Source organism: Pseudomonas sp. WS 5503, assembly GCF_012985385.1.
Taxonomy (GTDB): Bacteria; Pseudomonadota; Gammaproteobacteria; order Pseudomonadales; family Pseudomonadaceae; genus Aquipseudomonas; species Aquipseudomonas paracarnis.
On sequence record NZ_JAAQWI010000017.1, the window covers coordinates 1 to 57,671 of the forward strand.

45 protein-coding genes and 2 pseudogenes are annotated in these 57,671 nt (G+C 59.9%); 16 read left to right on the forward strand and 31 right to left on the reverse strand.

What is annotated here, in order from left to right:
- A pseudogene (locus HBO10_RS30075) lies at positions 1–177 on the reverse strand (ribonucleotide-diphosphate reductase subunit beta); the annotation flags it as partial.
- A gap of 377 nt (positions 178–554) precedes the next feature.
- Here HBO10_RS30075 and HBO10_RS30080 point away from each other — a divergent pair.
- Complete coding sequence (locus tag HBO10_RS30080) at positions 555–770, forward strand: TOBE domain-containing protein (RefSeq protein WP_003173733.1); 216 nt, start codon at positions 555–557, stop codon at positions 768–770.
- A gap of 54 nt (positions 771–824) precedes the next feature.
- Here the strand turns inward: HBO10_RS30080 and HBO10_RS30085 are convergent, their stop codons facing one another.
- Positions 825–1,970, reverse strand: coding sequence for a PatB family C-S lyase (locus tag HBO10_RS30085; RefSeq protein ID WP_034127336.1), 1,146 nt, complete (start codon positions 1,968–1,970; stop codon positions 825–827).
- 201 nt (positions 1,971–2,171) lie between these two features.
- Here HBO10_RS30085 and ggt point away from each other — a divergent pair, with 201 nt between their 5' ends.
- The gene (gene ggt, locus HBO10_RS30090) at positions 2,172–3,896 is read left to right on the forward strand and encodes a gamma-glutamyltransferase (RefSeq protein ID WP_034127337.1); all 1,725 of its coding nucleotides are present in this window, start codon (positions 2,172–2,174) and stop codon (positions 3,894–3,896) included.
- Between the two features lie 111 nt (positions 3,897–4,007).
- On the opposite strand, the gene HBO10_RS30095 is transcribed toward ggt, so the two are convergent.
- From HBO10_RS30095 to HBO10_RS30105, 3 genes are all read right to left on the reverse strand, one after another.
- Positions 4,008–4,538 (reverse strand): AAA family ATPase, encoded by a 531-nt coding sequence (locus tag HBO10_RS30095; RefSeq protein WP_034127338.1) that lies wholly within the window; start codon positions 4,536–4,538, stop codon positions 4,008–4,010.
- Positions 4,535–5,098: a nicotinamide riboside transporter PnuC gene (gene pnuC / locus HBO10_RS30100; RefSeq protein WP_034127339.1), complete on the reverse strand. Its 564-nt coding sequence runs from the start codon at positions 5,096–5,098 to the stop codon at positions 4,535–4,537. Before pnuC ends, HBO10_RS30095 begins: the two co-directional genes overlap by 4 nt.
- Positions 5,099–5,298: 200 nt before the next feature.
- Positions 5,299–6,933: a methyl-accepting chemotaxis protein gene (locus HBO10_RS30105; RefSeq protein WP_034127340.1), complete on the reverse strand. Its 1,635-nt coding sequence runs from the start codon at positions 6,931–6,933 to the stop codon at positions 5,299–5,301.
- A gap of 226 nt (positions 6,934–7,159) precedes the next feature.
- Here HBO10_RS30105 and HBO10_RS30110 point away from each other — a divergent pair, with 226 nt between their 5' ends.
- Entirely contained in the window at positions 7,160–7,990 is an 831-nt protein-coding gene (locus HBO10_RS30110; protein WP_034127341.1) for an undecaprenyl-diphosphate phosphatase, read from the forward strand.
- Positions 7,987–8,370 (forward strand): DUF1294 domain-containing protein, encoded by a 384-nt coding sequence (locus HBO10_RS30115; RefSeq protein ID WP_034127342.1) that lies wholly within the window; start codon positions 7,987–7,989, stop codon positions 8,368–8,370. Before HBO10_RS30110 ends, HBO10_RS30115 begins: the two co-directional genes overlap by 4 nt.
- Here HBO10_RS30115 and HBO10_RS30120 read toward each other — a convergent pair.
- Positions 8,359–8,715, reverse strand: a complete 357-nt coding sequence (locus tag HBO10_RS30120) for an MmcQ/YjbR family DNA-binding protein (RefSeq protein ID WP_034127343.1) — start codon at positions 8,713–8,715, stop codon at positions 8,359–8,361. The genes HBO10_RS30115 and HBO10_RS30120 overlap by 12 nt on opposite strands.
- A complete protein-coding gene (locus tag HBO10_RS30125; RefSeq protein WP_034127344.1) occupies positions 8,712–9,620 on the reverse strand; it encodes a LysR substrate-binding domain-containing protein in 909 nt (302 codons plus the stop codon). Before HBO10_RS30125 ends, HBO10_RS30120 begins: the two co-directional genes overlap by 4 nt.
- A gap of 125 nt (positions 9,621–9,745) precedes the next feature.
- Here HBO10_RS30125 and HBO10_RS30130 point away from each other — a divergent pair, with 125 nt between their 5' ends.
- Together HBO10_RS30130 and HBO10_RS30135 are read left to right on the forward strand one after the other, a co-directional pair.
- Entirely contained in the window at positions 9,746–10,357 is a 612-nt protein-coding gene (locus HBO10_RS30130; RefSeq protein WP_034127345.1) for an FMN-dependent NADH-azoreductase, read from the forward strand.
- A gap of 191 nt (positions 10,358–10,548) precedes the next feature.
- The gene (locus HBO10_RS30135) at positions 10,549–11,586 is read left to right on the forward strand and encodes a dienelactone hydrolase (RefSeq protein WP_034127346.1); all 1,038 of its coding nucleotides are present in this window, start codon (positions 10,549–10,551) and stop codon (positions 11,584–11,586) included.
- Here the strand turns inward: HBO10_RS30135 and HBO10_RS30140 are convergent.
- The 3 genes from HBO10_RS30140 to HBO10_RS30150 all read right to left on the reverse strand — a co-directional run bounded on the left by HBO10_RS30140 (position 11,580) and on the right by HBO10_RS30150 (position 15,940).
- A complete protein-coding gene (locus HBO10_RS30140) occupies positions 11,580–12,752 on the reverse strand; it encodes an MFS transporter (RefSeq protein WP_034127347.1) in 1,173 nt (390 codons plus the stop codon). The two genes, HBO10_RS30135 and HBO10_RS30140, sit on opposite strands and share 7 nt — an antisense overlap.
- Positions 12,753–12,972: 220 nt before the next feature.
- Positions 12,973–14,559, reverse strand: coding sequence for an ABC-F family ATPase (locus HBO10_RS30145; protein ID WP_003191057.1), 1,587 nt, complete (start codon positions 14,557–14,559; stop codon positions 12,973–12,975).
- 142 nt (positions 14,560–14,701) lie between these two features.
- A complete protein-coding gene (locus tag HBO10_RS30150) occupies positions 14,702–15,940 on the reverse strand; it encodes an MFS transporter (protein WP_034127348.1) in 1,239 nt (412 codons plus the stop codon).
- Between the two features lie 154 nt (positions 15,941–16,094).
- On the opposite strand from HBO10_RS30150, the gene HBO10_RS30155 reads away from it, so the two are divergent.
- The gene (locus HBO10_RS30155; RefSeq protein WP_034127349.1) at positions 16,095–16,907 is read left to right on the forward strand and encodes a class I SAM-dependent methyltransferase; all 813 of its coding nucleotides are present in this window, start codon (positions 16,095–16,097) and stop codon (positions 16,905–16,907) included.
- 318 nt (positions 16,908–17,225) lie between these two features.
- Here HBO10_RS30155 and HBO10_RS30160 read toward each other — a convergent pair whose 3' ends face one another.
- The gene (locus HBO10_RS30160; RefSeq protein WP_034127350.1) at positions 17,226–17,612 is read right to left on the reverse strand and encodes a TIGR03067 domain-containing protein; all 387 of its coding nucleotides are present in this window, start codon (positions 17,610–17,612) and stop codon (positions 17,226–17,228) included.
- 340 nt (positions 17,613–17,952) lie between these two features.
- Here HBO10_RS30160 and HBO10_RS30165 point away from each other — a divergent pair, with 340 nt between their 5' ends.
- Both HBO10_RS30165 and lpxO read left to right on the forward strand, forming a co-directional pair.
- On the forward strand, positions 17,953–19,278 hold the full coding sequence (locus HBO10_RS30165) for a Wzz/FepE/Etk N-terminal domain-containing protein (RefSeq protein WP_003191065.1): 1,326 nt from the start codon (positions 17,953–17,955) through the stop codon (positions 19,276–19,278).
- A gap of 262 nt (positions 19,279–19,540) precedes the next feature.
- Positions 19,541–20,440 (forward strand): lipid A hydroxylase LpxO, encoded by a 900-nt coding sequence (lpxO, locus tag HBO10_RS30170; protein WP_014718362.1) that lies wholly within the window; start codon positions 19,541–19,543, stop codon positions 20,438–20,440.
- Between the two features lie 18 nt (positions 20,441–20,458).
- On the opposite strand, the gene ligD is transcribed toward lpxO, so the two are convergent.
- Complete coding sequence (gene ligD / locus HBO10_RS30175; protein WP_034127352.1) at positions 20,459–22,978, reverse strand: DNA ligase D; 2,520 nt, start codon at positions 22,976–22,978, stop codon at positions 20,459–20,461.
- A 24-nt stretch (positions 22,979–23,002) separates the two neighbouring features.
- Positions 23,003–23,842 (reverse strand): Ku protein, encoded by an 840-nt coding sequence (locus HBO10_RS30180; RefSeq protein ID WP_034127353.1) that lies wholly within the window; start codon positions 23,840–23,842, stop codon positions 23,003–23,005.
- A 185-nt stretch (positions 23,843–24,027) separates the two neighbouring features.
- Here HBO10_RS30180 and HBO10_RS30185 point away from each other — a divergent pair, with 185 nt between their 5' ends.
- A complete protein-coding gene (locus tag HBO10_RS30185) occupies positions 24,028–24,336 on the forward strand; it encodes a hypothetical protein (protein WP_034127354.1) in 309 nt (102 codons plus the stop codon).
- Positions 24,337–24,348: 12 nt separating this feature from the next.
- Positions 24,349–25,506: a PQQ-dependent sugar dehydrogenase gene (locus HBO10_RS30190; RefSeq protein WP_034127355.1), complete on the forward strand. Its 1,158-nt coding sequence runs from the start codon at positions 24,349–24,351 to the stop codon at positions 25,504–25,506.
- Between the two features lie 173 nt (positions 25,507–25,679).
- On the opposite strand, the pseudogene HBO10_RS30195 reads toward HBO10_RS30190, so the two are convergent.
- The 3 genes and pseudogenes from HBO10_RS30195 to HBO10_RS30205 form a co-directional block, all read right to left on the reverse strand.
- A pseudogene (locus HBO10_RS30195) lies at positions 25,680–25,844 on the reverse strand (DUF1348 family protein); the annotation flags it as partial.
- 192 nt (positions 25,845–26,036) lie between these two features.
- A complete protein-coding gene (locus tag HBO10_RS30200; RefSeq protein WP_034127356.1) occupies positions 26,037–26,516 on the reverse strand; it encodes a nuclear transport factor 2 family protein in 480 nt (159 codons plus the stop codon).
- A gap of 54 nt (positions 26,517–26,570) precedes the next feature.
- Entirely contained in the window at positions 26,571–27,134 is a 564-nt protein-coding gene (locus tag HBO10_RS30205) for a TetR/AcrR family transcriptional regulator (protein ID WP_034127357.1), read from the reverse strand.
- A 124-nt stretch (positions 27,135–27,258) separates the two neighbouring features.
- Here HBO10_RS30205 and pssA point away from each other — a divergent pair, with 124 nt between their 5' ends.
- Both pssA and HBO10_RS30215 read left to right on the forward strand, forming a co-directional pair.
- Positions 27,259–28,602 carry a CDP-diacylglycerol--serine O-phosphatidyltransferase gene (gene pssA / locus HBO10_RS30210; RefSeq protein WP_034127358.1) on the forward strand — a complete coding sequence of 448 codons (1,344 nt, stop codon included), beginning with the start codon at positions 27,259–27,261 and terminating at the stop codon, positions 28,600–28,602.
- A 120-nt stretch (positions 28,603–28,722) separates the two neighbouring features.
- Positions 28,723–32,154, forward strand: coding sequence for a hypothetical protein (locus tag HBO10_RS30215; protein ID WP_152612720.1), 3,432 nt, complete (start codon positions 28,723–28,725; stop codon positions 32,152–32,154).
- Between the two features lie 56 nt (positions 32,155–32,210).
- Here the strand turns inward: HBO10_RS30215 and efeO (HBO10_RS30220) are convergent, their stop codons facing one another.
- Genes efeO (HBO10_RS30220) through efeU form a run of 4 tightly spaced genes read right to left on the reverse strand, consistent with a single transcriptional unit; the run spans position 32,211 to position 36,429 of the window.
- The gene (efeO, locus tag HBO10_RS30220; protein WP_034127360.1) at positions 32,211–33,026 is read right to left on the reverse strand and encodes an iron uptake system protein EfeO; all 816 of its coding nucleotides are present in this window, start codon (positions 33,024–33,026) and stop codon (positions 32,211–32,213) included.
- 25 nt (positions 33,027–33,051) lie between these two features.
- Positions 33,052–34,356: an iron uptake transporter deferrochelatase/peroxidase subunit gene (gene efeB, locus HBO10_RS30225; protein WP_034127406.1), complete on the reverse strand. Its 1,305-nt coding sequence runs from the start codon at positions 34,354–34,356 to the stop codon at positions 33,052–33,054.
- Positions 34,357–34,370: 14 nt separating this feature from the next.
- A complete protein-coding gene (gene efeO / locus HBO10_RS30230; protein WP_034127361.1) occupies positions 34,371–35,573 on the reverse strand; it encodes an iron uptake system protein EfeO in 1,203 nt (400 codons plus the stop codon).
- 10 nt (positions 35,574–35,583) lie between these two features.
- Complete coding sequence (efeU, locus tag HBO10_RS30235) at positions 35,584–36,429, reverse strand: iron uptake transporter permease EfeU (protein ID WP_034127362.1); 846 nt, start codon at positions 36,427–36,429, stop codon at positions 35,584–35,586.
- Between the two features lie 168 nt (positions 36,430–36,597).
- Here efeU and HBO10_RS30240 point away from each other — a divergent pair, with 168 nt between their 5' ends.
- Both HBO10_RS30240 and HBO10_RS30245 read left to right on the forward strand, forming a co-directional pair.
- A complete protein-coding gene (locus HBO10_RS30240) occupies positions 36,598–37,611 on the forward strand; it encodes an AraC family transcriptional regulator (RefSeq protein WP_034127363.1) in 1,014 nt (337 codons plus the stop codon).
- A 303-nt stretch (positions 37,612–37,914) separates the two neighbouring features.
- The gene (locus HBO10_RS30245; RefSeq protein WP_152612721.1) at positions 37,915–41,316 is read left to right on the forward strand and encodes a hypothetical protein; all 3,402 of its coding nucleotides are present in this window, start codon (positions 37,915–37,917) and stop codon (positions 41,314–41,316) included.
- A gap of 770 nt (positions 41,317–42,086) precedes the next feature.
- Here HBO10_RS30245 and HBO10_RS30250 read toward each other — a convergent pair.
- The 5 genes from HBO10_RS30250 to HBO10_RS30270 form a co-directional block, all read right to left on the reverse strand.
- Positions 42,087–42,611 carry a hypothetical protein gene (locus tag HBO10_RS30250; RefSeq protein WP_034127365.1) on the reverse strand — a complete coding sequence of 175 codons (525 nt, stop codon included), beginning with the start codon at positions 42,609–42,611 and terminating at the stop codon, positions 42,087–42,089.
- A gap of 218 nt (positions 42,612–42,829) precedes the next feature.
- Complete coding sequence (locus HBO10_RS30255; RefSeq protein WP_034127366.1) at positions 42,830–44,245, reverse strand: TolC family protein; 1,416 nt, start codon at positions 44,243–44,245, stop codon at positions 42,830–42,832.
- On the reverse strand, positions 44,242–47,421 hold the full coding sequence (locus HBO10_RS30260) for an efflux RND transporter permease subunit (RefSeq protein ID WP_034127367.1): 3,180 nt from the start codon (positions 47,419–47,421) through the stop codon (positions 44,242–44,244). Before HBO10_RS30260 ends, HBO10_RS30255 begins: the two co-directional genes overlap by 4 nt.
- 15 nt (positions 47,422–47,436) lie before the next feature.
- Positions 47,437–48,678 carry a multidrug efflux RND transporter periplasmic adaptor subunit MexE gene (gene mexE, locus HBO10_RS30265; RefSeq protein ID WP_034127407.1) on the reverse strand — a complete coding sequence of 414 codons (1,242 nt, stop codon included), beginning with the start codon at positions 48,676–48,678 and terminating at the stop codon, positions 47,437–47,439.
- 217 nt (positions 48,679–48,895) lie between these two features.
- Positions 48,896–49,792 (reverse strand): LysR substrate-binding domain-containing protein, encoded by an 897-nt coding sequence (locus HBO10_RS30270; protein WP_054895919.1) that lies wholly within the window; start codon positions 49,790–49,792, stop codon positions 48,896–48,898.
- 103 nt (positions 49,793–49,895) lie between these two features.
- Between HBO10_RS30270 and HBO10_RS30275 the strand changes: the two genes are divergently transcribed.
- Complete coding sequence (locus tag HBO10_RS30275; protein WP_034127368.1) at positions 49,896–51,173, forward strand: DUF2254 domain-containing protein; 1,278 nt, start codon at positions 49,896–49,898, stop codon at positions 51,171–51,173.
- A gap of 27 nt (positions 51,174–51,200) precedes the next feature.
- Here the strand turns inward: HBO10_RS30275 and HBO10_RS30280 are convergent, their stop codons facing one another.
- The 6 genes from HBO10_RS30280 to HBO10_RS30305 all read right to left on the reverse strand — a co-directional run bounded on the left by HBO10_RS30280 (position 51,201) and on the right by HBO10_RS30305 (position 57,612).
- Positions 51,201–51,782, reverse strand: a complete 582-nt coding sequence (locus HBO10_RS30280) for a TetR/AcrR family transcriptional regulator (protein WP_034127369.1) — start codon at positions 51,780–51,782, stop codon at positions 51,201–51,203.
- Positions 51,779–53,419, reverse strand: coding sequence for an AMP-binding protein (locus HBO10_RS30285; RefSeq protein WP_169922246.1), 1,641 nt, complete (start codon positions 53,417–53,419; stop codon positions 51,779–51,781). Before HBO10_RS30285 ends, HBO10_RS30280 begins: the two co-directional genes overlap by 4 nt.
- A 70-nt stretch (positions 53,420–53,489) precedes the next feature.
- The gene (locus HBO10_RS30290) at positions 53,490–54,734 is read right to left on the reverse strand and encodes a GTP-binding protein (protein ID WP_034127371.1); all 1,245 of its coding nucleotides are present in this window, start codon (positions 54,732–54,734) and stop codon (positions 53,490–53,492) included.
- Positions 54,731–55,387 carry a nitrile hydratase subunit beta gene (gene nthB, locus HBO10_RS30295; RefSeq protein ID WP_034127372.1) on the reverse strand — a complete coding sequence of 219 codons (657 nt, stop codon included), beginning with the start codon at positions 55,385–55,387 and terminating at the stop codon, positions 54,731–54,733. The genes HBO10_RS30290 and nthB overlap by 4 nt, the downstream gene beginning before the upstream one ends.
- 41 nt (positions 55,388–55,428) lie before the next feature.
- Positions 55,429–56,022, reverse strand: a complete 594-nt coding sequence (nthA, locus tag HBO10_RS30300; protein ID WP_034127373.1) for a nitrile hydratase subunit alpha — start codon at positions 56,020–56,022, stop codon at positions 55,429–55,431.
- Positions 56,023–56,097: 75 nt separating this feature from the next.
- The gene (locus HBO10_RS30305) at positions 56,098–57,612 is read right to left on the reverse strand and encodes an amidase (protein ID WP_034127374.1); all 1,515 of its coding nucleotides are present in this window, start codon (positions 57,610–57,612) and stop codon (positions 56,098–56,100) included.
- Between the last annotated feature and the right edge of the window lie 59 nt (positions 57,613–57,671).

Here is a 57,671-nt window from a genome sequence, read left to right on the forward strand (position 1 = left end):
CTTGGCGCGCACGATGGCGGCGGAGTCGTTGGCGGTGACGGCGCGGGCTTCCACGGCGGCGGCGGCGCCGGCACCGTCGAGGCGGTCCATGTTGGCTTCGGTGGCGTGGCCGGCGTTGGCGCCTTTGATCACCGCTGCACCGGTGTCTTCGTTGTCGACTTCATCCCAACTCAGCATTGAAATACTCCCTTCTGATCCGTTCTGACGGTGTTCAACCCGTCCAAAAAATGTGCGATTTGCAGGCTACCAGGCATTGAAATACTGCGCTGAGTGTGGTCGGTAAATACCGATTCTGCACACTATGTAGTGGTCTGTTTTGTTTGTGGGCACACTATATGGTGTGTAACAAGGTTGGTCAACGCACAAGATGTGCGGTTATAAGTCGCTGCCGAACGTTGGGCGCCGGGCAGATGGGGGACGAAGAATATTTACTTCATATGTCTTTATGGAATAGATAAATAAATATTTATTCCTTTTAATCTTTTCTATCGAGGCGCAATTTGAGGGCCTGCGCATTCGTGCGGATTGACCCACCAGCCAAAAGGAAAGCCGACATGACCATCAAAGCGATCAACGTGCGCAACCAGTTCAAAGGCGTGATCAAGGAGATTCTATTGGGGGAAGTGGTGTCGGAAATCGACGTACAAACCGCGTCTGGCATTGTGACGTCGGTGATTACCACACGTTCGGTGCGTGATCTGGAATTGAAGGTGGGCAGTGAAGTGATTGCCTTCGTGAAATCGACTGAAGTGTCTATCGCCAAGTTGTGAATGAATAATGTGGGAGGGGATTGCCTGCCCTCCCACGAATGCTCCACCGGGAGGTTAGCGCTGGCGCAAGGCTCGTTCCATGCGCTGTATACCTTCCTCCAGCATCGCCCGTGGGCAACCGAAATTCAGGCGCACGAACTGTTGGCTGTCATCACCGAATTCGATCCCCGCGCTCAGGCCGACCTTGGCCTGCTCAAGGAAAAACTGCTGCGGGTCATCCAGGCCAAGAGCGCTGCAATCGAGCCACGCCAGGAAGGTGCCCTGTGGTGCATGCATCACCACACCAGGCAAGCGGGTCTTTACTGCATCGAGCAGGTAGTCACGGTTGGCCTGCAGGTACTGCAACAGCGCAGCGAGCCAGTCGCCGCATTGGCTGTAGGCGGCTCGGGTGGCTTCCAGGCCCAGGGGGCTGACGCTGTCGACCATGCCGCAGCGCGCGTTATTGAAACGCTCGCGCACTGCCGCGTTCTGGACCACCGCAAAGCAGGTCTTCAAGCCGGCCACGTTATAAGCCTTGCTCGCCGACATCAGGGTGATGGTGCGCTGGGCAATCTCGGGGCTGAGGCTGGCGGTGGGGATGTGGCGACGGCCGTCGAAGCACAGCTCGGCGTGGATCTCGTCGCTGATGATCAGCGCGCCAGCTTCCACGCAGGCATTGGCTACCGCCGTCAGTTCCTCCCGGGGAAATACCTTGCCGATGGGGTTGTGCGGATTACTCAGCAGCAACGCACCGGCACCGCTCAATGCCTGGCGCATCGCAGGCATAGGCGTGACGTATTCGCCGTTGATCAACTCGAACGGCATTTCGATGCGTGGCAGATTCCAGTTGCCCGGCGCCAGGCGAATCGGCCGATAGTTGGGGGTTTGCAGCACCACCGCCTGGCCGGGCTGGACGAATGCGTGCAGGGCCATATTGAAGCCAGGCTCGACGCCAGGCAGGAATAGCAGTTCTTCGGGCTGCACGCGCCAGGCGTACTTGGCCCACAGGTCAGCGACGATGGCGTCGCGCACGTCCGGGCCGGCCACGCTGTAGCCGAGAATCTGCTGGTCCAGGCGCGCGTGCAGGGCGCGCAAAATGGCGGGCGGCGCGGCGATGTCCATGTCGGCGATCCACATCGGCAGAACATCTTGCGGGTAACGGCTCCACTTGGTACTGCCGGTATCGAAGCGTGGGTGGATCGTGTCGAAATCAAAGCTCATGGACAGGCTCGTATCAGGGCGGCTGCGAAAGAATGGCGCCGATTCTAGCGCCATTAATTTTATAGGCCAGAGCTGATTGCCGCCTTGCACAGCGGTGTGCGTTCCATGACCGACAAGTTCTGTAATAAAAACGCCATTGCGCTGGGGATTGAATCAGCGAGGGGCTATTTTGGTGCATCTCAATAATCAGAGTAGCCATGGATGAAATACCAACCCTTGAGTCACACCTTGATTGCTACCGCGCTGGTATTAACGATCAACGGGGTGCATGCAGCTTCCCAAGCCCCGGTTGCGGGTGAAAATGGCATGGTGGTCACGGCCCAGCACCTGGCAACCCATGTGGGGGTCGATGTGCTCAAGGCCGGCGGCAACGCGGTCGATGCGGCGGTGGCAGTGGGTTACGCACTGGCGGTGGTGTACCCGGCGGCGGGCAACCTGGGCGGTGGCGGTTTCATGACGGTGCAACTGGCGGACGGGCGCAAGACCTTCCTCGACTTCCGCGAAAAAGCCCCGTTGGCGGCGACGGCCGATATGTACCTCGACAAGGCCGGCAATGTGGTCGAGGGCCTCAGCGCCAAAGGCCATTTGGCGGTCGGCGTACCGGGCACGGTGTCCGGCATGGAGCTGGCCCTGAGCAAATACGGCACCCTCAAGCGCGCCCAAGTGATTGCCCCGGCGATCAAGCTGGCGGAAAACGGCTTTGCGCTGGAGCAGGGCGATATCGACCTGTTGCACACCGCCACCGGTGAGTTCGAAAAAGACCAGGATATGCGTGGCATCTTCCTGCATAACGGCGAGCCGATGCAGGTAGGCCAGAAGCTGGTGCAGAAGGACCTGGCCAAGACCCTCAAGGAAATCTCGGCCAAGGGCACCGACGGTTTCTATAAAGGCTGGGTCGCCAAGGCGGTAGTGGATTCCAGCCAGGCCGGCAAAGGCATCATCACCCAGGCCGACCTCGACGCCTACAAAACCCGCGAACTGGCCCCCATCGAGTGCGACTACCGTGGCTACCATGTGGTCTCGGCGCCGCCACCCAGCTCCGGCGGTGTGGTGATCTGCCAGATCATGAACATCCTCGAAGGCTACCCAATGGCCGACCTGGGCTATCACTCGGCACAGGGCCTGCACTACCAGATCGAAGCGATGCGCCACGCCTACGTGGACCGCAACAGCTATCTCGGTGACCCGGACTTCGTGAAGAACCCCATCGAGCATCTGCTGGACAAGAACTACGCGGCCAAGCTACGTGCGGCGATCGAACCGCAAAAGGCCGGTGATTCCCAGGCAATCAAACCGGGTGTATCGCCCCATGAAGGCAATAACACCACCCACTATTCCATCGTCGACAAATGGGGCAACGCGGTCTCGGTGACCTATACCCTCAACGACTGGTTTGGCGCCGGGGTGATGGCGAGCAAGACCGGGGTGATTCTCAACGATGAAATGGACGACTTCACCGTCAAGGTCGGCGTGCCGAACATGTACGGGCTGGTGCAGGGCGAAGCCAACGCCATCGCACCGGGCAAGGCGCCGCTGTCGTCGATGAGCCCGACCATCGTCACCAAGGACGGCAAGGCGGTGATGGTCGTCGGTACACCGGGGGGCAGTCGCATCATCACTGCCACCTTGCTGACCATCCTGAATGTCATCGACTACAAGATGAATATCCAGGAAGCCGTGGACGCGCCGCGCTTCCACCAGCAGTGGATGCCTGAGACCACCAACCTTGAGACGTTTGCCGTGAGCCCGGATACCCAGAAGATTCTCGAGAGCTGGGGCCATAAGTTTGCTGGTCCGCAAGATGCCAACCATTTGGCGGCGATCCTGGTCGGTGCACCTGCTCTGGATGGCAAGCCGGTGGGTAACAACCGCTTCTATGGGGCCAATGACCCGCGACGCAATACGGGGTTGTCGTTGGGTTACTAAGGCTTCACACCGTTGGTGTAGGAGCGAGCTTGCTCGCGAAGATCGTTAACGATAACGCGGGGTGCCTGATTCACAGCGGCGCACTCCGGTTTTTCGCGAGCAAGCTCGCTCCTACAGGGGGAAGGCGAGCAACTGCTTGACGGCGGTAAATGCCGCCTGGCGGCGCTGCTCCCAATCCCCGCCAATCACCACCAGCGGCTGTCGATGCTCCTGCATCCACTCCAGGCTGGCCTGAAAAAACGCCCGGCGATCCGCCAGTTCCGGCTGGCAGCGCTGGCCGTCGGCACTCCATTCCACATCCTCGGGTGAGAGCAGCAGGTGCAGGTCGTAATGCCGCGCCAGAAGTTCGTCATCAAGCCAGCCGGGATAGTCGCCGAACAGCGTCTGGCTCCAGAGCTTGTTGGTCAGCAGGTGGGTGTCGAGGATCAGCAAGGCGGGGCGTTTGGCGCGGGCGGCGTCCTCCCAGGCCAACTGGCCCTGGGCAATGGCCGGGATATCCGCCAGGGTGGTGTCGCGCTGATGCTGATCGATGAAGTGCCGCACATATTCCCCCACCATCAACCCGCCGAAGCGCGCGTGCAACTGCGCCGCCAGCCAGCTCTTGCCGCTGGATTCGGGGCCCGCCAATACCACCACTTTCATGCGCGTAACGCCGGGTCGGCGCGCCATTCGCGCCAGCCTTGCACGGCAATCACGGTAAACAATGCATAGAGTGCAGCCGTGAGATAGAGGCCTTTGTAGAGGAACAGACCGACGAAGATCACATCCACCACAATCCACAACGGCCAGCACTGCACGCGTTTTTGCGCCATCCACATCTGCGCGACCAGGCTGAAGCCGGTGAGGGCGGCGTCGAGCCAGGGCTGGGCGGCGTCAGTCCAGTGGGCCATGGCGGCGCCCAGCAGCAGACTGCCGACGGCGCCCACAGCCAGGCTGGCCATGATTGCCGGCGCTTTCAGGCTGGTGACCTGGCGGCCTTGCTTGACCTCGCCAGCGCGGGTCCACTGCCACCAACCGTAAACTTGCAGCGCCGCGTAGACCACTTGCAGCAGCATGTCCGAGTAGAGCTTGACCTCGAAAAACACCCAGGTGTAGAGCAACACCATCACCAGGCCGATGGGCCAGCACCAGGGGTTTTGTTTGACCGTCAGCCAGACAGCGATCACCCCCAGGGCGGCGGCGAACAGTTCAAGCCCGGACATGGTGGATCCTTGGGAGAGTGGGAGAGGGCGGTGATTGTACCCAGAGCTCACCGATCATCAAACACAGCAATGCGTCATTGCCCTTTGTAGGAGCGAGCTTGCTCGCGAAGATCGTCAAGGTTACCGCGTATTGTCTGAATAACCGCGGTGCCTATGGGTTTTTCGCGAGCAAGCTCGCTCCTACAAAAGGCCAATCAGCGCTAGATTCGGAATTGGCGCAGCAACCCATCAAGCTGCTCACTCAAACCACGCAACTGCGCACTCGCCACGCTCGATTGCTCCGCCGCCAGCGCCGTGCTGTGGGACAGCCCGGCCGCTTGGGTGACGTTCTGGTTGATGTCTTCCACCACATGGGCCTGCTGCAGGGTGGCGCTGGCAATCGAGGCGTTCAGGCCGTTGAGGTTGTGCAGTGCCTGGCCGATGGCGGTGAGGCTTGCACCGGCCTGGCCGGCTTGCTCGATGGTCAGTTGCGAGGCGCTGTGGCTGTCGCTGATGACCTTGACCGCCGCTTCCGAGTGACCTTGCAGGCGCTCGATCATTACCTGGATCTCGGCGGTGGATTTCTGCGTGCGCTGGGCCAGCAGTCGCACCTCATCGGCAACCACCGCAAACCCACGGCCTTGCTCCCCGGCGCGGGCGGCTTCGATGGCGGCGTTGAGGGCGAGCAGGTTGGTCTGGTCGGCGATGGAGCGGATCACCTCCAGTACCCCGCCGATCTGCGTGCTTTCGCTGGAGAGTGTGCGGATCACCTCCACAGCCTGGCTGATGGTGGTGGAGAGCTGGTCGATCTGCTGCAAGCTGCCGTCGATGTTGACCTGGCCTTGTTGTGCCTGGGCCTGGGCATCGCGCATTTCGCTGGCGGCGTGTTCGGCATTCTTCGCTACGTCCTGCACGCCGTAGGTGACTTCATTGATGGCGGTGGCCACCAGTTCCATCTGCTGCGATTGCTGCTGGCTGCGGTCATGGGCCTGGCTGGCGTTGTGGCCCAGCTCGGTGGACGACTGGCCGAGGGCGTTCGCGCACACCTGCAACTGGCCGACAACCTGGCGCAGCTTGGCGGTGAAACTATTGAAGTGCTGGGCCAGTGCGGTCAGTTCGTCACGACCGTGGGTGTCGAGGCTGTGGGTCAGGTCGCTTTCGCCGCTGGCGATATTGCCCATGGCATTCACCGCCGCCTGCAACGGCTGCACGATGCTGCGAGCGATCAACACCACCAGCACGGCCATCATCAACGCAATGCCCAGGCCAATGGCCGAGGCTTTCCACACCTGGCCCCTGAATTCAGCCTGTACATCGTCGACGTAGACGCCGGAGCCGATAATCCAGCCCCAGGGTTCGAACAGTTGGATGTACGAGGTTTTCTCTACCGGCGCTTCGGCGCCGGGTTTCGGCCAGCGGTAGTTGACGATGCCGGCGCCCTTGGCCTTGGCCAGGCTCACGAATTCGTTGAACACGGCGAAACCGTCCGGGTCGCGAATCGCCGAGAGGTTCTGGCCGTCGAGCTTGGGGTTGGCCGCGTGCATGATCATCACGGGGGTGAGGTCGTTGATCCAGAAGTAATCATCGTGGTCATAACGCAGGCCGCGCACCGCGCTCAGGGCCTGTTGTTGCGCGGCGTCACGGGTCAGTACGCCGGTTTTCTCCAGGTTCTGGTAATAGCTGAGTACGCCACTGGCGGTCTGTACCACGTGCTGGGTCTGCTGGCGCTTGGCCTGGTAGAGGTCGCCGTGGATCTGGTTGAGCATCAACAGCCCCAAGGCCAGCAGCATCAACACGGCGACTATCAGGATCAGCCAAAGGCGGCGGCTGATCGACATGCTGCGCAAACTGTTCATCGTCCTGTCACTCCCTGCTCTTTATAATTGTGGTGCTGCTTCGAGATTTCCGGCGTGTCTGATAGGCTTTCGGCCCGGAATCGAAAAACCTGAGTACTGCCTGATTTTTCACGGAATTTTTGCAGACCGGCGTTGAGAATCAACCGCGGGCGCTTGTGTGCGCTCGTCGTCAGTGAACTTAAAAAAGACTAAGAGGCATGCCGCGCGCATGACCTTTGGAGACAACATGGATTTTTGGACCGCCATACAGGCATTGATTCTCGGCATCGTCGAGGGGCTTACGGAGTTCTTGCCGATCTCCAGCACTGGCCACCAGATCATCGTCGCCGACCTGATCAATTTTGGCGGCGAGCGTTTCGAAGCCTTCAATATCATCATCCAGTTGGGCGCGATCCTGGCGGTAGTCTGGGAGTTTCGGCGCAAGATCTTTGACGTGGTCATCGGCCTGCCGACCCAGCCCCAAGCCCGACGCTTTACCGTCAACCTGATCATCGCCGTGCTACCGGCGGTGGTACTGGGGGTGATTTTTGCCGACCTGATCAAGCACTACCTGTTTAACCCGATCACTGTAGCGACTGCCCTGGTAGTGGGTGGCGTGATCATGTTGTGGGCCGAGCGCCGCCAACATGCAGTGCGGGCTGAAACCGTCGACGACATCACCTGGAAAGACGCCCTCAAGGTCGGCCTGGCCCAGTGTCTGGCGATGATCCCGGGCACCTCGCGCTCCGGTGCAACGATCATCGGCGGCCTGTTGTTCGGCCTGTCGCGCAAGACAGCTACCGAGTTCTCGTTCTTCCTGGCGATGCCGACCATGGTCGGTGCGGCGGTGTACTCGGGCTATAAATACCGTGACCTGTTCCAGCCCGCGGACCTGCCGGTGTTCGCTATTGGCTTTGTCACCTCGTTCATCTTCGCCATGATTGCGGTCAAGGCCCTGCTCAAGTTCATCGCCAGCCACAGCTACGCGGCGTTTGCCTGGTACCGGATTGCGTTCGGCCTGGTGATCCTGGCGACCTGGCAGTTCGGCTGGATCGACTGGACTGCGGTCAAGCCATGACTATCCAGCACCCACGCCTGAAGGCGCTGATCTTTGTACTGCTGTGTGCCGCGCCGCTGCTGGGCTCGGCGTTGCTGTGGTATCGCGGCGAAACGGTGATCCCGTTGATGGCCTACGGCGTGGTCAGCGTGGTGGCGTTCTTCTTGTACTGGAGCGATAAGCGCAAGGCGCAGACCGAAGGCTGGCGCACCCCGGAAAACATCCTGCATGCGGTGGAACTGGCGGGCGGTTGGCCGGGGGCTTTGATCGCCCAACAGGTGTTCCGGCACAAGACGCGCAAGGTGTCTTACCAGGTGTTGTTCTGGGTGATTGTGCTGTTGCACCAGGTGTTCTGGCTGGACCAGCTGTTCCTCGGCGGCACCTTGCTGTCAATCCTCTAGCCGCAAGCCAATCTGCGTGCGCTTGGGCAGCTTGCTCACCACCAACTGGTGGGAGCGCTGCAACAGGCCGCGCAGTTCCTCTGCGCCCAAAGGGTAGGGCGTGTTCATGATGACCCACTGCGCCCTCGCCAGGTAAGGCGCCGGGTGAATGCCCGGGCGGTCGACGTGACCCAGGAACAGTTCTTTGTCGACCTTGAAGGCCAGCGACTCACCGCGCAGGTTCTGCAAGGCGAACATCTTGTTGCCAGCAATCGAGAACACCCGCACGCCACCCCATTTATAGTCTTCCCGTGCGCCTGGCAGGCTCAGGCAAAAACGTGCGACTTGTTCTTCCGTCATGCTCATAGCAGCCGATCTCCACAGCCTTTGAAGCCTTCTTCCAGATAGTCGATCCAGGCCCGGATGGCCGGCAGCACGCCGCGCCGGTGCGGGTAGACCGCCTGCAGCCAGCCGCCTGGCAATGACCACTCCGGTAGCAATTGCACCAGCCGGCCGCTGGCCAGTTCTTCTTCGCAGTACATCATTGGCAGCACCGTAAAGCCCACACCCATCATTGCGCTGGCCTTGCGCACGATAAAGTCTTCGATGCCCAGGCGCGCCTCCATCACTAGCTCGTGCATGTTGCCCTGGGGGTCGATGATGCGTTGGTGCACCATTCGGTCCGCCTCGAGTGCGCCAAGGATTGGCAACTGCTTGAGGTCTTCCAGGGTTTCGACCCGCCGCTCACGCATGAAAACGGGGCTGGCCACCAGCACGGTATGCGCCTGGCGCAGGCGTTTGGTGACCAGCAACGGGTCTTCGTCGCCCAGTTCGCGTACGCGCAGCGCTACATCAATGCCTTCGGCCACCAGGTCGACGCGGCGATTCACCAGGGTCATATCCAACTGCACCAACGGGTGTGCGGCCAGAAAACCGGCTACCAGCTCCGGCAGAATTTGCTGGGCCAGCCCCACCGGGCAACTGACCCGCAAGCGCCCCCGTGGTTCGCTGGACATGCTGGCCACGGCCTCGTCGGCCATTTCCGCTTCAAGCAGCATGGCCTGGCAGTGGCGCAGGTAGCGTTCGCCGACGGCGGTGAGCGTCAGTTGCCGGGTGGTGCGTTGCAGCAAGCGTGCACCCAGGCGGTCTTCCAGTTCGGCAATGCGCCGTGAAAGCCTGGATTTGGGAATGCCAAGTAGCCGGCCAGCCGCAGCAAAACCGCCGGCTTCGACGACTTTGGCGAAATAGTAGAGGTCGTTGAGGTCTTGCATGGTGGGCCTATTGTCCTGTCAGTGGGACAAACTATCGCATTTCAGCTGGCTTATCGATCATTGGTTTCATGCGTAGCATCACCACCATCTGATCGCCACTGTCGATCCCACCTCGGAGATCCATCATGAAACTGTTGCACATCGATTCCAGCATCCTCGGCGACAACTCGGCCTCCCGTCAGCTCAGCGCCGGTGTGGTCAAGGCATGGCAAGCCGCGCAGCCGGGTGTGGAAGTGACCTACCGCGACCTCGCCAGCGAAGGCATCAACCATTTCTCCGGCGCGACCCTGGGCGCATTGGGCACTGCTGCCGAACTGCGCGATGCGGCGCAAAAGCACGAGGCTGAATTGAGTGCATCGTCGCTGGCTGAGTTTCTCGCCGCCGATGCGGTGGTAGTCGGTGCGCCGATGTACAACTTCACCATCCCAACCCAATTGAAAGCCTGGATCGACCGCATCGCAGTGGCCGGCCAGACCTTCCGTTACTCCGAAGCCGGCCCTGAAGGCCTGTGCGGCAACAAAAAAGTCATTATTGTCTCCACCGCCGGCGGCCTGCATGCCGACCAAGCCTCGGGCGCTGCCCACGAAGGCTACTTGAAGCTGCTGTTCGGCTTCCTGGGCATCACCGACATTGAGATTGTTCGCGCTGAAGGCCTGGCCTACGGTGATGAAGTGCGCAGCAAAGCCATGAGCGACGCCAACGTGCGCATCAACGAGCAACTGTTCGCCGCTGCGTAAGGCTTATGTAAATTTGCCCTGTCCTCGGTTTCATTCTGAAACCGAGCGCCTAAACTCTGTATTCTGATCGCCTGAACGCGAGCGGAGTACGGAGTTTTTTCGTTGTGGCCCAGGTTATGCACACATCCCTGCGATACCCTGGACTTTTTATTCGACAGGCCGGTTCTTGTGCAGCAAAGGTGGACGTCCCCATGATGCGTCTTTGTGCTGTTTTGGTACTTTCGCTGTTGGGCGGCCTGGTTTCAGTGCACGCCGCGCCGGCACCGCACCCCCATTGGAGTGTGGGGTTTCATCGCATGAGTGTGCTCGACCCGCTGGATTCGCAGCCGATGAAGGCCATCGCGTTTTACCCTTCCACCGATACCGAACGCACCACGCCGCTGGGCGCCTATCAGGTCGCGGCCAGTGAAGATGCCAAGGTTGCTATCGGCCGTTTTCCGATGCTGATGCTGTCCCACGGCAACACCGGCACGCCCCTGGCCCTGCACGATCTGGCTACGTCACTGGTGCGTAAGGGATTCGTAGTGGTGGCGGTCCTGCATCCCGGCGACAACTATAAGGACCACAGCCGCCTGGGCACCGTGAGTAATCTGTATGGCCGGCCGATCCAGATATCCCAGGCGATCACCGCCACCCTGGCCGATCCGATGCTGTCGCCCTTTGTCGATGTCGATCAGATCGGCGTCATTGGTTATTCCGCCGGTGGCGAAACGGCATTGATCCTGGCGGGCGCCAAGCCTGATTTCGAGCGCCTGCGTCGCTACTGCCAGGAACGCCCCGAAGACCGCGACGCGTGCACCACCAAGGGCGAGTTGGTGGTTGATCGCGACGACTTGCAACCCCAGGCTGACCCGCGCATCCATGCGTTGATGCTGATGGCGCCGCTGAGCTTGATGTTTGGTCGCCATACCCTGGCGGACGTGCATGTGCCAGTGCTGCTCTACAGTGGCGATGGCGACCAGTTGGTGGCGGTGGACAAAAACGCCGCCGCCCTGGCGCGCAAACTGCCAGAGCCGCCGGACTTCAAGCTGTTGGCCGGGGCAGGGCACTTTGTATTCATGGCCCCGTGCGACAGTGATCAGCTAGCGACAATGCCAGGCATCTGCACCGATGCCGATGGTGTCGACCGCGAAGGGATTCACCGCGATATGGTCTCCGAGGCCGGGCGCTTTTTCAGTCGCACCCTCGGTGAGGCAACGCGTGCCGGCCTGCAGACGGCTGATCAGTAGGCGCGGCGTCTGAGCAGTACGGTCAGCGCGAGCGCGCTGACCGACAGCAACGCGGCGCAGAAGAATATCCAGCCGTAGCCAAGATTCAACGCCACGGCGCCCATCAACGGCCCGGCAATCGCCAGGGCCAGGTCGAAAAATACCGCATACGCACTCAGCCCCGCGCCGCGGCTGCTGTCCGGCACTTGCTTGATAGCTTCCACGCCGAGCGCCGGGTAAACCAGCGACAAACCAAAACCGGTCAACCCTGCGCCGATCAAGGCCACGCTGGTAGACGGTGCCAGCCACAGCAGCGTCAGGCCCAGGGTTTCGATGATCATGCAGGCGATGGCGGCGGTGAACCCGCCAAACCGGCTGATGGCTGAGATAAACACCAGGCGCGAGAGAATAAAGCACACACCAAATACCGTCAGGCAATACGCCGCACCGGCCCAGCCACGATTCAGGTAATACAGGGTGATAAAGGTCGTCAACGTGCCGTAGCCAATCGAAGCCAGGCACAGGCTGGCGCCGAACGGTGCGATACGCCCGAACACCGCCCAGAACGGCAGCCGCTCGCCACGTACCACCGGCACCGACGGTTTATTGCGGATCAGCACCAGTCCCAACGACGCCAACACCGCCAGGGCAAGACCGAGGCTGGTGTAGCCGTAATCAGCCACCATCACCACGCCAAGTGGCGCACCAATCGCAATCGCGCCGTAGGAGGCGATGCCATTCCAGGAAATCGAGCGTGCGGTGTGCTCGGCGCCCACCGCGCCCATGCACCAACTGATGGTCCCCACGCCAATCAGGCCCTGGGCCACGCCGAGTAACAGGCGACCGGCGATCAGAATACCCAGGCTCAAGCTCGGCAGACTTTCCAGCAGCGTGGCGATAAAGGTCAGTACACCGCTGATCAGAATGCCGGCCAGGCCTAGCACGATCGCGCGTTTGGTACCGACGTTATCCGACATCCGCCCGGCCATCGGACGGCTGAGCAGTGTGGCAAGGTACTGCGAACCGATGGTCACCCCGGCCACCACGGCGCTGAAACCCAGTTGCTCGTGCACATAGCCTGGAATCACCGCTATCGGCAGGCCGATGCAGATAAAGGCAATGAAGGTGTAGAAAACGATGGAAACGATCTGCAGGGTGATCGACAGGGAGGAGGGGGCGGCAGGCATGAATACTCAATCGCTGGCGGGCGGTAAAGCATCATGGCATATCCCGCATTACTGTAGGAGCGAGCTTGCTCGCGAAGAACGTCAACGATAACGCGGGTTGCCTGATTCTGCGCGGCGTCCTCAGGTTTTTCGCGAGCAAGCTCGCTCCTACAGTAGTAGAGCGTATGCAAAAAAGCCCTGTCACAGGGACAGGGCTTTTGCTTGCAGCTAAGTGCTGTTCTTAGAACACCACACCCTGGCTACGCAGGTAGTCGTCATAGGTGCCGCTGAAGTCGATCACGCCGCTTGGGCTCAACTCGATGATGCGGGTGGCCAGGGACGATACGAACTCGCGGTCGTGGCTGACGAAGATCAGCGTGCCCGGGTAGTTCTCCAGCGCCAGGTTCAGCGCCTCGATGGATTCCATGTCCAAGTGGTTGGTCGGTTCGTCCATGATCAGCACGTTGGGCTTTTGCAGGATCAGCTTGCCGAACAGCATGCGACCTTGTTCACCACCGGAGATCACTTTGACCGACTTCTGGATTTCGTCGTTGGAGAACAACATGCGGCCCAGGGTGCCGCGAATCATTTGCTCGCCTTGGGTCCACTGGCCCATCCAGTCGAACAGGCTCACGTCGTCTTCGAAGTCGTGGGCGTGGTCCTGGGCGTAGTAGCCCAGTTCGGCGGCGTCGGTCCACTTGATGCTGCCGGCGTCCGGGGTCAGTTCGTTGACCAGGGTGCGCAGCAGGGTGGTCTTGCCGATACCGTTGGGGCCGATGATCGCCACGCGCTCGCCCGCTTCAACCTGGAAGCTGAAGTCCTTGAACAACGGCTTGCCGTCGAAACCTTTGGCCATTTTTTCGACCATGACCGCCTGGCGGTGCAGCTTTTTGTTCTGCTCGAAACGGATGAACGGGCTCACACGGCTCGATGGCTTGACTTCGGCCAGCTGGATCTTGTCGATCGCCTTGGCACGGGAGGTCGCCTGCTTGGCTTTCGAGGCGTTGGCCGAGAAGCGGCTGACGAAGGATTGCAGTTCGGAAATCTGCGCTTTCTTCTTGGCGTTGTCCGACAGCAATTGCTCGCGGGACTGGGTCGCCACGGTCATGTACTCGTCGTAGTTGCCCGGGAACAGGCGCAGCTCGCCGTAGTCCAGGTCAGCCATGTGGGTGCACACGCTGTTCAGGAAGTGACGGTCGTGAGAGATGATGATCATCAGGCTGGAGCGCTGGGTCAGGATGTTTTCCAGCCAGCGGATAGTGTTGATGTCCAAGTGGTTGGTCGGTTCGTCGAGCAACAGCACTTCCGGGTCGGAGAACAGCGCCTGGGCCAGCAGTACGCGCAGCTTCCAGCCGGGGGACACTTCGCTCATCGGGCCGAAATGCTGTTCCAGGGGAATACCCAGGCCCAGCAGCAGCTCGCCGGCGCGGGATTCGGCGGTGTAGCCGTCCATCTCGGCGAACTCGGTTTCCAGCTCGGCCACGGCCATGCCGTCTTCTTCGCTCATTTCCGGCAGCGAGTAGATGCGGTCGCGTTCGGCCTTGACCTTCCACAGCTCCTCGTGGCCCATGATCACGGTGTCGAGCACGGTGAATTCTTCGTAGGCGAACTGGTCCTGGCGCAGTTTACCCAAGCGCACATTCGGCTCCAGCATGACCTGGCCGCCGGACGGGTCGAGGTCGCCACCGAGGATTTTCATGAAGGTCGACTTGCCGCAACCGTTGGCACCGATCAGACCATAGCGGTTGCCGGCGCCGAACTTGACCGAGACGTTCTCGAAGAGCGGCTTGGCGCCGAACTGCATGGTGATGTTAGCTGTGGAGATCAATTACTTTACCTATCAATGGGTTGCGAGCGTGACGGCAGGTGCCTTCAGGCATGCGTCAACAGCGACATCAAGGCGCGAAACCCGGTCGCTGAACACAAAATTGGGGATGTGTGTTGGAATTTGGCGCGCATTGTCGCATATGTCAGGCGACAGTTGTATGGCGAGCGAAGGATGGTTTTGCCAATGTCTCAGGCATAGCCAGCCACAACAGCATCAAGGCAGCGGCTGCAACCGCTGCCAACGTCAGGAAGGCCGCGTTGTAGCCAGCCTGCTGCACCACGAAACCGGCCAGGCTGTTACTGAGTGCCGCGCCCAGGCCGAATACGGTGGAGAGGGCGCCCAGGCTGACGTTGAAGCGGCCAGTGCCTTGGGTCAGGTCTTTGACGATCACCGGGAACAGGGCGCCGAAAATGCCGGCGCCGATACCGTCGAGCATCTGCACGGCCACCAGCCAGTAGGGGTCGCTGGATAAGGTATAGAGCACGCCACGCAACGGCAGTATCAGGAAACCTGCAAGCAACAGCGGCTTGCGCCCCCAGATATCGGCCTTGAGCCCGACCAGCCAGGCCATCGGCACCATCACCAACTGTGCGGCGACAATGCAGGCTGACGTCAGCGGAGTGGCCATCTGCAGATTGATCTGCGCCAGTTTCTGGCTGACCAGCGGCAGCATCGCGGCATTGGCCAGGTGAAACAGTGCGCAGCAGATGGCAAACAGTAGCAGCGGTTGGTTGGCCAGCAATGCTTTCAGGCCCGAGGGCTGTTCGTGGTCGGTGTGATGGGCCGGATCAAAACCACGGGCGACCTCATGGTCAATCGCCTCGGCCGGCACGCAACTTACCGCAATGACACTGGCGACGGCCATAAACGCCATCAGGTAGAACACCACCACCGGCCCGAACAGGTAGGCCAGCCCGCCGGCCAGCAGCGCGGCCACGGCATTGCCGGCATGGTTGAAAGTCTCGTTGCGCCCGGTACGCCGGGTGAAGGCACGCGGCCCGGTGATCCCCAGCGAAATGGCGGAAATTGCCGGAGCAAAGACAGAGGCAGCTACGGCGCTGGCAGCTTGGGTCAGCGCCACCCAGCCAAATGAACTGACGAAGGGCAGCATCAGGCAACTGCCCGTCACCAATAGCGCGGCAATGGCAACCACCGCGCGTTTGCTGCGAGTGCGGTCGATCAGCGCACCCGCGGGGCCCTGGGTCAGCAAGGCAGCGATGCCTGCGAGGGTCATGACCACGCCAATGCTGGCCGGCTCCCATTGATGGACGGCCAACAGATAGATCGCCAGGTACGGTCCGAGACCGTCGCGCACATCGGCAAGAAAGAAGTTCAGGCTGTCCAGGGATAAAGCGATGCGCAGGTCTGAATGACGGGCCACGGTGCGACCTTCAAGAGCGGCGTTCAGGGGCTGAGCGCGCGTTGGGATAATGACCGGTGGGCTGGGCGATAAGTTTCGCGGTGGGCCAGGGTTTCCTCCTGCGCGCATTTAATTTACTTTCCGAAGCCCACTGGAATGAATTTCTGGAGAAGCAATGGACATGCCCTCAGCGCAAGAGGCGATCGCCAGCAATAGAAATGCCTGGGACGAATCCGCCGGGTTGCATAAAGACACCGCGACCTGGGCGGCACTGCTGGACTCGGTAGCCGAGCCTGATTTTTCCTGCCTGGACCCGACCATCACCACCTTGCTGCAAGAGGTAGGCGTGGTGGGCAAGGACGTGGTGCAATTGTGCTGCAACAACGGGCGCGAAAGCCTTTCATTGTATGGCTTGGGCGCCCGTTCGGTGGTGGGGGTTGATCAATCCCGGGCGTTTCTTGAACAGGCGCGGGAGTTGGCCGAGGCCTCGCCACACAGCCCTGAGTTCATTGAGACCGATATCCACCATTTGCCCGAGCGTTTGCAGGCACGGTTCGATATTGCCCTGGTGACCATCGGCGTGCTGGGCTGGATGCCGGATGTGGCGTTGTTCATGCGCCAGGTTGCCAGTGTGCTGAAGCCCGGCGGTACGTTGGTCATGTACGAAACCCATCCCTTTCTTGAGATGTTTGACCCCCGTGGGGCCAACCCTATGCTGCCTGCCAGTTCTTACTTCCAGCGTGAACCCTTTGTGCTGCAGGAGGCAATTATCTATGAAGGGAAGGATGAGCGGCCCGGGCCGACCTCCTATTGGTATGTACATACCCTGGGCAGTGTCGTCAGCGGGGCTATCGCAGCGCAGATGCAGATCGCTCATTTGCAGGAATACCCGCATTCCAACCGGGAAGAACTCTACGATCAATATGAGCATCAGGCCGCGCAACTGCCCCTGTGCTTTACCCTGACAGCGATCAGGCGTGATGGCTGATCAAGGTTTGCACACGCAAAAAAAGGCCCGCGAGGAGAAGGCGGGCCAAGGGATTCACTGGAGTAGGTAGGCTTCACCCTATAGGTCGAAAAGTGAAGGCCTTGTGAAAATGCCGTGATCAAATCGGATAATCACGTCTTATGTGTCCACCTGTGCCGAGGGAGCTTGCTCCCGTAACGGCCTGCCAGCCACCGCCTATCTGCCTGACGCCCCGCGTTCCAACCTGTGGGAGCTGGCTTGCCTGCGATAGCGGTGTATCAGTGACAGATTAGTTGACTGACCCACCGCTATCGCAGGCAAGCCAGCTCCCACATTTGATCAAGAGCGCCGTACGAAGGTGCGCATGGTTTGCCCTGGGCCAGTGCTGAATACAGTGGGCCTGGGCATGCCCTCATCCGCTGCGATAAATACGAAATCATCGCCGTCGAGCCGGTAACTGGCGGGGAGTTGCTTGCCTGCATCTTCGCCGATGGCGTCTGTCCAAGTGATGCTTTTGGGCGTGGTACTGGCGTCCAGCTCGAACCGACCCGCCAGCAATATTTCGCCACTGACCGTGGTCACTTCGAATCGATCCCCCGCAATTGTCGTCGTTGCTCCCGGCGCGCTGTGGGCATCCACTGGGTTGAGCACGCCACTGTCTTCAAGGGCTGTTTGTTCCCAAGTGCCTTGCAGTGCGCGAAAGTCCGAAGCGGAAAGGGGTGACATGCAAACTCCTTATTGCTGTTCAAAAAAATGTTCAATTGTAGTGAGGCTGACACTGTTCCACCTGTAGGCGAAATTTTTTTCTTTATAAGACAGGTATTTGACAGCTTTTTCATGTTGTATTGACTACGCTTGCAACCAGATCAGTCTGACATGGCTGTGTGATTTGGCTTACTCACCGAAATGAAACCGAAATAATCCCTAAGTTTGTGGGATATTTCAGGGAACTGAGTGGTCACATCGCCATTGGTCTGCCGTATCCAGGGCGTTGTCCCTGATTTTTGAAGTCATTCAGACTTCTGAGAATGATGGCCTTTTAGTATTATTTTAAGGTGTTCTTATTTTGAATCGTACTTCCCCGCTTCCGCCTTCCGCAGCGTCTGATGAAATTGATTTATTTGAATTGTTTCACGCCATCTGGCGACAAAAAAAGCTGGTGGTCGGGTGTACGCTTCTGGCCGGGGTATTAGGCGCAGGTTATGCCTTCCTGGCACCCAAGACCTATGAAGTCAGCAGTGTGTTGCGGCCTGCTGCAATCAACGAGTTGGACGCCTTGAACCGTTCGGAAGTGTATAAGTTGCCGCCTGCCGATGCGCTGCTCAAGGTGGGCGCGCAGTTGGATTCCTATGATGCGCGCCTGGGGTTCTTCAAGGATCATGAGGAGTTGTTCAAGGCGTTCAAGAAGCCGGGGCAAACCCTTGAGCAGAGCTTTGAGGCGTTCAACCGCAATTCCGTCAATCTGATTTTGCCCGACCCCAAGAAGTCCGATTCGTTGAGCAGTTATATCCGTCTGGAGTTGCAATACCCGACCGACGTCGATGGTGTTGCGATCCTCAACGGTTTTGTGGACTACGCCATTGCCGCCGAGCGTCAGCAGGTGGGTGCCGACCTGAAGGTTATCGTCAATAACCGCTTGAGCGAGCTCAAGGGCAAGATCGACGCCGCCCGCGCCAACTACGATACCGATAAAGAATCGAAAATCGCCAAGCTCCTGGAAGCGGACCGGCTCAAGCGTGCCCAACTGCAGGATGAACTCAGCGCCCTGCGCCTGCAGATGAAGATGGAACGCACCAACCGCCTCGCCGAGTTGGCCGAAGCCATCAGCATTGCCAAGTCCATGGGCATTCGTACACCAACAACGCCGTCCTCAATGGCCGACTCCACCCGCACGGGTTCGAGCCAGGTCATGCGGACCGAGGTGAACAACCAGAAGATCCCGCTGTATTTCATGGGGACCGAGGCGCTGGAAGCCGAACGCGCTGCATTGCAGCAGCGTACCAGCGACGATTTCACCAACCCGCGCATTGCCGAGATCGGCAAAGAGCTGCAACTGCTGGAAAGCAACCGCGAGGTTGAGGTGCTGCGCAAGCGGGGCAATGAAGACATCTTCTTGCAGGACGTCGAGCCGCTTCGCGCTGAAGTCGCCAGGTTGCGTGGTTTGAATATCGATATGAGCAACCTCAAGCTGGTGACGATTGACCGTCGAGCCCAGGAGCCTTTGTCGCCGATCAAGCCGAAAAAACCGCTGGTCATCGCATTGAGCCTGGTCGGCGGCCTGTTGCTGGGCCTGATGATTGCGCTGATCCGCTACTTCGTTCGCAGCCGCACTCAGGCCGTGCCCTATACGGCATTAGGGGATCGCCGCGAGGATAAAGACACCCCGCTGTAACCCTTCAAACGCCCTCAAACAGGCAGGCTCAAGGGCCTGCCTGCTCCTACCCTCAGCACACTCAATAGACAGCTTTTCACAATTCTTAGTTAACCTTTGGTTACAAAGTGTGGCTAAATAACTGCCAATGGTGGCACGCAGGCGGTTATCCGCCGGCCGTGTCACCTGTATGTGAATTGTGATTTCAGGTGCTGCTATCCATCCTCGGCCGTTGTGGGCTCGCAGGAGCAGCCTGTTCTCTCCCTGACGTGTGACGAATCCCTTGAAACTCATCATTGTTGCTCTCTACGTTGCTTCCATTGCGTATGTACACCTGCGTGGTCGGGTGCGACACAAGCTGGGTCGCCAGCTTAGTGATCACTCGACGTTCCTGGCGCCGATCAACTGTTTCCTGTACCTGTTCTCCAAGCAGCCCAGCCGTCCCTACCTTTCGCCCAGCGACTTTCCAGACCTGAGCCCATTGCAGGAGCACTGGGAAGAGATCCGCGAAGAAGGCCAGAATCTGATGCGGGCGGGTGAGATCAAACGCTCGGAGCAATACAACGACGTAGGGTTCAACTCGTTTTTCAAGACCGGCTGGAAGCGTTTCTACCTCAAGTGGTACGGCGACAGTCACCCCTCGGCGATGAAGCTGTGCCCACGCACCACCGAGCTGGTGCAAAGCATCGGCTCGATCAAGGCCGCGATGTTCGCCGAGCTGCCACCGGGCTCCAAGCTGGTGCGTCACCGCGACCCGTATGCGGGCTCGTACCGCTATCACCTGGGGCTGGATACGCCTAACGATCCAGGCTGCTACATCAACGTGGACGGCGAAAGCTATTACTGGCGCGACGGCGAGCCGGTGATGTTCGACGAGACCTACATTCACTACGCGGAAAACACCACCCAACAGAACCGCATCATACTGTTCTGTGATATCGAACGGCCGATGAAGTACCGCTGGGCGGCTGCGTTCAATCGCTGGTTCAGCCGCAATGTGATGGCGGCCGCAGGTTCGCCCAACGATGAGGGTGACAAGACCGGCGGCCTCAACCGTGCCTTCACCCGGCTGTACAAGATTCGCCTGCGTGGCAAGGAGCTCAAAAAGCGCAACCGCACGCGCTACTACCTGGAAAAGTGGGCGATCTTTGCCGGTCTGGCGCTGATCTTCATTCTTATCTGACCTGGCTCAGGGCGCGGATCACCCAGGGGGTTGCGCGCCCAACTTGTCCCACATTTTTTTGCTGATCTTCTGCCGATTGGCATACCCCACCCACGGGTCGTCCTTCAAGGCCTGCAACCGTTGGTGCAGGTTCGCCACTGTCCACTGTTGGGCGCCGCGCAATCCTTTCAACTCCTCTCGACTCACCGGCACCGACACTGGCAAGCCCGGGCGTGCCCGCACTGAATACGCCGCCACGGTACTGGCGCCGCGGGCGTTACGCAGGTAATCGATAAAGATCTTGCCCACGCGGTTCTTGGGGCCACTGGTGGCGGTAAAGCGTTCGGGCAGTTGGCGGGTCATGAATTGGGCAATGGCTTTGGCGAATGCCTTGACGGTGTCCCAGTTATCGCGCCGGGCCAATGGCACGATCAAGTGCAGGCCCTTGCCGCCGCTGGTTTTGACGAAAGCCTGCAAGCCCAGCTCATCAAGTACCGACAGAGTCAGTTGGGCCGCTTCCAGCATGGCTTTCCAGGGCAAGGCCGGGTCCGGATCGAGATCGAGCACGAACAGGTCGGGCGTTTCAATCTTGTCTGCGGTAGCGCCCCAGGTGTGAAACTCGACCGTACCCATTTGCACCGCGCCGACCAGGGCTTCCACGCTGTCTATTTCCATCAGGCGCGCATGGCCTGGATCCAGCGCCGGGTCCAATTGCTTGATGTGGGGTATTGCCATGCGCTCTGAGTGTTTCTGGAAGAACTGCTCACCTTCGATCCCTTCCGGCGCGCGCAGCAGGGACACGGCACGTGCGCGCAGAAAGGGCAGGATCCATTCGCTGATATCGGTGTAGAACTGTGCCAATTGCTGTTTTTGCGTGCCGCTGTGCTTGTCGATAATGCGCTCGGGGTGAGTGATTTTCACGTTCTTCACCGTTGCCTGCGCTTTACCGGCTTTCGATGCCTGCGGTGCCTTGACCGACTTGGCCGCGCGCGGCTGTTCATGAATGATCTGCGAGGCTGGCTTGTCGGTGCGCAGGCTCACAAACGCGGCTTGGCGCACCACGCCTTCACGGGTCCATTCGGCAAATTGCACTTCGCCTACCAGGCTCGGCTCAACCCAATGCACGCCGCGGGCCTGGGCACTGGTCAATGGCTTTTGCAGTGGCGAGTCCTTGCGCTCGAGCGGCGTGAGCTTGGCATAGATAGTTTTCAGCGCCGCCTGATCAAAGCCCGTGCCCACGCGCCCGGCATATACCAGGCCGGTGTCATCGTTGACCGCCAACAGCAGCGCCCCAAAGCCGCTGCGCGAACCTTGGGGGCGGGTGTAGCCGACAATCACGAACTCCTGGCGCAGGCGGCATTTGAGCTTGATCCAGTCGGCACTGCGCCGCGACACGTAGGGGCTGCCGGCGCGCTTGCCGATCACGCCTTCGAGCGACAGGTCACAGGCGCTCTCGAAAATATCGCGCTGGCTGGCGGCAAAGGCTTCGGAGAAGCGCAGCAGTTTGCTTCGGCTGGCGGACAGTGCGGATTTAAGCGCAGCCCGACGCTCCTCGACCGGGTCTTCGCGCTGGTCGCGGCCATTCAAAAAGGGTGCATCGAACAGGTAATAGACGATGTCCAGGCTGCGGCCGATATCGAATGCGTTTTGCAGCGCCTGGAAATCCGGCAGCCCGTCGCCATTGAGGCTGACCACTTCGCCATCCAGCCAACTGTCTTTGAGCTTGAGCGCTTGCAAGGCTTTGCACTGACGCGGCAGGCGCTCGGTCCAGTCGTGGCCGTTGCGGGTGAACAGGCGCACTTCACCGTCGCGAATGCGCGCCATGATGCGGTAGCCGTCGAACTTGATTTCGTAGCGCCAATCACCCTCGGGGGCGCGGTCGACCAAGGTTGCCAGTTGGGGGGCAAACTCGTCAGGCAGCGCAGCGTTGCGCTTGGGCGCTTTGGCTTTTGGCGCGGCCTTGGGTTTGGCCTTGGCCTTGGCTTTTGGCTTGCCCACGACCGCATCGCTGAGCACGCTGGCGGGCTCGGCCTCGACAATATCGAACTCAGAGGCCGGGCGCGCCTGCTGATCGTTTTCCTTGATCAACAGCCACTGCTCCTTGTCACCGCTGCCCTTGAGGCGGGTACGCACCAGCGCCCAGTCACCGGAGAGTTTTTCACCCACCAGGGTGAATTTGAGTTTACCCGCCGCGTAGGCTTTGCGCGGGTCATCGTGGGGTTGCCAGATGCCTCGGTCCCACACGATTACATCCCCCGCACCGTATTGGCCGGTGGGGATACTGCCCTCGAAACTGCCATAGCTCAGTGGGTGGTCTTCAACATGCACCGCCAGGCGTTTCTGGCTCGGGTCCAGGCTTGGGCCCTTGGGCACCGCCCAGCTCAACAGCACGCCATCCAGTTCCAGGCGAAAGTCGTAATGCAGGTTGCGCGCATCATGCTTTTGAATCACAAAGCTCAGGGCCGAAGCGTTACGTTTGCTGGCGGGTGAGCTGCCTGCGGGTTCGGCGGTGATCTTGAAATCGCGCTTGCGGTTGTACTCGCTCAGGGGCTTTGCCATGTCGTTCTCCCGTCAATGGCAGGCTCAAGAGGCCTTGTTATTGGACTTTTTCGCGGCGCTCTTTTTCGCCGCAGGTTTACCCGCCAGGCTGCGTTTGAGCAGTTCCGTCAGGTCGATGACATCCGCGGATTTTCGCTCTTCGCCGCCTTCGGCCGTTTCCACATCTTCGATCTTGCCGGCCTTGGCCTTCTTCGCCACCAGCGCCCTGATCTTGTCCTGGAAGCTGTCACGGTATTCATCGGGCTGCCAATCGGCGCTCATGTCTTCCACCAGGCGCTTGGCCATGTCCAATTCACCTTTGGCCAGGGTCGGCTTTGTCACATCGCTGCCCAATTCCAACTCATCCAGGCTGCGCACTTCGGCGGGCCAGCGCAGCATGACCAGCACCAGCGCCGACTCCAGCGGCATCAACGCAGCCAGATGCTGCTTGGTGTGCAGCACCACATTGGCCAGGGCGACCTTGCCGGTTTTTTTCAGCGCTTCGCGCAGCAGTGCATAGACCTTGCCGCCGCGTTTATCCGGGGCGAGAAAGTAAGGCGTGTCGATGTTTTGCAGGGGGATCTGGTCGCTGGCGACGAAGGCGATGATTTCGATGGTCTGGGTGGACTTGGGGTGTGCCGAGCGAATTTCGTCTTCGCTGAGCACCACATAGCGTCCTTTTTCAAAGGCCACGCCCTTGACGATATTGTCTTTGGTGACTTCCTTGCCGGTGGTTTTGTTGATGCGCTTATAGCCCACCGGGTCCATGCTGCGCTTGTCCAGCCAGTCGAAGTCGACGCCTTGTGAAGAGGTCGCCGAGACCAGCGATACCGGGATGTGAACCAAGCCGAAACTGATGGCGCCTTTCCAGATTGCCCGTGGCATAGGTGTTATTCCTCAACGAAGAGCCTGTGTGCTGGTGACTCGCAGAGCACGGCAAAAGTTTCGGCGGATAGATGCTCGGACAGATCGTGTTACACCTGATGAGAAACTATTTAGTGTCACAACGCGAACCCACGGCGTAGCGTGTTATCGAAAGCACGTAGTACTTGGCATAGAGAGGTTTGGCCATGAACCGTTGTGTACGTCATCTTTCAGCATTGGCGCTGGGCCTGGCCCTTGCGCCATTGGCCCAGGCGCAAAATCTGCCAGGGCGTAGCGACTACGGCCCTATTCACCGGGCCAACCCCAATAGCATGCAGGGCACCCAGCCCAATGCACCGGCGGTTCGCAGTATCCAGCCTGTCCCGGCAAACCCGCGGCCGACGCTGGAAAACGGCGGCATCGGCAACCGCTACCCCAAGCAGGAAGCGGCCCCCAGCCGACCAGCCACCGCACCCAAAGCGCCCACCTATGATGCCAACGGCAATCGCCGCTAAGGATTTCGCCTTATGTTTGTAAGTAAAACCCTGCTAGCCGCCCTGTGCGCCAGCGCGTTACTGCCGTTGAGCGCGGCGTATGCCGCCGATAGCCAACAGTTCCCCAGCGAGCAAGGCAGCATCACCGCCACGCCAGTCGCCAAGGGCCTGGACCATCCGTGGGCGCTGGCGTTTTTGCCCGACCAGCAAGGTTTCCTGGTGACAGAATTGCCTGGGCACCTGCGTTTTGTCAGCCCGGACGGCAAGCTGTCTGCGCCTTTGAAGGGCGTGCCGCAGGTATGGGCCAAAGGGCAGGGTGGGTTGCTGGATGTGGTGCTGTCGCCAGACTTCAAGCAGGACCGCCTGGTGTACCTGTCGTACGCCGAAGGCGGTGGCGAGGGCGGCAAGGCCGGTACAGCCGTAGGGCGCGGGCGTTTGGCGGCCGACTTGAGCGGCTTGGAAGACTTCAAGGTGATACTGCGCCAGGAGCCCAAGCTGTCTACTGGCAACCACTTCGGCTCGCGCCTGGCCTTCGACCGTGATGGCTACCTGTTCGTGACTCTCGGGGAGAACAACGACCGCCCCACGGCCCAAGACCTGGACAAGCTGCAAGGTAAAGTGGTGCGCATCTACCCGGATGGGCGCGTGCCGGACGACAACCCCTTTGTCGGTCAACCCGGCGTGCGTCCGGAGATCTGGTCCTACGGGCAGCGTAACCCTCAGGGGCTGGCCCTGAACCCCTGGAGCGGCACGATCTGGGAACATGAACACGGGCCCCGTGGCGGCGACGAAGTCAATATCATCGAGCGCGGCAAGAACTACGGTTGGCCGTTGGCAACCCATGGCATCAACTATTCCCTGCTGCCGATTCCGGAAGCCAAGGGCAAAACGGCAGAGGGCACAGTGGCGCCCCATCATGTCTGGGAGAAATCGCCGGGCATCAGTGGCATGGCGTTCTACGACGCCGACCGATTCAAGGCATGGCAGCACAACCTGTTTATCGGCGCGCTGGCCAGCCAAGAGCTGATTCGGTTGCAGTTCGAGGGGGACAAGGTGATCCACGAAGAACGCTTGTTGGGCGAATTGAAAGCGCGAATTCGCGATGTGCGGCAGGGACCGGATGGCTTTCTGTATGTGCTGACTGATGAGGATGACGGCGTGTTGTATCGGGTTGGGCTGAATCAGGACTAAACGTACGTGGGGCTGACAGCAGACGCTGATCCAATTGATGCCCTGCGATCCAAGTGTGGGAGCTGGCTTGCCTGCGAAGGCGGTGTTTCAGGCGCTGAATCTGTTACTGCACCACCGCTTTCTTAGGCAAGCCAGCTCCCACATTGGATCTCATTCGGTCTGCAGAGTCGGGGTTATAGCCCCAGCTCTGACAGGCCTGGATGGTCATCCGGGCGCCGCCCCAGCGGCCAATGGAACTTGCGTTCGCTCTCTTTGATCGGCATATCGTTGATGCAGGCAAAGCGGTTGGCCATCAAGCCGTCCTCGTCGAATTCCCAGCTTTCGTTGCCGTAGGTCTGGCTGAATCAGGACTAAACGTGCGGGAGGGCGCTGACAGCAGACGTTGATCCAATTGATGCCCTGCGATCCAAGTGTGGGAGCTGGCTTGCCTGCGAAGGCGGTGTGTCAGGCGCTGAATCTGTTACTGCACGACCGCTTTCGCAGGCAAGCCAGCTCCCACATTGGATTTCATTCGGTCTGCAGAATCGGGTTTATAGCCCCAGTTCTGACAGGCCCGGATGGTCATCCGGGCGCCGCCCCAGCGGCCAATGGAACTTGCGCTCGCTCTCTTTGATCGGCATATCGTTGATGCAGGCAAAGCGGTTGGCCATCAAGCCGTTCTCGTCGAACTCCCAGTTCTCATTGCCGTACGAGCGAAACCAGTTACCCGAATCATCGTGCCATTCATAGGCATAGCGCACGGCGATGCGGTTATCGGTGAAGGCCCACAATTCCTTGATCAGTCGATAATCCAGCTCCTTGGCCCATTTGCGGCTCAGGAACTGCTTGGCTTCTTCGCGGTTATGGGCAAATTCGGCGCGGTTGCGCCAGTTCGTATCCAGGGTGTAGGCCAGAGACACGCGTTGTGGGTCGCGGGAGTTCCAGCCGTCTTCCGCCAGGCGGACTTTTTCGATGGCCGAATCGCGGGTAAACGGCGGCAGGGGTGGACGGACGTCTTCTTGGGCTGACATGGGCGGCTCCTCAAAGTAATTAAGGTTGGGTCGAAAGTTGCCTGGTCTGTGAGTTCAAAGTTGCAGTAAGGTCCGCGCCATGCATTGCGCATTATCGGCAGCTGTTGAATCACCCATGACCAGGGCGACGGTAATGGCACCATCGATCAGGATCAGCAGTTGCGCGGCCTGCTGCTCCGGGGCGGGAGTGCCATGTGCTTGGCACAGTTCGAGTGCGTACTCGAACAGTTTGCGTTTATGGGCCTTGGCCAACAGGCGCACCGGGTCTTGGGCGTCGCCGGTTTCACCGCTGGTGTTGATAAAGGCGCAGCCGCGAAAGTCCGCCGAGCCGAACCAGCGCTTGAGCGCGCTGAACAGCTCCAGCAGGCGCTGGCCGCTGTCGTCGCTGTGTTCCAATTCGCTGCGCAGCCACTGCATCCAGCGCTCGTCGCGGCGTTGAAGGGCAGCAATCACCAACTCATCCTTGTTGGCGAAGTAGCGGTAGATACTCTTTCTCGACACCCCGGCGGTTTTCACCAGTAAGTCCATGCCGGTGGCAGCAATGCCGTGGCGATAGATCAATTTTTCGGTGACGTCGAGGATGATGTCGCGGGTTTCATTCTGAGTGATATCGTTCATGTTTCGCACAGTAGAACGATCGTTCTTCATGGTCAACAGGTTTTTTGAATTGCCCACTGCGAGACCTGAGCAGCCTCATGGTGTAAGCTTTGGGCCTCTTCGGATTCGACCCATTGCGAGCCCTATGCCGTCGTTCTTCAAACGCTCCCTGTTGCCCAAGCTGCGCGGTTTCCCGTTGTCCAACGAGGCCATTGAAGTGCTGCCCAGCGCCGACGCCTACCGTCGCTGCTTGTTGGAGAAAATCGCCCAGGCCAAGCGGCGTATATACATCGTTGCCTTGTACTTGCAGCAGGATGAGGCGGGGCAGGAAATCTACGACGCGCTGCATGCCGCCAAGGCCGCACGGCCCGAACTGGACATCGTGGTGATGGTTGATTGGCTGCGCGCCCAGCGCGGGTTGATCGGCGCGGGCAAGCAACCGGGCAACAGCGCCTGGTACCAGGCGATGACTCAGCGCCACGCCACCGAAGTACCGGTGTACGGCGTGCCGGTGCAAACCCGCGAGCTGTTCGGCGTGTTGCACCTCAAGGGTTTCGTGATCGATGACAGCGTGCTGTACAGCGGCGCCAGCCTGAACAATGTGTACCTGCACAAGTTCGATAAATACCGCTTCGACCGTTACCATCTGATCCATAGCCAACCCCTGGCCGATTCGATGCAGCACCTGGTGGAACACGGCCTGGTGGCGTCCAAGGCCGTGCATCGCCTGGACCTGCCGAACCCGCCCACCACTCGCAGCCTGCGCAACGATATCGGCGACCTGCGCAGCCGTCTCAAGCATGCGGCCTACGACACTACGGCCGGGCAGTTGCCCAACGGCCATCTGTCGCTCAGCCCATTGCTGGGCGTCGGCAAGAACAACCCGTTGAGCCGGGTGATCCTCGAATTGATCGCCAGCGCCCAGCAGCAGCTGACTATTTGCACGCCGTATTTCAACCTCCCATTGCCGGTGACCCGTGAGATCAACCGCGCTCTGGCACGCGGTGTGAAGATCGACATCGTGGTGGGCGACAAGACCGCCAACGATTTCTACATTCCGCCCACCGAACCTTTCAAAGTGATTGCGGCGTTGCCGTACCTGTACGAGATCAGCCTGCGACGCTTTGCCAAGCGGCATCAGCCGATGATCAACAGCGGCCAGTTGAACCTGCACTTATGGCGCGACGGCGATAACACCTACCATCTAAAGGGCATGTGGGTGGATGAGCGCTACACCTTGCTCACCGGCAACAACCTCAACCCTCGGGCGTTTCGCCTCGATTTGGAAAACGGCTTGCTGATCGATGATCCACAAGGGCAGTGGCTAGCGCCGCGGCGTACCGAGTTGGCCCAGATCTTCCAGCACGTAACCCGTATCGAGGGCTACCAACAGTTGCAAACGCTGGTGGATTATCCACCCGCGGTGGGCAAGTTCCTGCGCCGGGTCAGTCGAGTGCGCATCGAGCGGTTGCTGTACCGTATTCTGTAGGACTGTTTTCACCGCCTTAGGAGTTTACCTACTCGCATAGCTTGTGTTGGTTGCTACGTTGTTTCTCGACGGTTCTTAGGGACGAGAACTCTGCCCTTGATTGGTTCAGAGGAAACAGACATGTCGAGTATCAGCCCTAGTCGCGACACCCTTGCGTTTACGCCGCCGCTGCATTCTGTGAGCCCGGCGGCAAACGCCTTTCCCGACCCTGTTGTTCGCAGCAAGCGCGAAGCAGCCTCAAATCCTGCTGTAAATAGTCTCCGACGATGGACGCTGCAACCTGTGCCCTTGGCGTCGAGCGAGGGTGATCACCGCCTGCGTAACGAGCTAGCGACATCAGCCACGCGCCACGCGTGGGATTCCCTCGTCCAGATCCCCACCGACAGCACTTTCTACGCAGGCTTTGCCGCTTTGCGCAGTGCGTTCAATACTGATGAAGTCAAGGCGTGGATTATGAGCAAAGGCATGGCCCTGGACACCGTGGTGGTAAAACCGGATTCGATCACAGGGCTGGTCTTAAGCGGTCGCGTGGGAACGCGAAAGACGTTCACTCTGAACGACGATTCTGGCTGGTGGCAGGTCGGGGCCCGATTGCGCGCCGCTGCCACGGCGCTGGATAGGGCGGGTAATGGGGTGGCTTATGTGCCGGAACAGTCCGACCGGTTTTCTCGCAATGCTGTCTTGCAGTGGCATGACATCACCCCGCCAACGAATGCCGATGAGTTGGCGTTGGTGCGTGGACATCTGTTGGCGGAGGAATGGTCCGGTTGGTCAACCGAGACAAAAGGCCGGCTGCAGGGCAGCAGCCTTGCGGCAAGAAAAACCATCGACCGGCTGGACGAGCGTCAATACCTGGCAGGTTGCCTGGCTGATCTGGTTCGCAATCGACCCGACGACGAAGAGGTGTCGCTGGCCGATGCGCAGACGCCGATCGGCGCTACGTCGGTGCTTGCCACAAACGGGGCCGACAAGGCCGCCGTGCGTGATGCACTGATTTCTCACGGCTTCCTCGTACCCAAGACCGCGAAGGAAGTGCGCAATGTCATTCGCTGGTTGCAAGCTGCGGTGGCGCCTGCCCCCGCGCTGGGTAATTACGCGCAATTGCTTGCACGACCATGGGCACCGGGCATGTTGTCTGAAAATGACAAACGTTTGGTAGCTCAGTTCATGCGCGACGATGCCATCAGCCGCAGCGAACCGAGTCTATTGCGCGCCTTGGATTTTCGCGGCGTACTCGATGAGCACACCCCGCAAGAAGTGCGTGCCAACGCCGACAAGATACTGGAGCGGATCCTCGACCACCCGTCAGCCCTGAACTGGGGCAAGGCCGCTGCTCGCAGTTTGTATTTTCAGAGCGCGTCCGGCACCTATGACTTATCGACCCTAGAAGCCAAACAGTGGGCACTCACTGCGGCCCTGTTGCAGATTGACCCCAAGATGCCTCGGCGCCCTGGGAACGTTGCCGGTTATGACATCTATCAGCCCGCCAACAGTGGACGGACGATGGCGTCGGTACGCGCTGAAATCGAGACCCAACTGGCTCAGAACACCTTGCTCGATCCAAAGACGGTACCGCTGGCCGCGCATCTGTTGTTGGCCAGTAGCGCGCCCGAGTTTCTGGTCCGGGATATCCCTTCCACGATGCGGATAGGCTCGGTGGAATGGGCCGACTTTCGCCTGGGGGTCACGTTTGCCGAGCGTCAAGGTGGGCCTGGTTGCTCGCGGCGCATGAGCTACACCGAAATTATGGGGCTCAGCCGGCTGAGCACCAGTACGCCGGGCGAAGCGGCGGTATTGGATAATTATGGGATCGACGTGTTACTCGATTGGGGCTTGATGCGCGGGCTTTATGAAAAGCCAGTGGATGGCCGCTACACACAGCAGCACCATCTGCAGGCCATCACGGCTTTCAATGAGGAGTGCGAGCAACTCGTTTATGCGTTGGAGCAGTTCAACCTGCCGCTGCCTATACGAGAAGACTCGGCGATCAGGAACTTGCAGACAGTATTTCCAGGCCTGAGCGCGGAACAGTTGAAAGCCATGCGGGTATACATCGCAGACCCGGATGAACGCCGCAACATGAAGCTGTCCGAGCCGAGAACGCGTACGCTGATCGAGACGTACATGACCGGCGACCTTACAAGGGACCGGTGGATGCTGCTGGCGCCCGGGGAGCAGCCGCCACAACCAGCCCGGCGCACCTCACCATTTGTCATACCGCGGCTGAGCGCATCCGACCAGGCAGCCGTTGATGCCAACGTGCAAGCGTTGAACGCCAGGATCGCCCATTTACCGGATGTGCAGGCCCAGTTGCCTGGTGAAGTCGATGCCTACCTGGACAAACTCAAGCAGGGTTTGAGCATCGCCACAAGACGCATGATCGCCCAACTGCCGTTGGCTGATCGCCAAGCCTTGGAGTGGGGGGACGTGGACCTGTTTGCCTTGCGCGAGGCAACCGATAGCGTGCCTGAGATAGATGTAACACCGGAGCAGGTGGAGGAGCGCAGAGGGCGAAAGGGCACGCTGATACGCTGCAATTACAACGGGGTAATCAGCTACTTCGAGGTGTTCCCGGACAAGCTGTTGATCGTCAAGCGCGAAGACCTGCCGCGTGATTTGGCCCTCGGAGGGACCTTTCAAACGGTGCCGAAGACGTATGGGCCTTGGGCGGTGTCAGAGCTCCCCGTGCGGCTGGGCGCGGTGGAACCATTTGATTTTGCCGCTTACAGCTCCAATGCCTTGCCCAGGCCCGGTGTGACCTCGCCAGGTGTCATTATTGATAAGCTGGGCGAGACCCTGCACGCTACGCCGGTCTCTGTACAGGGCGAGGCATCCAACCAGGTGCCTAACAGTTTTTCGTCGCCCCGCACCCGGTCAATTGTCGATCGGATCATGCAGGGCAATTTTATCCATCATCGTGCCAGCGTGCTGAAGGTCGCGCACGGCATGTTGCCGCTGGAACAAAAGCGCGAAATGTTGCGCCGCAACGACAGTATTTTGTTGAGCATGATCCCGTTTGTCGGGGCCGTCATTGACCTGACCAAAGGCAACATCGTTGAAGGGATGCGCGGGCTGATCATCGACACCGCCGGGGCATTCGCAGGTGGGGCATTTGGAACCTTGAAACCGCTCGTCAAGTCCACAAAAGCTGTGGCTCCCTTCGGCGTCAAGGCGTTTCGCGTACTGGAAAAGGGGGTTGAGGTGGTCAGTGGCTTCTTGAACCCACTGGATGGCGCGGCAGATTTGATGGCCGCTGGAGGGAAAGGGCTCGTCGCGCTGCCTAAAGCGTTAGGCAGGGCATCGAACCCCTCAGTGCTTTTAAAGCTTGGCGTGGTGGAAGAAAAACTGCGCACTTGCCTGGGTGTATCAAACCAGTTGCAGGCGCCGCACAATGTCCAGGAGCAGGCGGTTCAGCCTGGTGCTCATAACGGACACAATCATTCGATACCGGTGTACGCGGTACAGACCGATGGACGTTGGTACGCGACCCATCCAAAGACCGGGTTGCCGACCGGCACGCCGCTGGATGGGTTTGAAGCACTGCCCGCATGACGACCTGAAACACTTCAGGCAGCGCCCTCGCCGTGACGTACGGGGGGCGCTTTCGATCAGTTGAGTCCCAACTTCCCACGCAAAGTGGACAAATCTTCCGCCAGTGTATTGACCGGGCCCACTAAAGCCTTACGGTCGTTTTCCTTGACTTTGTCGTAGGTCTCGAAGCCGCCATCCGAGGTCTTGTATTTGGCCAGGATCTTGTCCACGGCGGCGAAGTTTTTATCGACCTTGGCCAAAAATGCCTTGTCTTGGTGGTCGATCTGGCCACGAAACAGGTCGACGATTTTCTTTGCACCGTCGATGTTGCCTTGGAAGTCGTACAGGTCGGTATGGCTGTAACGGTCTTCCTCACCGGAAATCTTGGTGGCGGCGACTTCCTCAAGCAGCGCTGCGGCGCCGCCGACGACTTTTTCCGGCGGGAAGGTCAGGCCGTCAACCCGGGTTTTCAGGTCCAACACGTCCTTGTTGAGTTTATCGGCCAGGGCGGCGAGGCCCTGGGTGGTGTTCTCGGAGAACAGGCTGTACTCGATGCGGTGGAAACCGGTGAAGTCTTCGGCCTTGACGCCTTTCTCGTGATCGTCGACGCGTGAGTCGATGGACGCGTCGAGGTCGCTGAACAGCTCGGCGATCGGCTCGATGGACTCATAGTGCACGCGAGTCGGCGCGTAGAGCTTCTTGGCGGTGGCCAGGTCGCCTTTATTGATGGCGTCAGTAAACGCCTGGGTCTGGGTGACCAGCTCAGCGATTTCTTCGGTGACGTAGATTTTGTAATCCGACACCGGGCCCACCAGGTCCAACGGCGCAGTAGCGGCGAAGCTTGCCAGTGGCGAAAGGCTGAGTAACAACAACGCGATAGACGACTTCTTCATGGGAGGCATTCCGCTGTGGGGTGTTTTAGGTCTTGGCAGGGGGGTGAGGGTGCGTTGCGGCGAGCAGCGTGCGTCCGATGAAATCCTTGGGCCCGGTGACACCCGGCAAGGTAAAGAAATACCCGCCACCCACTGGCTTGAGGTACTCCTCCAGCGGTTCGCCGTTGAGCCGGGTTTGCACGCTGATAAAGCCTTTCTCCAGGTCAGCCTGGTAGCAGATGAACAACAAGCCCATGTCCAGTTGACCATTTTTGTTGACGCCGTTGGAGTAGTTGAACGGCCGCCGCAGGATCAGGTTGGCCTGGGTCTGCGGGGTGCGCGGGTTGGCCAGGCGGATGTGAGCATCAAGCTTGGTCAACTTGCCTTGCGGGTCCTTGCGGTAGTCCGGGACCTGGGTTTCGTGCTGGCCGTCCATGGGCGCGCCCGTGGGTTTGATACGGCCGATGATGCTTTCCTGTTCTTGCAGCGGGGTGCGATCCCAGCGCTCGACAAAGTTACGGATGATGCGCACGGCCTGGTAACTGCCATGGGCGGCCCAGGCCGGCTCGTCGCTGGTGGGCTGTACCCAGACGATCTGGTCCATGGCCTTGTCATCGTTGGAGTTGGGGTTGGCCGAGCCATCGCGAAAGCCCAGGAAGTTGCGCGCACTCTGTGCCGGTTCGCCGGGCTTGGCCGGTGCCTGGGGCGGCACGCTGCCTTCTTGCTTCCAGCGCACCAGCAGCAGGTCGGGCAGGTTTTTGACGATGTCGCGCAGCGCGTGGATATTGGTGTCCGGCGTGTTGGAGCTGAACTGCAGGCTCAGGTCGCCGTGACACTGCGCCGGTTCCAGTGCATCGTTGGGAAAGCCGACCATGCGACTCAGGCGCTTGGGCTTGGCGGCGGCAAGGCCGAAGCGTTCGTCGAACAACGACTCACCGACCGATACTGTAATGGTCAGGTTATCCGGTGTGACCACAGGGCCAAGGATGCCGGAATCGGTGGGCGGCAATTTCGGGTCGACCTGGGGCACGGTGCCGCCGGTCATCAGAAATGCGATGCGCTCGTTGAGGGTGCGGAACAGACGTTCCAGGTCTTGGCGGTCGCTGGCCAGTACATCGAACGCCACGACCATGCCGCAGGCCGGGCGCGGGGTGACGATGCCGCTTTGGTGCTTGCCGAAAAACGCCTGGTGGTCCTGGGTCTTGTCACTGCGCGGTGCGGTGGTGACTTGCTCAGCCGCTGCCGCCATCGCCGGGCAGGTCAGGCTGCTGCCGGCAATCGCAGCGCCGGTGGCCGCCATGCCCAACAGGACGCGGCGACGTTGGAGGTCAAACTGTTCTGTATCACTCATGTATGCGGTCGTCTTCACTGCAGGCCGGAAAGGCCAAGGGCGGGGTCGATTCCATCGAGTGCAACGGCCAGTGCCTTGGCCTTGTCGCCGATCTGCTTGCGCTGATCGGCTGTAACCTTGTCGTAGCTGGGGTAACGGTCATTCACCTTGAGCCCGTCGAGTTCGCTGTCGAAGGCGTTGAGCGCGCTGTCGATAGCGGGCAACAGGTCGGCGGCGGACTTGACCAGCAACGGGCGCATCAGGTCGACCACCTTGCGCGCGACCTGCTGATTGGCGGCAAAGCCGTTCAAGTCGATGTGGCTGTAGCGTTCCTCTTCACCGCTCGCCGCCCGCACGTCCGCCAGGCTGTTGAGGTTGTGGACCACGATGCTCACCAGTTGCTCCGGGGGCAGGGACTGGGCCAGTAATTGCTGCTTGAGCGTGGTGACGTCGGTAACCAGGCGTTGGGCGACCGGCGCGAGGCCATCAAGGCTGTGTTGCTGGAATAGGCTGTATTCGAGGCGGTGGAAGCCGCTGAAGGCGGGGTCCTGTTCGCGCTGTTCAAAATAATCGGCGCGGGCATTGATCGCGTTATCCAATTCGGCCAGACGCTGAGACGCCGGCGCCAGGCGCTGATACGCCTCGCGCGCCGGTACATACAGCGCCTGGGCCTGGGCCAGGTCGCCGGCGGCGATGGCCTGTTGCAGGACCGTTACGGCCTTGACCAGCGCACCGCCTTGGCTGCTCAGGTACACGCGAAACTCCGACAACGGGCCGATAAAGGCCACCATCGACGGCTTGGCCTTGGCCTGGGCGTCAGACTCTGCCGTGGGCGTGACATGCAAGGTGCCGCGAGGGTTGCTCAGCAGGCCACAGGTAATGGCGTAGTCGCCGGGCAGCAGGTTGGCGTTGATCACTTGGCTCAGGCCTGGGGCGATGTTTTCCCGCTCTTCGACCACCAGCACGCCGTCGAGGATTTCCCACTCCACCGCGCGGTCGGAGCGGTTGATGATGCGAAAGCTGGCATGTCCTGCTGGTACCGTCAGGGCGTTGGGTTCGCAGGCGTGGCCGTGGATGGTCACCGCGATTTCATTGTGGTTGGTCTGGCGCTTGCCGGCGGCCAATTGCGAGGCGTAGTAGAACAGGCCTCCGGCGGCGATCATCACCACCACCGAGCCGGCCACGCCCCAGCGCAGGGCGCGGGACGGCGGGGCCGATTGAGGGGTTGGGTTGGACAAGAGACGGTCCTTACTGGCTGGAAACTGAAGAGGTATTGGCAACGGGCTGGGTAGGGGCCGCGGGCAGGAAGAACATCACCAGGGCCACCACCAGGTAAATCAGATAGGCGCCCAGGGTGCTCACGGTCGGCGCCTCCTGGTAACCGAACATACCGGCCAGTACCGAACCGAGCGGGCTGTCCATGGGCAACGCAGCGCTGAAGTCGAATAGCACGGTCTGCCAGTGATTCCACACGCCGGCTTCATGCAGGGCTTGCACCGAATTGGCGAGAATGCCGGCCGCGACCACCAGGATGAACAGGCCGGTCCAGCGGAAAAACGCACTGAGGTTCAGGCGCATGCTGCCGGAATAAATCAGTAAACCCACAACAATGGCCAGCGCCAGGCCAAGCAGGGCGCCCACCGGAGCGCCCGGACCTTCGCTTTGCTGGAACACGGCCAACAGGAAGAACACCGTCTCCAGCCCTTCGCGGGCCACGGCGAAGAACACCATGGCGATCAAGGCGAACACCTGATGCCTGGAGCCGGCGAGCGCATGATCGAGGGATTCATGCAGCGAGTGTTTAATCGAGCGCGCCACTTTGCGCATCCAGAACACCATGGAACTGAGGATGCCCACGGCCACCAGACCGACGACACCTTCAAACAATTCCTGCTGCTTTTGCGGGAATTCCGCACTGACCAACTCCAGGCCGCCGCCCACCAGCAGCGCCAGCGCTGCCGCCAGGAACACGCCGATCCACACTGCAGGCATCCACTGGCCACGCCCGGTCTGTTGCAGGTAACTGGCGATAATGCCAACGATTAATGCCGCTTCAATGCCTTCGCGCAGCATGATTAAAAAAGGAACGAGCATCGGGCACCCGGGCACAACTAGTTAGGGAGCTAAGTTGTAACATAATGATACTCATTGCTAAACAAGAAATATTGACCTTTGCTGAACGTGGGCTGAACGGTGGTGGCGAAGCGCAACCGCCTTTATGATGCAGACCACCCAGACTGCAGCCGGACAGTTCAACGCCCCATGTCGGAAAAAGACACTATCTCCATCCACCTTGTGCGCGAAGCGCTGTTGCACAGTTGCGCGCCGGGAGCGGCCACCGTTGAGGCATTGAGCAAAGTCGGGATTGACCCGGCGTTGCTTGAGCAGTCCGATGCTCGCGTGGCGGCCACGGCCTATGCACGTCTGTGGCGCTTGCTGGCGCGGCGCAGGGACGATGAGTTTTTTGGCATGGACCCACGCACACTCAAGTCCGGTAGCCTGGCGTTCCTGTGTCGCGCCTCCATGGCGCAACCCAGCCTGGCGGCCGGCCTGGAAACCGGCTTGGGGTTTCTCTCGTTGATGCTTGAGCATCTTCCGGCCCAACTGGTTCGCCAACAGAGTCTGGCGGAGATCGTCCTGCTGGAACCTGGTGAGCCAAAACGCGCTTTTACCTATTTCACCTATTGGATGATCGTCCACGGCGTCGCCTGCTGGCTGGCGGGGCGGCGCATCCCGATCCTCGCCATTGAACTGCGTTGCGCGCAGCCGGACTTCTGTGACGATTACCGGGTGATGTTTTCTGACAACCTGCGCTTTGACCGACCACGCACACGCATGATTTTTTCAGCCGATTGTCTCGACCTGCCGATCAAGCGCAGTCCGGAAGAACTCAAGCGCTTCCTTGCCCGTGCGCCGGCCAACATCCTGGTCAAATACCGCGATCCCGAAAGCCTCGCCACCCGCATCAAGCACGACCTGCGCCAGATGCCGCCCCATACCTGGCCTGAAACCGAGGGCCTTGCGGCCAGCTTGTGCATTTCCGCTTCCACACTGCGCCGCCGCCTGGCAGAGGAGGGGCAGACTTATCAGGGGCTCAAAGACGGTGTACGCAAGGAGCTGGCGATTGTGTGGCTGGCTGAACCGCAGATCAGTTTTGCCGAGATTGCGTCGCGGTTGGGGTTTGCCGATACCAGTTCGTTCTACAAGGCGTTCCGCAAGTGGTCCGGGTCCAATCCGGGGCACTTGCGCAGCCTCATTCTGCGCGACGCGAGTTGAGTCGGCAGCATTTAGCGTAGCGAAAGGTCTGGCTTGTGCCTCGTCTTTTTCCTATGGAGCCAGCGCAGACCTTCTCTCAGTCTGGAAACCCTTATTGAACGCTGGGTCATGGACGTGTTATCAAAAGTTCCTGCAGCAATACCTCTTCTCTCTTCAGCGCGTTTCGGTCCCCCACCTTTTGTTACCCCCCCTGAGGTCTCGTCATCGTGGGTTGCCGGGTCGGATCCCGCGCAACACAGATTCACTCAAGGCGAGGCGGACGCGATTGACCGGCAAGCCTGGTTGACCGTGTTGGAGCGCAGTGTGCTCGAAAAGGCTGACTATGCCTTCGTCGACCTGGCGAACCTGCGGTTTAACCTGGCACCCCGTCCTGGCGCCGTCGACAAAGACACCACCGCGCTGGCGTTTCTGCAACAACGTTTTCCAGGGCTGAGTGGTGAAAACCTGCCGCGAACGGCCGCGCAGGTGCGTAACCTGATCAATTGGCAGCGTCTTGGGCTACCATCGAGCCCTGCCTTGGGCAACTACACCTGGGCATCTGCGCAGGCACCCGAGCCAGGCCACCCAAGCCTGAGCCTTGACGAACGCCAACGCTTGGTCGAGGCGTTAAGAACCTATGTCGGCGACGGCATCCTCACCAGCATGAACGTGACCACGCAAAACATGGATGATCAGATCACTCGGCATCTGAGTAGCCATGCACCGCTCAATCGCTATCGGCAGAACACATTGCTGGCTGCGATTGGGCGTGATCCTGCCGGGTTTTCAAACGACCAGCGCAACCAACTGCTGCTGACTGCCCTGATGTTGAGCATTGACCCCGAGCTGGGGCAGCGTAGAAACCATATCGCAGGTTATGACCTGTACTCACCGGCTAACGCCGGGCGTACACTGGCAGAAGTCAAGGGCGACTTGAAGGCGCATCTGGTGCGCAATGGGCGCGTGCGGCCCGAGGCGGTGGATGCCACTGTGCATATCATGCTGGCCAGTGTCGCTCCAGAGTTTGTGCTGCCAGACACGCCGGATACGTTGCGCATCGGCTCTCCTGCCTGGGTGGTACTCAGGAAAACTGTCGCGTTGCTGGAGGAGTCAGCAGAGGGCTCCAGCCGCACCCTCACCTATGACCAGGTGCTGGAGCGCGCCATCCTCCAGGCCCAGACGCCGGAGCAAGTGGTGTTGTTTCATGCCATCGAAACAGAACCGCTGCTTGATTGGGCAACGATGCACGGGGTCATTGCTCGGCGAGCGGACGATCAGTACACCACCCAAGACCTGCAAGTCGCGGCGACAAAATACAACGACTATATCGAGAGCTCTCATCAGGCCCTTGTAACATTGAGCACCCCGATAAAAGACCGGCGAGCGCGAGCACAGGCTGACCTCGAACGCGTGCTTCCCGGGCACGATCTGAACGAACCGATGCATACCGTGGCGTACCGGTTTCCCCGGTTGCTGTCTAATATGGTGCCCGGGTTACCCTGGTTGCAGCGCAGTCTCGGCTTTAAGGAAAGTCTGGTTGACCTGCACATGAGCGGCAATCTCAAGTACGGTGAATTTGCCTCGACCAGGCTTGAGGATATGACTGGCGCCACGCTGTTCAAAGATGAATATGACCCCAGGCTGGCCTCCCTGCGGGTGCACTTCACGAGATTGAAACATTCCGGGCAGTCCCTTGCCGAGGCTGTCAAGGGTGATACCGAGCGTTTTCAAAAGGCCGTCTCCACGGGCCTGAAAGACATTCTCAGCAAAATGCCCTACGCGGACCGGCAGGCACTGGCCACTCAGGAACTGACCTTTTATCGAGTCGAGGCCGAGTCCATTAATGGCGCAGGTACTTCCATAACAGATGCCGATGAGCAACTCCAGGCGGTGAGGGGGCGCTATGGCTTCCTGATCGGCGTCGGGCAGGGCAAAGATGCCAAGTGTTATGAGTTTTTTCCCATGAGCGGGACCTATGTCGAACGGCACGACTTCAAGGCGATGTTGGACAAAGGCGAGGCAATCGTCCCGCGGTTGTGGGTGACCCGTATGAAGTCCCACGTGGACGGTCCACGGGCGGGGGCATCCGAGGTGCAGATCAGGGCATTGCGCGAAACACTGCCGGCGGCGACATCTTCACAAACGCTGGCACCGCTTGGTTTTTTTTCGGAGCGGGCCAATGCGATTGCTGACTACGTAGCCCAACGCAATCTGGTGCTGGATCCCGAACAACTCCTCACTACCGCAATGGGGCAAACGGCCTCGGAGCGTTTCCAGGCTCGGGTCAAACGGGTCAGTAAAACACTTGTAAATACATTGATTCCCTTCAAGGCTTGCTACGACGACATTGTCTCCGGGCACGTCAAAAAAGACCTGAGAGCGTTGACAGGGTGCGCCACCGACGTTGCGGTAGCCATTACTGTCGTCGCAGGAGGTGCAGCGGAGGGGGCTGCAGCGTTCGATAAGGCGCAAACCGGCTTTTCCAGGCTGGCGGCGGCTACCCGGGCGGTGGGGACAGTCACCAACGGTTTGCTCAATCCATTCGCCGGCCTCTCTGAACCTCTGCTCAAAGTCGCCAAGTGGGTAGGAAGCCGCCTGTATCGGCTTGGAGAGAAGTCCCAGAGCGTGGTGCGCGCCGCTTGGAAAGCGCAACTCGAAGAACAACGGGTCGGGCGCGTTCGGCAAATGCGCCGCGACTCGCTCAAAAGTACAGAAAGGCCGCAGGAAGAGCGCCCGGTGGCGACGCAACCGAACGAAGGCAAGGTCAAGCCAGGGCCGATAGCCACACGCGCAGAGGTCAAGGAACTCATCGAGCGTTCGCAGCCGCTGATGGTGTCCAAGGTGGACGATGCACTTAAAGCGCTAGCAGACCCTGCGCTGGCTGAAGACGTGGACTTTGTGCTCAAGAGCTTCCAGGGCACGTCACCTGTTCAGGCACGAAAACTGATGACCTCTCGCCTTTCACGGCTCAAGACCAACGCTCAAGCGCTGACCACCAGAAACATAAAGTTCATGCGCTCCCGGGACCAACGATGGGTGGCGCAGGTCATCCCGGAAGATTTCAAGGTCGATAAGACGGGGAAATTCATGGAGGTCAACATTGATGGTGCCAAGCGCTATTACCAGCATTTCGGCTCCCACGAAGGCGCGATGAGCAACGCGTTGATTCATGAATTGGACCACCTGCCAGGCCCTGTGAGCCGAGGTACGCTTGATTTCGCCTACCTCACGCGGTTGAGAACAGAAGAAGAAAATGCGGCAGGCTTGCTCAACCTGGCCAAAGGGCATACCGACCCTGCAGTGTTGGCCCTGCCAGGTGAAGATGCACCAGACCTGGTGAGCAAGACGGGCATCAACATGTATGGCTCGCGCGCCGGCAGCCTCAACGGCGAGTCCACGATGACCAGTGTTGCCCTGCTATCTCAGCTCAAGACAGACCCCAACTTGTTCAAGCAGAACCGCGCGATAATTGAAGCCGCGCAGGCGGCTTTTGGGGAATTACCGATAACCGATCAGGTACCCATAAGAATCGTCAGCAAACGCTCTGCGCGCGCCCCCGCGCCAGGGCTGATTTACGCGATGGACCAGGGCTCCAGGAAGCTGATCGGAGTTTACCGATTAATGCAGCAGCCTCCCGGTACAGTGCTTCCCGAGCGCCCGCTCACGCATCAGCCGGCACGTGACCAGGCGTTCAAGGCCTATGTGCAAGAGCACTTGGTATTTTAAAAAAGGTTCTTTTTAGAATGGGCCGCCAGGACGGCACCTGACTTGCGTGAAAGTGGCGTTACAGGCTGGATTAGGAAATAACTGACAGCGCCCTTCGCTTGAGTATGACAGACCCTGCCTTATTGTTTTTAGGAAGTGGCTGGCATATCCGGAACAAAAAATCGTGCACAGTTTTAATGGTGATCCTACGCGGCCGCTACAGAGGCTTCTGGGTAGAGGGGTCACAGTACTTAACTGTGAGGGCGTTGCTATAGCTGAATGAGCACGTGGTGTGATGACCTTCATGCGTTAAGTTTTCAATCCATAATGTGATGGTGAACTTATGAAGCGTTTAATTGCGTTACCCTTTAGTGCGTTGATGGTGGTGTCTGTTCAGGTGTCTGCGCTTTGCTTGAATATTTCAGAGAACTTTAGTGGGATAATAGGGGCAGATAACGAAACTACAGCGCATGGGCCGTTCACAATAGGCGGTAATAACGGCTGTTCCGCAGCCAATATTGAAGCAATGGTGTCTGCAGGCGGGGCGGGTAGGGCGCCCCAGATTTCTATTGAGCGAGAAGTCGGCTCTTCTTGGACAAAGGTAGCGGCTAATCCTCTGTCACCTCGCGTGTCCTGGCTGGGGCCTTTTGGCACATATCGAATCCGAGTGCATAACCCTGAGGCCGTATCCAAGACCTATTCAGGAACCGTAAGATACGGGCGCTGAGCGGTAAGAGAAGCAGTGTGTCAGGTCCTCTGGCACACTGCAGTCTGTGCAGACTGACTCTAAATCAAGCACGTTCTTCCACTGATAAATCATTTTTTGAGGAGCCCGAAAAATACGCAAGCGCATTAATCGCGCGATTGGCGTCAACCATGCCCTGTATATACTCCGGAATTCCCCGTGAGCGCCCTACATCTGGGTTGCTTTTCACAAACGCGAGGTAGTCAGCCAACTTTTCATCAAACAAGGCTATCGCATTGAATTTCACGTGCGTGTTTGTTTGCTTTCCATTGACGTCAGATGCACCATCTCCGGATATGAATATTAGGAAAGCCTGTGTATCGATGATTTTACTGTCGTACAGTCTCCTTCCGATCGCCTTAAGTTCATCTGTGCTTATAGAAGTCATATCATAGTTTTTTAAAAAAGCTTTCAGCTCTGCAATGTCGTCTTGCTGCCACACTCGCAGCTCATCAACGGCTTTGGACTCTTCAGTAAAAGTAAACGTGTTCGTCGTTTTCTCTGGGTTTTTGATGACAAAAGCATCTGCCTGCTTAGAAAGCGCATTGGGCATTACCACTCTCATATCCATGCTCGTCTCCTTATAGGATGAAAGGTTCACCCTGCTATCGACCCCTTGCGACAGATATTTAACCTGTTTGAATATTTGGGAAACTTCTTTCAGATAAGTATTACACGTAGGCCAAATTGATTGATCCGCTAATGCCAGGGTAAAAAAAAGCCCCGCGACCGAATGGACCGCAGGGCTAAAAATTGGCTGGATGCGACCAACCAAAGGAGCTCTTTACATCACTTGCTGCTAGCCACCACTGTATCCGGCTGCCAGCCACCCCCAAGGGCCTTGTAGATTGCGACGATGCCGCGATACAGGTCGACTTCGGCCTGGGCCTGGGCGTCTTCGGCGGCCAGGCGTTCGCGCTGGGCGTCGAGCAGGACCAGGAAGTCCACGGTGCCTTCGCGGTAGCGGATCGCCGCAAGGTCGGCGGCGGCGCGGCTGGATTCGCTTTGGCGGATCAGCGAGACCAAACGTTGCTGGCGTTTGCCGTAGTCGCTGAAGGCGTTTTCAGACTCTTCCAATGCCAGCAACACTTGCTGTTCATAGGTGGCCAGCGCGCCATCGGCTTCGGCATTCGCGCCACGCAAACGCGCGCGTACGCTGCCCAGGTCAAACGCGGCCCAAGTGATGCTCGGCCCTAGAGACCAGGCATTCGCGGCGGCCGAGCCGATCTGCGAACCGCGCCCGGCGGTGAAGCCGAGGAAACCGCTGAGGCTCACCCGTGGGAACAGGTCGGCCTTGGCCACGCCGATACGTGCGGTGGCGGCGGCCAGTTTGCGTTCGGCGCTGAGGATGTCCGGGCGCCGTTGCAGCAGTTGCCCTGGGTCGCCAATCGGCAACGCCTTGGCAATCGCTGGCAAGTCTTTCGGGCTCAGGTCCACGCTCAGCTTGTCGGGGCGCTGGCCGAGGAGGGTGGCGATGCGGTTGCGCTCGCGCACTTGTTCAGCCTGCAGTTGCGGCACGCTGGCTTCCACCGCCGCCAGGCGCGCATCGGCACGTTCCACGTCGAGCTGATCACCCACGCCAGCATCACGCAAGCTGACGGTGATGGCACGCGACTCCTGCTGGTTCTTCAGGTTGTCCAGGGCAATACGTTCGCGCAGTTGCGCACCGCGCAGTTGGCCGTAGGCATCCACCAGCTCGGCAATCATGGTGACTTGCAGCTGGTACAGGTCGGCTTCGGCCACCTGCTGGTCGGCGTCACTGGCTTCCAGGTTGCGGCGGATACGTCCGAACAAATCCACTTCCCAGGCCATGTCCAGGCCCAGGTCGTAGCGCTCGCTGTTGACGCGTTTGGTGGTCTGGCCGGGAATCTGGCCCTTGCCCACATCGCTGCTGGCGCGGGAGGTGACCACCGGCATGATGTCGTTGGCCGCATCATCACGGATGGCCCGTGCCGCCCGCAGACGGGCGAAGGCCACGCGCAGGTCGCGGTTGCCGCTCAGGGACTGGGTCACCAGTTGGTTGAGGGTCGGGTCGTCGAACTGCTGCCACCAGATGCCTTCGTATTTGGCGTGGTCGTAGCTCTTGGTGTCGGCGGCGGCCGTGATATTGGCCGCCTCCAGTTGCTGGGTCTTGTAGTCCGGGCCTACGGCACAGGCGGCGAGCGCCAGCACCAACAGGCTCGGCAGGAATACTTTCACACTCATTGCTGTGTCTCCAGCTTCAAGGCCTTGGCCGCTTTGCGCGCTTCACTGCGCTCGACATAGCGACGGATCAGTACGTAGAACACTGGTGTCAGCAACAGACCGAAGAAGGTCACACCGATCATCCCGGAGAACACCGCCACGCCCATGGCATGGCGCATCTCGGCGCCGGCACCGCTGGAGAGCACCAACGGCACCACACCCATGATGAACGCGAACGAGGTCATCAGGATCGGCCGCAGACGCAGGCGGCAGGCTTCCAGTACCGCGGCGAGCGGATCGAGGCCTTCCTGCTGTTTATCCTTGGCGAACTCGACGATCAGAATCGCGTTCTTGCACGCCAGGCCCACCAGTACGATCAGGCCGATCTGGGTGAAGATGTTGTTGTCGCCGCCCGAGATGATTACCCCGGTAATGGCCGACAGCAGCGTCATCGGTACGATCAGGATCACCGCCAGCGGCAGGCTCCAGCTTTCGTATTGGGCGGCCAGTACCAGGAACGCCAGCAGTACGCAGAGCGGGAACACGAACAGCGCGGTATTGCCCGAGAGGATTTGCTGATAGGTCAGGTCGGTCCACTCGTAGGTCATGCCGTTGGGCAGTTCATCTTTGAGCAGTTTTTCAATCGCGGCCTGAGCCTGGCCCGAGCTGTAGCCCGGCGCGGCGTTGCCGTTGATTTCTGCGGTGATGAAGCCGTTGTAGTGCATCACGCGGTCCGGCCCCGAGGTGTCGCTGACCTTGATAAAGGTCGCCAGCGGGATCATCTCGCCTTTGTTGTTACGCACTTTCAGTTGGCCGATCTGGTCAGAGTCCTGGCGGAACTGTTGCTCGGCCTGCACGTTGACCTGGTAGGTACGCCCGAAGCGGTTGAAGTCGTTGGCATACAACGAGCCCAGGTAGACCTGCAGCGTGTCGAAGATGTCGCTGATCGCCACGCCGTGGGTCTTGGCCTTTTCGCGGTCAATGGCGGCGTCGACTTGCGGCACGTTCACTGTGTAGCTGGTGAACAGGCCGAACAGTTCAGGCACGCCGTGGCTCTTGGCGATCACGTTCTGCACTTCTTTGTACAGCTCGTCATAGCCGAGGTTGCCACGGTCTTCGATCTGCAGACGGAACCCGCCGATGGTGCCCAGGCCTTGTACCGGCGGCGGCGGGAAGATCGCCATGTAGGCTTCTTCGATATTGGCGTATTGGCCGTTCAGTGCACCGGCAATCGCACCGGCAGACATGCTTGGGTCTTTGCGCTCATCAAAGGGCTTCAAGGTTACGAACACGATGCCGCTGTTCGGGCTGTTGGTGAACCCGTTGATCGACAGGCCCGGGAAGGCAATTGCGGCTTCCACGCCGGGTTGTTTAAGGGCGATCTCCGACATGCGCTTCATCACGTTTTCGGTGCGGTCCAGGCTCGCAGCGTCGGGCAGTTGGGCGAAGGCCACCAGGTATTGCTTGTCCTGGGCCGGTACGAAACCGGTCGGCGTGTGGGCAAAGCCGAAGAACGTCAGCACCATCAAACCCGCGTAGACGAACAAGGCAATACCGCTGCCGCGAATCACACGGCGCACGGTGCCTACATAGCCATGGCTGGCCTTTTCGAAAAAGCGGTTGAAGGGACGGAACAGCCATCCCCCGAAGACCTTGTCGAGGAACTTGGAGAAACGGTCCTTCGGCGCGTCGTGACCGCGCAGCAACACGGCGGCCAGGGCAGGGGACAGCGTCAACGAGTTGAACGCCGAGATCACCGTCGAGATCGCAATGGTCAAAGCGAACTGTTTGTAGAACTGCCCCGTCAAGCCACTGATGAAGGCGGCTGGAATGAACACCGCACACAGCACCAGCGCCGTGGCGATGATCGGGCCGGTAACCTCGCTCATGGCTTTTTCGGTCGCCGGGAACGGCTCCAGGCCCAGTTCGATATTACGCTCGACGTTCTCCACCACCACGATGGCGTCGTCCACCACGATACCGATGGCCAGCACCAGGCCAAACAATGACAGGGCGTTGAGCGAGAACCCGAACAGGTGCATCACCGCAAAGGTACCGATCAAGGATACCGGCACCGCCACCAATGGAATGATCGAGGCGCGCCAGGTCTGCAGGAACAGAATCACCACCAGCACCACGAGGATCAGTGCTTCAAACAGGGTATGCACCACCGCTTCGATGGAACCGCGCACAAAGATAGTCGGGTCATAGGCGATGCGGTAATCCATGCCCGCCGGGAAGCTCTTTTTCAGCTCGGCCATTTTGCTGCGTACATCGTTGGAGATGTCGATGGCATTGGAGCCTGGACGCTGGAAAATCGGAATCGCAACGGCGGGCTGGTTATCGATCAACGAGCGTAGCGCGTATTGGCTGGAGCCCAGTTCGACCCTGGCGATGTCCTTGAGGCGCGTGATTTCACCGTTGGCGCCGGCGCGAATCACAATGTTCTCGAACTCTTCCTCAGTGACCAGGCGGCCCTGGGTGTTGACCGACAACTGGAAGCTGGTGTCACTCGGCGCAGGTTGGGCGCCCAGGGCACCGGCTGCCACCTGGCGGTTCTGCTCGCGGATCGCCGTGACCACATCGGTCGCCGTCAGGTTGCGCGAAGCGGTTTTGTTCGGGTCCAGCCACACGCGCAGGGAGTAGTCGCCCATGCCGAACAACTGCACGTCACCGACTCCGCCCAGGCGGGCTAGTTCGTCCTTGATATTGAGGATCGCGTAGTTGGACAGGTACAACATGTCATAACGCTGATCCGGGGAGGTCAAGTGCACCACCATGGTCAGGTCGGGGGAGGCCTTGTCCACGGTAATACCGATGCGCGTCACTTCCTCCGGCAGCTTGGGCTGGGTGCGCGTCACACGGTTTTGTACCTGCACCTGCGCGTTGTCCAGGTCGGTGCCCAGGGCGAAGGTGATGGTCAGGGTCAGCTTGCCGTCGGCGGTGGACTGCGAGGACATGTACAGCATGTTCTCGACACCAGTGATGGCTTGCTCCAACGGCGCGGCCACGGTTTCACCGATGACTTTGGGGTTGGCACCCGGGAAGTTGGCGCGCACTACCACGGTCGGCGGCACCACCTCCGGGTATTCGCTGATCGGCAGTTGGAACAGCGAGATTGCACCTGCGATCAGGATCAACAGCGACAGCACCGCTGCGAAGATCGGCCGTGAAATGAAAAACTTGGAAAAATTCATCTTGAGTCGTATCCCTTAACCGCGTGGAGTCGCGACGCTTGCGAGCTTGGGCGCGGGTTTCTCCGGCGCCACTTGCTCCAGGTTGCTGGCTTCAAGCGCTTGTCGTTGTTGGGCCAAGGCGGCGAGGGTTTCCTTGCTGGCCATCGGGATGGTTTCCGGTGCGACCGGCGAGCCTGGGCGTACACGCTGCAGGCCCTTGACGATGACGGTGTCGTCCTTGGTCAGGCCGCTGCGCACGATGCGCAAGCCTTCGATTTTCGGCCCCAGTTCCACCGCGCGATAAGCCGGCTTGTCGCCGTCCATCACCAGTACGAATTTCTTGCCCAGGTCAGTGCCGACGGCTTCGTCATTGATCAACACCGCCGAATAGGTACCGCTGCCGACCAGCTTCAAACGCGCATACAGGCCAGGGGTGTATTCGCCCTTGCTGTTGTCGAACACCGCGCGGCCACGGATGGTGCCGGTAGCCGGGTTGACCTGGTTGTCGACGAAGTTCATCTGGCCCAGGTGCGGGTTGCCGGTTTCGTTGGACAGGCCCAGGTACACAGGGGTGGTTGCGCCACGCCGGCCTTCACGGGCCAGTTCGGTGTACTTGAGGAACACGCGCTCATCGGCATCGAAGTAGGCATAGACCTTGTCGGTGGAGACCACACTGGTGAGCGCAGTGGTATCGGCGGTTACCAGGTTGCCGGCGGTGATTTCGGCACGGCTGACGCGGCCACTGATGGGCGAGGTCACGCGGGTAAAGCTCAGGTTCAGCTTGGCCAGGTCCAACTGCGCCTGGATCCCGGCCATCGCGGCACGGGCTTCCTGGGCGGCGGTGGTGCGCGAGTCGGCCAGTTCGGCGGAGATCGCATTGCTCTGGCGCAGGCGTTCGCCGCGTTGGGCTTCGTTTTCGCTGCGGGTGGCGGCGGCTTTGGTCTGAGCCAGTTGGGCCTCCAGGCGGCGTACTTCGGCCTGGAACGGGCGCGGGTCGATCTGGAACAGCAGGTCGCCTTTCTTGACCAAAGCGCCTTCAGTAAAAGCGACTTGGTCAATCTGGCCGGACACCCGAGGACGAATCTGCACGGTTTCCGGCGCTTCAAGGCGCCCGGTGAACTCGTCCCACTCGTTGACCGGTTGTTCCAGCACCTTGGCCACGCTGACCTTGGCAGGAGGCATGGCGGCCGCCTGTTCCTGGGTCTTGCCGCACGCGCTCATCACCACCACGGCCAATATCGCCAGAGGGAAGCGCAAATGTTTGAGTGACTGTTCCATGAGGTGCATCCGCCAATGTATTTGAGATGGGCGGATCATGCGCGGGGAGGTGCTATGTCACGAATCGAATGAAGCAAAGGTAACTATCATTCGGAATGATATAAGCGCGGAGTCAGCCCTCTAGCATGGGGGGTTTGTTAGGGAGCTATCAATGTGATTGATGACAAAAGACTGTTGCTGAGGGTGCAAGGAACTTTCCCAGCAATCGGTGGGAGCATCACGGCGCCTCAAACGCGTCGCCCAGAAAGTCGATCAAGGACCGCACCGACGGCATCAGCCCACGCCTGGAGGGGAACACGGCGGTGATCACGCCTTCAGCGGGTTGCCATTCAGGCAATACGGCAATCAAGCGGCCATCGGCCAGTTCGTCTTTCACGACTACCTGCGGCAGGTTGGCGATGCCCACGCCCGCCAGTGCTGCGTTTTTCAGGGTCGACATATCATCACTCACCAGGCGTGGCGTGTGCGCGACCTGGGCCGTCGCGCCGTCTGGCCCGGTCAGGTCCCACAGGTACGCAAGCAACGGGTTGCCCCAATGGATCGTCGCCAGCCCGGCAAGGTCAGCCGGTAGCGAGGGCAGGGGAGCGTCCTGCAAAAAAGTCGCGCTCGCCACCAGTACCTGAGGACTTTTAGCCAGTACCTTCATGACCAGCTCACTGCTTTCCAGCGGCGGGAAACACAGGTTCAAGGCCATGTCATAGCCTTCGCTGATGATGTCGACCTTGCGGTTGAAGCTTTTCACGTTCAGTTCGACGCTGGCGCATTGCGCCATGAATTGGGCGAGCATCGGCGCCACCCAGTAGTTGAGCAGCGCAGTGGTGCAACTCAAGCGGATCACGCCCCGCGGCTCTGATTTGTTGAAGGCAATCACATCTTCGGCCGACTCGGCTTCGGCAATCATCGCCACGCAATGGCGGTAATAGGCCTGGCCGATATCGGTGACCTGGAACTGGCGCGTCGAACGCTGTATCAGCCGCGCCCCCAGCCTGGCTTCAAGCTGGCTGACTCTGCGGCTCAAGGTCGATTTGGGCAGGTTCAGCGCACGGCCCGCCGCCGCAAAGCCGCCGTGCTCGACCACCTTGGCGTAGAGGAAGAGTTCGTTGAGGTCGAACATGGGCAGTGTTCCATTTTTGAGATGGCCAAGATTAATTCAACTTAGCCAGTATCGACAGCCATGTACACTCCGTTCAAATCGACGCAGTCACCGAGGGCACCACATGATCGACCGTTTGCGCTGGGCAACCCATCGTCTCACCAAGCGATTGTGGTTCAGAGCCTCCTTGTTCTCGCTTCTAGGGGTCGCTACGGCACTGCTTGCCGTTGTGTTCAAAGACTTCGTTCCCGAGTCCCTGCCCACGCGCATCGGTGCAGATGCGGTGGACAAGATTCTGGGCATCATTGCGTCCAGCATGCTGGCCGTCACGACCTTTTCTTTGAGCACGATGGTCACCGCGTACGGTGCCGCAAGTAGTGGTGTGACCCCGCGAGCCACCACTTTGGTGATGGAAGACACTACGACGCAAAACGCCCTCGCTACGTTTATTGGCTCATTTCTTTTCAGCCTGGTAGGCATCATTGCCCTGAGCACCGGCGCCTACGGCGCGCAGGGTCGCGTGCTGCTGTTCGCGGTGACCATCGCCGTGGTTGTACTGGTGGTCTACACCCTGCTGCGGTGGATCGACCATTTGTCCAAGCTCGGCAGGGTAGGAGAAACCATCGACCGCGTCGAAAAAGCGGCCATGGCGGCCATCAGCCAACGCGCCCAATGGCCCTGCCTCGGCGCTGCAGCCTACCCGACCGATCACGCTCTGGCCCCCAGCGCAATGACCATCGAAAGTGAGCAGACGGGCTATGTGCAGCATATCGACGTGTTGGCCTTGGGCGCTATCGCGCAGCATGACTGCACGCATATTTACCTGGAGGTGGTGCCGGGAACCTTCGTACACGAAGGCATGCCACTGTTGCACGTGGTCAGCCTGGGCACCAGGCAAGACGATGGCACACAGGCCACCAGGGAAAAGATCCTGTCTACGCTGACCATCGGTAACCGTCGCACGTTCGAACACGATCCCCGTTTCGGGCTCTGCGTCCTCTCTGAAATCGCTTCGCGCGCGTTGTCACCTGCCGTCAACGATCCAGGTACCGCTATTGATGTGATTGGCCGGGGAGTGAGAACGTTGACATGCTGGGGTAAGCCCGGCGGGTCTGGCCGGCAGACAGATCAGCAGTGTGAGCAGGTATTTGTTCGAGGGCTGAACGTCGATGATCTGTTTGAGGATTTCTTCGCCCCGATCAGCAGAGACGGTGCAGGTGTGTTCGAAGTGGATGCTCGCCTGTTGAAAGCCCTTATCAGCCTTGCCGAAATAAACCCTGTTCTGTTCAAAACGGCGTGCCTTAGGCAGGCGGACCAACTCATCACACGCGCGCATGCAACACTGACACTGCAGCATGAGAAGGAGCGACTAAGCGCCTTGGCCAAGGCGATAGGCGTGTAGGAGGCTACTGGGCCTGCGCAGCGGCACTCAAGGTAGGGAATTAATGGCCTTTATGACCGCATCGGCGATGGTCTTTGTAATAAGCCGACGCTGACAGTTATCAATCGTCGGGCTCAGCCATGTGGGCAGGCTGTTCAGTACGGGCAAAATCGCCGTGAGCGCTCCCTCACGCAACGGCCCGCCGGGCTGATGGCCCTGCTGGCCGATCACCTTCATGAGTTGCGACTCATAGGCTCGCCTCAATCGCTCAACGCTCGCCTGCATCGGAGCGCCCAGGCAATTGGCGTCCATGACCGCTAACTTGAAGTGCCCGGTCATCTGTTCATGCAATTGAAGATGGCCTTCGATCAGTGTTGTCAGACGTTGTGCCGGCGTCAATCTACGGGTGTTGATCCGGTCGACGTGCGACAAGAGCGCCTGATACAGCTCTATCAGCCACTCATACAACATGGCTTCCTTGCTCTCTACATGGTGATAAATTGCTCCCGGGCTGATGCCAACATGCGCTGCCAATTCGCGCATGCTGACCTGGCTGAAACTACGCTCCTTGAACAGCTCCAGGGCTCTGCGCTGAAACTCCGAGCGGCTGAGCGCGAGAGCCGTCCTCATGTGTCGAGTGCCTGCTGCTTGGCAATTTCCTGGTTGCGCAGTATGAACCGCTGCAACTTACCACTGGGGGTCTTGGGCAGTTGCTCGACGAACTCGATTTCCCGTGGGTACGCATGCGCAGCCAGGCGCTGTCGGACATGCAGGCGCAAGACTTCTGCCAACTCGACACTGGGCAGGTACTCACGATTGAGCACGACAAACGCCTTGATCAGTTCGGTGCGTTGCGGGTCGGGCTTGCCGATCACCGCGGTTTCGACGACTGTCGGATGTTCGACGAGCGCGCTCTCCACATCGAAAGGCCCCACGCGGTAGCCGGACGTGGTGATCACATCGTCGTTACGGCCGACAAAGCTAATACTGGCGTCTTCATTGAGCTCCACGATATCGCCGCTCAAGTAGTAACGGCCCACAAACGCCTTGGTGGGCATGTGAAGGTAGCCATTGAACCAGCACAGGGGCGAGCGCTCGCGATCCACCGCCAGTACGCCCGGCTGGCCTGTCGGCAACTCCCTGTGCGCATCGTCCAGCACGACAATCCGGTACCCCGGCACCGCATAACCGGCAGAACCCTCGCGGACCCGATGGCGTAACCCATGGTGATTGCACAGCACCATGCCGATTTCGGTTTGGCCGTAATGATCGTGAATGACCACGCCTAGCTGTTCGGCGAACCAACGGATGACTTGTGGGTTGAGCGGTTCGCCGGCGCTGCTGACGACACGCAGTTGGCCACGTACGGCGTCGGCGAACTCGGCCCCGGCGTCAATCAGCAGGCGAAAGGCCGTAGGCGAGCCGGCCAGGTTGCTGATCCCGTACTTGGCGATAATCCGGCTGGCGCTTTGCGTGGTGAAAGGGCCGTCATGGAACAGCGTGGCCCGGCCGCACGCCAGTGGCCCGGTCACTGCGTAATACAAGCCATAGGCCCAGCCGGGGTCGGCGAGGTTCCAGAAACGGTCGTCTTCGCGCAGGTCGATTGAATCGCGCATATAACTTTTGAAGGCAAGGATGGCGCTCAAAGGCACCTCCAGCGGCTTGGCCGGCCCTGTGGTGCCCGAGGTGCACATCAGCAGGAACGGCGCACGGGCGTCCAGCAGCTCAGGTGTGCAGTCGGGTTGTTGATGTTCCAGCACATCCCAAAACGCGTAGTCGCTGGGACGCCGTGAGGTGGCGTCGGTCACGATGACGTGGGGGCAGTCGAAGAGCTCGTCCAGCTTGGGACGATTGTGGGCGTCGGTCACGATCCAGCGCGCGTTGGAACAGTCCAGTCGCTGTTCAATGGCCTTGGGGCCGAACGCGGTAAAGAGCGGTTGGTAGACCGCCCCGATGCGCCAGGTTCCCAAGATGGCAATCACCAGTTCAACCGTGCGTGGCATCAGGCCGGCAACCCGATCCCCCGGCTGCACGCCATGGGCTCGCAGGAAGTTGCCGAAGCGCGCCGCGTGCGCCTGCAGTTCGCTGAAGGTGTGCTGCGTGGCGTGGCCATCGCGCGTTTCACAATACAACGCCACGCCATTGCCATGGGCATGCCGGTCGCAGCATTCAATGCAGGCATTCAAGGCGCCGGGTTCGCCGTGCAAGTCCCGGGCAGCCAGCTGTAGATAATCGAAGGATGAGACTGCTGAGTCGTAATCGTGCATAACGTACCTGGTTATTATTGTTGGAATATGTGCTTTGCCCACGCAGGCTGCGCGGCCACCTCTACCTCGGTCAAATGGGGTCAGCCTGCAAGGACGGCGTCGGCGCCGATAAGGCCAGGGAGTCAAACGTTGTCGCCCCCGGCAGGGCTTGCCAGGCCGAGGGGCCAGCGGCGATTTCCTGAGCGCTCAGCAGGCAATTGTCGAGTGCGCGCTGCAGTGCCTGGGTGTCCAGGCCCTGGCCGATAAAGACCAGCTCTTGCCGGCAATCGCCGACAATGCTGTCCCACTTGGCCATGATGTTCTGCAACCGATATTCATCCAGCGGCCATTGCGCCTGCTCGATGAAGTTCCACCAGTGCCCGACGTAGTCCCACTGGAATTGCCTGCCGCTTTGCACCAGCAGGCCGGTTTCCAAGTGCCTGCTGGCGAGCCAGAAGTAACCTTTGCTGCGTAACAGTCGCCCGTTTCGCCAGGGCTGCTGGAGAAAATCGAGTAATCGCTGTGGGTGAAAGGGGGCACGCTCGCGGTACACCCAGGAGGTCACGCCATAGGTGTCCGATTCAGAGGCCGGTGCGTCGTCGGCCTGCATTTTTTTCATCCAGCCGGGCGAGGCCACAAGGCTGGGCAAATCAAACAGGTGAGTACCGAGGATGGCGGATAACTCCACGTTACCCTGAGTCATCGGTATGATCCGCGCGCTCGGGTTAAGGCCGGCAAGAATCGCATGCACGGCCTGGTAGCCGGGCTCGTCGATCAGGTCCAGTTTGTTGACGAGAATGACGTTGGCGTATTCCACTTGCTCGATCAGCAGGTCGGTCAGGTGGCGCGTGGGTGCGTCGTCGCGGTCCACGATGCCCGGCGATTCGAGCAATGCCTCAAACCGACTGCCATCGACCACCGTCACCAAAGTATCGAGCCGCGCCAGTTCGCTTAGGCTGAAGCCCTGCGCGTCGAGGAAGGCGAACGTCTCGGCAACCGGCATCGGCTCGGAAATCCCCGTGGACTCGATCAGCAAGTAGTCGAAACGTTGCTGGCGTGCCAGGGCGCTGATCTGCTCGAGCAAATCGGCGCGCAGCGTGCAGCAGATGCAGCCATTGCTCATCTCGATCAACTCATCGCGGCCCCGGTGCAGCGCTACGTCGCGCCGCACCTGCTCGGCATCGATGTTGACCTCGCTCATATCATTGACGATGACCGCTACGCGCAGGCCGTCGCGATTGCGCAGGATATGGTTGAGGAGGGTGGTTTTGCCGGCGCCGAGGAAGCCGGAAAGCACCGTCACCGGCAGTCGGCCTGCCAAGGCACCGTCCATCATGCGTTCACCGTGCCCTCGGCGTGGTCCAGGTAGCTTTCGAACAGGTCGACCACCACGAACCCCTCATCTGCTGCGTCGCCCCAGAGATCTTTCACGCGAAACTCGACGTGGTAGGTCGGCTGATGCGCCGCGCTCAGATCGCCGTGGCCGATAGCGTCAGGGAAGGGCCACTTTTGCGCGGTGCGGTGCACAACCACGCCTTCTTTGCCGCGCACGTAGGCCGGCATGCGGGTATGCCCGGCCACATACTCGTTGCGCACCACCACCCGGTCGCCCACTTCAAAGGGCGGGCGGCCGCTGATGGCCGGGCGCCCGCTGGCATGCGCGGGGTTCGCCAGCTTGAAGTGCGAACCCAGGGCCTGGTCGAGTTCCGCCTGGGTGATCACACCGGTTTCGACCAACAGGGTGGCGGTCGCGATGACATAGCGTTCGTAGTATTGGGTGCCGACATGTTGGCGCACGTCGAGGCGCTCCACGGCATGGCGAACTTCGTCCACGCTGAACTTTTTCAAGTGATCGGCACCGACAAACATCAGGCTGTAGGCCAGGTGTTCCCAGTCCTGTTTGAACACGGGTTGGTAGCTCAGGCTGTTGATGGTGTGAGGGATTTTGCCAAAGCCTTGAAACCCACCGAGATCGTGAAAGCCATCCATTGTGAATACCTCTGAAAAATGCAAAAAACAAAGGGCACCGGTTACGCCACGTAAGGCAGCGCCACGCCGATAAGGACATCCTTGGTGATTAGTTTTCGCAGGGCCTCTTCATCCATGGATTCGCTGCCCTTGGGCCGTACAGGCAGCACCAGATAGCGGGTTTCGGCGCTGGTGTCCCACACCTTGACGATGACGTCGGCCGGCAGCTCGGTGCCCAGCTCCCGCAGGACGGTGCGCCCTTCGCGCACCAGTCGGGCGCGGAACTCGAAGCCCTTGTACCACTCCGGCGGCAAACCCAGGACAGGCCAGTTGGTGCAGGAGCACAGGCTGCACACAATCACGTTTTTCACGCTGGGCGTGTCTGGCAGCGCAACAATGTATTCACCCTGCGGGCCGGTATAGCCAAATTGGGCGCACGCCGCGGTGCCGTCTTTGAGCAGCAGTTCGCGAAACTGCGGGTCCACCCAGGCTTTGGCGACCACTTGAGCCCCGTTCTCCGGGCTCCATTGGTGTGCCATCAGCTGTGTCATGTGGTCGATGTAACCGTCGGGGATCAGATCCTTCTGTTTGAGCACTTGCAGTAGCGCTTGCGCGCGTTCTCCCGGTGTTGATGTGGTTGCTTCATGTGCGCTCATAAGTTGACTCCTCATCGTTGAGCTTCTGGGCAGCGCCTGGCGGCTTGTTCTTTTTGCGCTGCCCGGGTTTACCGGCTAACAGTTTTTCCAGTCAACCGACGCCTCGAACGCTGCGCCAGCCTGGTAAATCGTGCCTTCGGCATAGTGCTTGCTGACCAGCATCATCCCGACAGGTAAACCGTCTACCAGACCACAGGGAATCGACATGGCCGGATGCCCGGTGATGTCCTGGGCAGAGGCATTGCCGATCATTTCCAGTGCACGGGCCACGTACTCGGTAATCGAGCAACCCGGCTGCGGGTGGGGTTGGGCGATGATCGGGACGGTGGGCATCACCAGCAGGTCATACCGCGCCAACGCGGCGTCATACCCGGCACGTGCCACGCGCCTGAGGTTTTGTGCCTTGGCGTAGAAACGTCCGTTGTAGCGTTCCAGACCGTATTGCCCGACGAACATGCACAGCTTGAGAGAGGCGGACAGGTCATTGGCCTGATCGCGCCATCCGGCTTGCTGGTCCAGCAACCCGAGGTCATACAGCCCTTGCCAGTTAAAACCGGCCCCATTGCCGTGCATCATCTGCATCATCAAGCCTTCACAGCCGATGGGGTGCCATAGCGAACCGGCAATGCTGTGCTCAGGCACCGACACCTCCTCGACCTGCGCGCCCAGCCGCGAAAACGCTGCAATGGCTTGACGTACGCAAGAGGCCACACGTGGGTCCTGGTTGGCCAGTTCAAAACCTTCGCGCAGGATGCCGATCCTCAGCCCGCTGACACCGCGTTCCAGGTAATCGCTGTAAGCGTCGACCTGCGGCGCGGCTTGTCGCGGATCGAGCCCATCGGCGCCGGCCATGACTTCCAGCATCAAGGCGTTGTCGCGCACGTTTGCGGTAATGGGGCCGGCGTGATCGATAGTCGCTTCGATGGCCATGATGCCGGTGTAGGGCACCAGTCCGTGGGTCGGCTTCATGCCGTAAGTGCCGCAGAAGGCGGAAGGGATGCGGATTGACCCGCCCTGGTCACCGCCGACTGCCAGGTCGACCTCGCCGGCGGCAACCAGTGCTGCGCTGCCGGAAGACGAGCCTCCCGAGGCAAAGCCCTGGCGAAAGGGGTTGTGCACCGGTGCAGGATCGGAGGTGTGGCTGCCGCCGGACAGGCAGTAGTGTTCGCACGTTGCCTTGCCGAGGATGGTCGCGCCGGCATCCAGCAAGCGCGTGACAACCGTGGCATCGAAGGCGGGAACGAAGCCTTCAAGCGGCTTGGCACCATTCATCATGGGGACACCAGCCAGTGAAATATTGTCCTTGAGGGCGACCGTTTTACCCGCCAGCTTGCCTTCGCGCGCACCGTTGACTTCGGTGCGGAAGTACCAGGCGTTGAGTGGGTTGTGTGCGGCCGAGGGACGATAGCCCGAGCTGCGTTCATAACGGACCGGCGGGATGAAGTCCGGCAGCTCGTCAACCAGGTCATATGCGTCGAAGCTTGCCTGCATAAGCGCCAGGTATTCATCGGCTTGCTTTGCACTGAGTTGCATGTGCAGGCTGCTCGAAATATCCAATAGCTGTTCAAGGGTGGGGCGAGCGATTGCCATGGTTGGGCTGTCCTTATCGTAAGTGGCCGAAGAGCACTGCGTGCTCAATATCAGCGAGC

Coding starts and splice junctions, on each gene's coding strand:
- HBO10_RS30080 (WP_003173733.1), top strand. CDS start 555: ATGACCATCAAAGCGATCAACGTGCGCAACCAGTTCAAAGGCGTGATC.
- HBO10_RS30085 (WP_034127336.1), bottom strand. CDS start 1,970: ATGAGCTTTGATTTCGACACGATCCACCCACGCTTCGATACCGGCAGT.
- ggt (WP_034127337.1), top strand. CDS start 2,172: ATGAAATACCAACCCTTGAGTCACACCTTGATTGCTACCGCGCTGGTA.
- HBO10_RS30095 (WP_034127338.1), bottom strand. CDS start 4,538: ATGAAAGTGGTGGTATTGGCGGGCCCCGAATCCAGCGGCAAGAGCTGG.
- pnuC (WP_034127339.1), bottom strand. CDS start 5,098: ATGTCCGGGCTTGAACTGTTCGCCGCCGCCCTGGGGGTGATCGCTGTC.
- HBO10_RS30105 (WP_034127340.1), bottom strand. CDS start 6,933: ATGAACAGTTTGCGCAGCATGTCGATCAGCCGCCGCCTTTGGCTGATC.
- HBO10_RS30110 (WP_034127341.1), top strand. CDS start 7,160: ATGGATTTTTGGACCGCCATACAGGCATTGATTCTCGGCATCGTCGAG.
- HBO10_RS30115 (WP_034127342.1), top strand. CDS start 7,987: ATGACTATCCAGCACCCACGCCTGAAGGCGCTGATCTTTGTACTGCTG.
- HBO10_RS30120 (WP_034127343.1), bottom strand. CDS start 8,715: ATGAGCATGACGGAAGAACAAGTCGCACGTTTTTGCCTGAGCCTGCCA.
- HBO10_RS30125 (WP_034127344.1), bottom strand. CDS start 9,620: ATGCAAGACCTCAACGACCTCTACTATTTCGCCAAAGTCGTCGAAGCC.
- HBO10_RS30130 (WP_034127345.1), top strand. CDS start 9,746: ATGAAACTGTTGCACATCGATTCCAGCATCCTCGGCGACAACTCGGCC.
- HBO10_RS30135 (WP_034127346.1), top strand. CDS start 10,549: ATGATGCGTCTTTGTGCTGTTTTGGTACTTTCGCTGTTGGGCGGCCTG.
- HBO10_RS30140 (WP_034127347.1), bottom strand. CDS start 12,752: ATGCCTGCCGCCCCCTCCTCCCTGTCGATCACCCTGCAGATCGTTTCC.
- HBO10_RS30155 (WP_034127349.1), top strand. CDS start 16,095: ATGGACATGCCCTCAGCGCAAGAGGCGATCGCCAGCAATAGAAATGCC.
- HBO10_RS30160 (WP_034127350.1), bottom strand. CDS start 17,612: ATGTCACCCCTTTCCGCTTCGGACTTTCGCGCACTGCAAGGCACTTGG.
- ligD (WP_034127352.1), bottom strand. CDS start 22,978: ATGGCAAAGCCCCTGAGCGAGTACAACCGCAAGCGCGATTTCAAGATC.
- HBO10_RS30180 (WP_034127353.1), bottom strand. CDS start 23,842: ATGCCACGGGCAATCTGGAAAGGCGCCATCAGTTTCGGCTTGGTTCAC.
- HBO10_RS30185 (WP_034127354.1), top strand. CDS start 24,028: ATGAACCGTTGTGTACGTCATCTTTCAGCATTGGCGCTGGGCCTGGCC.
- HBO10_RS30190 (WP_034127355.1), top strand. CDS start 24,349: ATGTTTGTAAGTAAAACCCTGCTAGCCGCCCTGTGCGCCAGCGCGTTA.
- HBO10_RS30200 (WP_034127356.1), bottom strand. CDS start 26,516: ATGTCAGCCCAAGAAGACGTCCGTCCACCCCTGCCGCCGTTTACCCGC.
- HBO10_RS30205 (WP_034127357.1), bottom strand. CDS start 27,134: ATGAACGATATCACTCAGAATGAAACCCGCGACATCATCCTCGACGTC.
- pssA (WP_034127358.1), top strand. CDS start 27,259: ATGCCGTCGTTCTTCAAACGCTCCCTGTTGCCCAAGCTGCGCGGTTTC.
- HBO10_RS30215 (WP_152612720.1), top strand. CDS start 28,723: ATGTCGAGTATCAGCCCTAGTCGCGACACCCTTGCGTTTACGCCGCCG.
- efeO (WP_034127360.1), bottom strand. CDS start 33,026: ATGAAGAAGTCGTCTATCGCGTTGTTGTTACTCAGCCTTTCGCCACTG.
- efeB (WP_034127406.1), bottom strand. CDS start 34,356: ATGAGTGATACAGAACAGTTTGACCTCCAACGTCGCCGCGTCCTGTTG.
- efeU (WP_034127362.1), bottom strand. CDS start 36,429: ATGCTCGTTCCTTTTTTAATCATGCTGCGCGAAGGCATTGAAGCGGCA.
- HBO10_RS30240 (WP_034127363.1), top strand. CDS start 36,598: ATGTCGGAAAAAGACACTATCTCCATCCACCTTGTGCGCGAAGCGCTG.
- HBO10_RS30250 (WP_034127365.1), bottom strand. CDS start 42,611: ATGGATATGAGAGTGGTAATGCCCAATGCGCTTTCTAAGCAGGCAGAT.
- HBO10_RS30255 (WP_034127366.1), bottom strand. CDS start 44,245: ATGAGTGTGAAAGTATTCCTGCCGAGCCTGTTGGTGCTGGCGCTCGCC.
- HBO10_RS30260 (WP_034127367.1), bottom strand. CDS start 47,421: ATGAATTTTTCCAAGTTTTTCATTTCACGGCCGATCTTCGCAGCGGTG.
- mexE (WP_034127407.1), bottom strand. CDS start 48,678: ATGGAACAGTCACTCAAACATTTGCGCTTCCCTCTGGCGATATTGGCC.
- HBO10_RS30270 (WP_054895919.1), bottom strand. CDS start 49,792: ATGTTCGACCTCAACGAACTCTTCCTCTACGCCAAGGTGGTCGAGCAC.
- HBO10_RS30275 (WP_034127368.1), top strand. CDS start 49,896: ATGATCGACCGTTTGCGCTGGGCAACCCATCGTCTCACCAAGCGATTG.
- HBO10_RS30280 (WP_034127369.1), bottom strand. CDS start 51,782: ATGAGGACGGCTCTCGCGCTCAGCCGCTCGGAGTTTCAGCGCAGAGCC.
- HBO10_RS30285 (WP_169922246.1), bottom strand. CDS start 53,419: ATGCACGATTACGACTCAGCAGTCTCATCCTTCGATTATCTACAGCTG.
- HBO10_RS30290 (WP_034127371.1), bottom strand. CDS start 54,734: ATGATGGACGGTGCCTTGGCAGGCCGACTGCCGGTGACGGTGCTTTCC.
- nthB (WP_034127372.1), bottom strand. CDS start 55,387: ATGGATGGCTTTCACGATCTCGGTGGGTTTCAAGGCTTTGGCAAAATC.
- nthA (WP_034127373.1), bottom strand. CDS start 56,022: ATGAGCGCACATGAAGCAACCACATCAACACCGGGAGAACGCGCGCAA.
- HBO10_RS30305 (WP_034127374.1), bottom strand. CDS start 57,612: ATGGCAATCGCTCGCCCCACCCTTGAACAGCTATTGGATATTTCGAGC.